The sequence below is a fragment of the Duganella sp. Dugasp56 genome, assembly GCF_047304105.1.
Classification (GTDB): domain Bacteria; phylum Pseudomonadota; class Gammaproteobacteria; order Burkholderiales; family Burkholderiaceae_D; genus Rugamonas; species Rugamonas hordei.
Map to the genome: position 1 here is coordinate 1 of NZ_JBGLYQ010000031.1, position 55,349 is coordinate 55,349.

The 55,349-nt window shown below is 62.4% G+C and carries 54 protein-coding genes, 1 tRNA gene and 1 pseudogene (1 of these 56 running past the window's edge); 37 read left to right on the plus strand and 19 right to left on the minus strand.

Translation table 11 applies throughout. The features are described 5' to 3' along the window. The first annotated feature begins 187 nt into the window (after nt 1-187). The 21 genes from ACCD07_RS21065 (at nt 188) to ACCD07_RS21165 (ending at nt 20,357) form a co-directional block, all read left to right on the plus strand. Nucleotides 188-1,963: an ABC transporter permease gene (locus tag ACCD07_RS21065; RefSeq protein ID WP_353405357.1), complete on the plus strand. Its 1,776-nt coding sequence runs from the start codon at nt 188-190 to the stop codon at nt 1,961-1,963. A 24-nt stretch (nt 1,964-1,987) separates the two neighbouring features. Continuing rightward, nucleotides 1,988-3,058: an ABC transporter ATP-binding protein gene (locus ACCD07_RS21070; RefSeq protein WP_413448454.1), complete on the plus strand. Its 1,071-nt coding sequence runs from the start codon at nt 1,988-1,990 to the stop codon at nt 3,056-3,058. A gap of 281 nt (nt 3,059-3,339) precedes the next feature. Beyond that, nucleotides 3,340-4,071: a beta-ketoacyl synthase chain length factor gene (locus ACCD07_RS21075; RefSeq protein ID WP_413448455.1), complete on the plus strand. Its 732-nt coding sequence runs from the start codon at nt 3,340-3,342 to the stop codon at nt 4,069-4,071. Then, nucleotides 4,064-4,849 carry a lysophospholipid acyltransferase family protein gene (locus ACCD07_RS21080; protein WP_176652057.1) on the plus strand — a complete coding sequence of 262 codons (786 nt, stop codon included), beginning with the start codon at nt 4,064-4,066 and terminating at the stop codon, nt 4,847-4,849. The genes ACCD07_RS21075 and ACCD07_RS21080 overlap by 8 nt, the downstream gene beginning before the upstream one ends. Continuing rightward, on the plus strand, nt 4,842-5,096 hold the full coding sequence (locus ACCD07_RS21085; RefSeq protein ID WP_043481206.1) for a phosphopantetheine-binding protein: 255 nt from the start codon (nt 4,842-4,844) through the stop codon (nt 5,094-5,096). Before ACCD07_RS21080 ends, ACCD07_RS21085 begins: the two co-directional genes overlap by 8 nt. Nucleotides 5,097-5,125: 29 nt before the next feature. Continuing rightward, the gene (locus tag ACCD07_RS21090; protein WP_176652155.1) at nt 5,126-5,377 is read left to right on the plus strand and encodes an acyl carrier protein; all 252 of its coding nucleotides are present in this window, start codon (nt 5,126-5,128) and stop codon (nt 5,375-5,377) included. A gap of 5 nt (nt 5,378-5,382) precedes the next feature. Beyond that, entirely contained in the window at nt 5,383-5,928 is a 546-nt protein-coding gene (locus tag ACCD07_RS21095; RefSeq protein ID WP_413448456.1) for a hypothetical protein, read from the plus strand. Continuing rightward, nucleotides 5,921-7,681, plus strand: coding sequence for an AMP-binding protein (locus tag ACCD07_RS21100; RefSeq protein WP_413448457.1), 1,761 nt, complete (start codon nt 5,921-5,923; stop codon nt 7,679-7,681). The genes ACCD07_RS21095 and ACCD07_RS21100 overlap by 8 nt, the downstream gene beginning before the upstream one ends. Beyond that, complete coding sequence (locus ACCD07_RS21105; protein ID WP_413448458.1) at nt 7,674-8,423, plus strand: glycosyltransferase family 2 protein; 750 nt, start codon at nt 7,674-7,676, stop codon at nt 8,421-8,423. The genes ACCD07_RS21100 and ACCD07_RS21105 overlap by 8 nt, the downstream gene beginning before the upstream one ends. Continuing rightward, entirely contained in the window at nt 8,408-9,364 is a 957-nt protein-coding gene (locus ACCD07_RS21110) for an acyltransferase (RefSeq protein ID WP_413448459.1), read from the plus strand. The genes ACCD07_RS21105 and ACCD07_RS21110 overlap by 16 nt, the downstream gene beginning before the upstream one ends. Beyond that, nucleotides 9,351-10,922, plus strand: coding sequence for an HAL/PAL/TAL family ammonia-lyase (locus ACCD07_RS21115; RefSeq protein ID WP_413448460.1), 1,572 nt, complete (start codon nt 9,351-9,353; stop codon nt 10,920-10,922). Before ACCD07_RS21110 ends, ACCD07_RS21115 begins: the two co-directional genes overlap by 14 nt. Next, complete coding sequence (locus ACCD07_RS21120; RefSeq protein ID WP_353402666.1) at nt 10,909-11,343, plus strand: acyl-CoA thioesterase; 435 nt, start codon at nt 10,909-10,911, stop codon at nt 11,341-11,343. The genes ACCD07_RS21115 and ACCD07_RS21120 overlap by 14 nt, the downstream gene beginning before the upstream one ends. After that, on the plus strand, nt 11,340-11,948 hold the full coding sequence (locus ACCD07_RS21125) for an outer membrane lipoprotein carrier protein LolA (protein ID WP_353402668.1): 609 nt from the start codon (nt 11,340-11,342) through the stop codon (nt 11,946-11,948). The genes ACCD07_RS21120 and ACCD07_RS21125 overlap by 4 nt, the downstream gene beginning before the upstream one ends. Beyond that, nucleotides 11,945-14,296 carry an MMPL family transporter gene (locus ACCD07_RS21130; protein WP_413448461.1) on the plus strand — a complete coding sequence of 784 codons (2,352 nt, stop codon included), beginning with the start codon at nt 11,945-11,947 and terminating at the stop codon, nt 14,294-14,296. Before ACCD07_RS21125 ends, ACCD07_RS21130 begins: the two co-directional genes overlap by 4 nt. Continuing rightward, complete coding sequence (locus tag ACCD07_RS21135) at nt 14,289-15,542, plus strand: NAD(P)/FAD-dependent oxidoreductase (RefSeq protein WP_413448462.1); 1,254 nt, start codon at nt 14,289-14,291, stop codon at nt 15,540-15,542. Before ACCD07_RS21130 ends, ACCD07_RS21135 begins: the two co-directional genes overlap by 8 nt. Then, a complete protein-coding gene (locus ACCD07_RS21140) occupies nt 15,527-16,102 on the plus strand; it encodes a DUF3261 domain-containing protein (RefSeq protein ID WP_413448463.1) in 576 nt (191 codons plus the stop codon). The genes ACCD07_RS21135 and ACCD07_RS21140 overlap by 16 nt, the downstream gene beginning before the upstream one ends. 10 nt (nt 16,103-16,112) lie before the next feature. Further along, nucleotides 16,113-17,306: a beta-ketoacyl-ACP synthase gene (locus ACCD07_RS21145; RefSeq protein WP_413448464.1), complete on the plus strand. Its 1,194-nt coding sequence runs from the start codon at nt 16,113-16,115 to the stop codon at nt 17,304-17,306. Next, nucleotides 17,303-17,773, plus strand: coding sequence for a 3-hydroxylacyl-ACP dehydratase (locus ACCD07_RS21150; protein WP_176652047.1), 471 nt, complete (start codon nt 17,303-17,305; stop codon nt 17,771-17,773). The genes ACCD07_RS21145 and ACCD07_RS21150 overlap by 4 nt, the downstream gene beginning before the upstream one ends. Then, a complete protein-coding gene (fabG, locus tag ACCD07_RS21155) occupies nt 17,770-18,507 on the plus strand; it encodes a 3-oxoacyl-ACP reductase FabG (protein WP_176652046.1) in 738 nt (245 codons plus the stop codon). The genes ACCD07_RS21150 and fabG overlap by 4 nt, the downstream gene beginning before the upstream one ends. Then, on the plus strand, nt 18,504-19,736 hold the full coding sequence (locus ACCD07_RS21160) for a beta-ketoacyl-ACP synthase (RefSeq protein WP_413448465.1): 1,233 nt from the start codon (nt 18,504-18,506) through the stop codon (nt 19,734-19,736). Before fabG ends, ACCD07_RS21160 begins: the two co-directional genes overlap by 4 nt. Then, nucleotides 19,737-20,357, plus strand: a complete 621-nt coding sequence (locus ACCD07_RS21165) for a 4'-phosphopantetheinyl transferase family protein (RefSeq protein WP_413448466.1) — start codon at nt 19,737-19,739, stop codon at nt 20,355-20,357. Here the strand turns inward: ACCD07_RS21165 and ACCD07_RS21170 are convergent, their stop codons facing one another. Then, complete coding sequence (locus ACCD07_RS21170) at nt 20,358-21,206, minus strand: polysaccharide deacetylase family protein (RefSeq protein WP_413448467.1); 849 nt, start codon at nt 21,204-21,206, stop codon at nt 20,358-20,360. A gap of 34 nt (nt 21,207-21,240) precedes the next feature. Then, nucleotides 21,241-21,873 carry an energy transducer TonB gene (locus ACCD07_RS21175; protein ID WP_413448468.1) on the minus strand — a complete coding sequence of 211 codons (633 nt, stop codon included), beginning with the start codon at nt 21,871-21,873 and terminating at the stop codon, nt 21,241-21,243. Nucleotides 21,874-22,025: 152 nt separating this feature from the next. Here ACCD07_RS21175 and ACCD07_RS21180 point away from each other — a divergent pair, with 152 nt between their 5' ends. The 6 genes from ACCD07_RS21180 (at nt 22,026) to ACCD07_RS21205 (ending at nt 27,316) form a co-directional block, all read left to right on the plus strand. Next, complete coding sequence (locus ACCD07_RS21180; protein ID WP_353402687.1) at nt 22,026-22,664, plus strand: response regulator transcription factor; 639 nt, start codon at nt 22,026-22,028, stop codon at nt 22,662-22,664. 4 nt (nt 22,665-22,668) lie between these two features. Continuing rightward, a complete protein-coding gene (locus ACCD07_RS21185; RefSeq protein ID WP_413448469.1) occupies nt 22,669-23,955 on the plus strand; it encodes an ATP-binding protein in 1,287 nt (428 codons plus the stop codon). 31 nt (nt 23,956-23,986) lie between these two features. After that, entirely contained in the window at nt 23,987-24,205 is a 219-nt protein-coding gene (locus ACCD07_RS21190; protein WP_413448470.1) for a hypothetical protein, read from the plus strand. Then, nucleotides 24,202-24,819, plus strand: coding sequence for a hypothetical protein (locus tag ACCD07_RS21195; RefSeq protein ID WP_413448471.1), 618 nt, complete (start codon nt 24,202-24,204; stop codon nt 24,817-24,819). The genes ACCD07_RS21190 and ACCD07_RS21195 overlap by 4 nt, the downstream gene beginning before the upstream one ends. After that, a complete protein-coding gene (locus tag ACCD07_RS21200) occupies nt 24,788-25,276 on the plus strand; it encodes a VOC family protein (protein ID WP_353402695.1) in 489 nt (162 codons plus the stop codon). The genes ACCD07_RS21195 and ACCD07_RS21200 overlap by 32 nt, the downstream gene beginning before the upstream one ends. Nucleotides 25,277-25,405: 129 nt before the next feature. Further along, nucleotides 25,406-27,316, plus strand: a complete 1,911-nt coding sequence (locus tag ACCD07_RS21205; protein WP_413448472.1) for an MFS transporter — start codon at nt 25,406-25,408, stop codon at nt 27,314-27,316. A 12-nt stretch (nt 27,317-27,328) separates the two neighbouring features. Here ACCD07_RS21205 and ACCD07_RS21210 read toward each other — a convergent pair whose 3' ends face one another. From ACCD07_RS21210 to ACCD07_RS21220, 3 genes are all read right to left on the minus strand, one after another. After that, entirely contained in the window at nt 27,329-28,855 is a 1,527-nt protein-coding gene (locus ACCD07_RS21210; protein WP_413448473.1) for a response regulator, read from the minus strand. A gap of 5 nt (nt 28,856-28,860) precedes the next feature. Continuing rightward, the gene (locus ACCD07_RS21215; RefSeq protein ID WP_413448474.1) at nt 28,861-30,351 is read right to left on the minus strand and encodes an ATPase domain-containing protein; all 1,491 of its coding nucleotides are present in this window, start codon (nt 30,349-30,351) and stop codon (nt 28,861-28,863) included. A gap of 72 nt (nt 30,352-30,423) precedes the next feature. Further along, complete coding sequence (locus tag ACCD07_RS21220) at nt 30,424-32,577, minus strand: diguanylate cyclase domain-containing protein (RefSeq protein WP_413448475.1); 2,154 nt, start codon at nt 32,575-32,577, stop codon at nt 30,424-30,426. 197 nt (nt 32,578-32,774) lie between these two features. On the opposite strand from ACCD07_RS21220, the gene ACCD07_RS21225 reads away from it, so the two are divergent. The 5 genes from ACCD07_RS21225 (at nt 32,775) to ACCD07_RS21245 (ending at nt 40,059) form a co-directional block, all read left to right on the plus strand. Next, nucleotides 32,775-33,983 carry an efflux RND transporter periplasmic adaptor subunit gene (locus ACCD07_RS21225; RefSeq protein ID WP_413448476.1) on the plus strand — a complete coding sequence of 403 codons (1,209 nt, stop codon included), beginning with the start codon at nt 32,775-32,777 and terminating at the stop codon, nt 33,981-33,983. Nucleotides 33,984-33,994: 11 nt separating this feature from the next. Continuing rightward, on the plus strand, nt 33,995-37,129 hold the full coding sequence (locus tag ACCD07_RS21230) for an efflux RND transporter permease subunit (RefSeq protein ID WP_353402706.1): 3,135 nt from the start codon (nt 33,995-33,997) through the stop codon (nt 37,127-37,129). Continuing rightward, a complete protein-coding gene (locus ACCD07_RS21235) occupies nt 37,126-38,547 on the plus strand; it encodes an efflux transporter outer membrane subunit (protein WP_413448477.1) in 1,422 nt (473 codons plus the stop codon). The genes ACCD07_RS21230 and ACCD07_RS21235 overlap by 4 nt, the downstream gene beginning before the upstream one ends. A 106-nt stretch (nt 38,548-38,653) precedes the next feature. Then, on the plus strand, nt 38,654-39,265 hold the full coding sequence (locus ACCD07_RS21240) for a TetR/AcrR family transcriptional regulator (protein WP_176652029.1): 612 nt from the start codon (nt 38,654-38,656) through the stop codon (nt 39,263-39,265). A gap of 86 nt (nt 39,266-39,351) precedes the next feature. Further along, on the plus strand, nt 39,352-40,059 hold the full coding sequence (locus ACCD07_RS21245) for a fumarylacetoacetate hydrolase family protein (RefSeq protein ID WP_413448478.1): 708 nt from the start codon (nt 39,352-39,354) through the stop codon (nt 40,057-40,059). Between the two features lie 5 nt (nt 40,060-40,064). On the opposite strand, the gene ACCD07_RS21250 is transcribed toward ACCD07_RS21245, so the two are convergent. Then, nucleotides 40,065-40,901: an SIR2 family NAD-dependent protein deacylase gene (locus ACCD07_RS21250; RefSeq protein ID WP_413448479.1), complete on the minus strand. Its 837-nt coding sequence runs from the start codon at nt 40,899-40,901 to the stop codon at nt 40,065-40,067. 98 nt (nt 40,902-40,999) lie between these two features. On the opposite strand from ACCD07_RS21250, the gene ACCD07_RS21255 reads away from it, so the two are divergent. Beyond that, nucleotides 41,000-41,076: transfer RNA gene (locus tag ACCD07_RS21255), tRNA-Pro, on the plus strand. Nucleotides 41,077-41,187: 111 nt separating this feature from the next. Here ACCD07_RS21255 and ACCD07_RS21260 read toward each other — a convergent pair. The 3 genes from ACCD07_RS21260 to ACCD07_RS21270 form a co-directional block, all read right to left on the minus strand. Continuing rightward, nucleotides 41,188-41,685, minus strand: coding sequence for a hypothetical protein (locus tag ACCD07_RS21260; RefSeq protein ID WP_413448480.1), 498 nt, complete (start codon nt 41,683-41,685; stop codon nt 41,188-41,190). Nucleotides 41,686-41,906: 221 nt separating this feature from the next. Then, the gene (locus ACCD07_RS21265) at nt 41,907-42,167 is read right to left on the minus strand and encodes a helix-turn-helix transcriptional regulator (protein ID WP_413448481.1); all 261 of its coding nucleotides are present in this window, start codon (nt 42,165-42,167) and stop codon (nt 41,907-41,909) included. A gap of 203 nt (nt 42,168-42,370) precedes the next feature. Next, entirely contained in the window at nt 42,371-43,777 is a 1,407-nt protein-coding gene (locus ACCD07_RS21270; RefSeq protein ID WP_413448482.1) for a lysozyme inhibitor LprI family protein, read from the minus strand. Between the two features lie 146 nt (nt 43,778-43,923). Here ACCD07_RS21270 and ACCD07_RS21275 point away from each other — a divergent pair, with 146 nt between their 5' ends. Continuing rightward, a complete protein-coding gene (locus ACCD07_RS21275; RefSeq protein WP_413448483.1) occupies nt 43,924-44,277 on the plus strand; it encodes a helix-turn-helix domain-containing protein in 354 nt (117 codons plus the stop codon). Nucleotides 44,278-44,513: 236 nt separating this feature from the next. Here the strand turns inward: ACCD07_RS21275 and ACCD07_RS21280 are convergent, their stop codons facing one another. The 4 genes from ACCD07_RS21280 to ACCD07_RS21295 form a co-directional block, all read right to left on the minus strand. Further along, the gene (locus ACCD07_RS21280; protein WP_413448484.1) at nt 44,514-45,251 is read right to left on the minus strand and encodes a hypothetical protein; all 738 of its coding nucleotides are present in this window, start codon (nt 45,249-45,251) and stop codon (nt 44,514-44,516) included. A gap of 379 nt (nt 45,252-45,630) precedes the next feature. Then, nucleotides 45,631-45,915 carry a hypothetical protein gene (locus tag ACCD07_RS21285; protein WP_413448485.1) on the minus strand — a complete coding sequence of 95 codons (285 nt, stop codon included), beginning with the start codon at nt 45,913-45,915 and terminating at the stop codon, nt 45,631-45,633. A gap of 291 nt (nt 45,916-46,206) precedes the next feature. Beyond that, nucleotides 46,207-46,809, minus strand: a complete 603-nt coding sequence (locus ACCD07_RS21290; protein ID WP_413448486.1) for an Ig domain-containing protein — start codon at nt 46,807-46,809, stop codon at nt 46,207-46,209. A 3-nt stretch (nt 46,810-46,812) separates the two neighbouring features. After that, on the minus strand, nt 46,813-47,886 hold the full coding sequence (locus ACCD07_RS21295; protein WP_413448487.1) for a M12 family metallopeptidase: 1,074 nt from the start codon (nt 47,884-47,886) through the stop codon (nt 46,813-46,815). Nucleotides 47,887-48,325: 439 nt separating this feature from the next. Here ACCD07_RS21295 and ACCD07_RS21300 point away from each other — a divergent pair. Further along, a pseudogene (locus ACCD07_RS21300) lies at nt 48,326-48,841 on the plus strand (DNA adenine methylase); the annotation flags it as partial. A 102-nt stretch (nt 48,842-48,943) separates the two neighbouring features. Here the strand turns inward: ACCD07_RS21300 and ACCD07_RS21305 are convergent. Continuing rightward, nucleotides 48,944-49,177, minus strand: coding sequence for a hypothetical protein (locus tag ACCD07_RS21305; protein ID WP_413448488.1), 234 nt, complete (start codon nt 49,175-49,177; stop codon nt 48,944-48,946). Continuing rightward, nucleotides 49,177-49,926 carry an SOS response-associated peptidase gene (locus ACCD07_RS21310; protein ID WP_413448489.1) on the minus strand — a complete coding sequence of 250 codons (750 nt, stop codon included), beginning with the start codon at nt 49,924-49,926 and terminating at the stop codon, nt 49,177-49,179. Before ACCD07_RS21310 ends, ACCD07_RS21305 begins: the two co-directional genes overlap by 1 nt. A gap of 96 nt (nt 49,927-50,022) precedes the next feature. Between ACCD07_RS21310 and ACCD07_RS21315 the strand changes: the two genes are divergently transcribed. Further along, complete coding sequence (locus ACCD07_RS21315; protein WP_413448490.1) at nt 50,023-50,697, plus strand: hypothetical protein; 675 nt, start codon at nt 50,023-50,025, stop codon at nt 50,695-50,697. A gap of 133 nt (nt 50,698-50,830) precedes the next feature. Here the strand turns inward: ACCD07_RS21315 and ACCD07_RS21320 are convergent, their stop codons facing one another. Together ACCD07_RS21320 and ACCD07_RS21325 are read right to left on the minus strand one after the other, a co-directional pair. Next, nucleotides 50,831-51,112 carry a hypothetical protein gene (locus ACCD07_RS21320; RefSeq protein ID WP_413448491.1) on the minus strand — a complete coding sequence of 94 codons (282 nt, stop codon included), beginning with the start codon at nt 51,110-51,112 and terminating at the stop codon, nt 50,831-50,833. Between the two features lie 925 nt (nt 51,113-52,037). After that, on the minus strand, nt 52,038-52,655 hold the full coding sequence (locus tag ACCD07_RS21325; RefSeq protein ID WP_413448492.1) for a recombinase family protein: 618 nt from the start codon (nt 52,653-52,655) through the stop codon (nt 52,038-52,040). Between the two features lie 310 nt (nt 52,656-52,965). On the opposite strand from ACCD07_RS21325, the gene ACCD07_RS21330 reads away from it, so the two are divergent. Then, nucleotides 52,966-53,937, plus strand: coding sequence for a hypothetical protein (locus tag ACCD07_RS21330; RefSeq protein WP_413448493.1), 972 nt, complete (start codon nt 52,966-52,968; stop codon nt 53,935-53,937). 241 nt (nt 53,938-54,178) lie between these two features. Here ACCD07_RS21330 and ACCD07_RS21335 read toward each other — a convergent pair whose 3' ends face one another. Further along, nucleotides 54,179-54,754: a hypothetical protein gene (locus tag ACCD07_RS21335; protein ID WP_413448494.1), complete on the minus strand. Its 576-nt coding sequence runs from the start codon at nt 54,752-54,754 to the stop codon at nt 54,179-54,181. Nucleotides 54,755-55,293: 539 nt separating this feature from the next. After that, a protein-coding gene (locus ACCD07_RS21340) for a tyrosine-type recombinase/integrase (protein ID WP_413448495.1) crosses the window boundary here: on the minus strand, nt 55,294-55,349 show its end. 1,285 nt of this gene lie beyond the right edge of the window; the window shows 56 of its 1,341 coding nt (coding positions 1,286-1,341); the start codon falls outside the window, past its right edge; its stop codon occupies nt 55,294-55,296.

The window sequence follows — 55,349 nt, forward strand, 5'->3', positions numbered from 1 at the left end:
CCCCCCCCCCCCCCCCCCCCCCCCCCCCCCCCATTTTTTTTTACCCCCCCCCCCCCCCACACCCCCCCCCCCCTTTCGGGGGGGGGGGGGTTTTTTTTTAAAACCACACTCAAATAACCCGCTCGCCCGGGGGCGCCCGGGCCCCCGCCCCCCGGCCGCAACATCCATCCGCTTCTACGGAATCACTATGCAAACTCTCTCTATCCCTGGCTCCGGCCGGCGCAGCATCAACTGGCCGCGCGGCGTGGTGGTGACGCTGGCCGCCATCGCCATCTTCCTGCCGCTGCTGCTGATCTTTTACCAAAGCTTCCTGGACGCGCCGTTCTTCATGCCCGTCAAAAACCTGGGCCTGGACGCCTACCGCTTCATCTTCGACGATCCCGATTTCTCCGTGGCGTTCAAGAACGCCTTCCTGCTGGCCGCCGGCCTGACCGCGATCGCCGTGCCGCTGGGCGGCATGCTGGCCTTCCTGATGATACGCACCGACCTGCCGGGCCGCGGCTTCATCGCGCCGATGCTGCTGGTGCCTATCTTCGTGTCGCCGATGGTGATGGGCTTCGGCTACGTCGTCTCGATGGGACCAGTAGGTTTCTATTCGCTGTGGGCCAAGGACATCCTCGGCTTCATCCCCTGGAATATCTACTCCTTCACCAGCATCGTGGTGATCGCCGGCCTGACGCACGTGCCGCACGTCTACCTGTACGCCTCGTCCGCGCTGAAGAGCCTCGGCTCCGACGTGGAGGAGGCGGCCCGCGTGGCCGGCGCCTCGCCGCTGCAGGTGATGTTCAACGTCTCGCTGCCGATGATCACGCCGGCGCTGGCCTATGCCGCCGTGCTGGTGTTCTTCCTCGGCTTCGAGGTGTTCGGCCTGGTGCTGGTGCTGGGCGATCCGGAAGGCCACCTGGTGCTGGCCACCTACCTGTACAAGCTGACCAACAAGCTGGGGACGCCGTCCTACCATCTGATGGCCGCCGTCGCCGTCTGCCTGGTGATGGTGACGATGCCGCTGGTGATGATACAGCGCTGGCTGCTGAAGTCCGCCAACAAGTTCGTCTCGATCAAGGGCAAGGGCGCGCGTTCGAAGTCCATGCCGCTGGGTAAATGGAAATGGCTGGCCTTCGCGCTGATCTTCGCCTGGCTGATGTTCACCATCATCATGCCGATGTCGGGCATCGTGCTGCGCTCCTTCGTCCAGTACTGGGGCGAGGGCGTGAACCTGCGCGACGTGCTGACCCTGTCGCACTTCCGCGAAATCATGGAGCAGCCGGCGCTGATGCGCGGCATCCTGAACACGATCCTGATCGGCGTGATCGGCGGCGCGCTGGCGGTGTGCTGCTACTGCGCCATCGCGCTGGCCATGCACCGCAAGCCGGACGGCATCACCCGCTTCCTCGACTACAGCGTGCTGGTGCCGCGCGCCGTGCCTGGCCTGCTGGCCGGCCTGTCCTTCCTGTGGGTGTTCCTGTTCGTGCCGAGCTGGCTCGATGGCATGCTGAAGGGCATGGACAACGGCGCCGCCCTGTGGCTGAGCGAGCATGCGATACCGGTGCTGCGTTCGCTGCGCTCGACCATCTTCGCCCTGTGGCTGGCGTATTCGGTGGTGTGGCTGGCGTACGGCATGCGCCTGATCTCGACCGCGCTGCTGCAGGTCGGACCCGAACTGGAGGAGGCGGCGCGCGCGGTCGGCGCATCGCGCGGCCAGGTGACCCGCGACGTCACGGTGCCGCTGGTGAAGTACGGCCTGCTGGGCGCGTGGCTGATGGTGTTCCTGATCTTCGAGCGCGAATATTCGACCGGCGTGTATCTGCTGTCGCCGGGCACCGAGGTGATCGGCGCGATGCTGGTATCGTTGTGGGGGACCGGCTCCACCGACCTGGTGGCGGCGCTATCGTTCATCAACATATCGCTGGTGGCCATCGGCCTGGGCGTCGCATTGCGCTTTGGCGTGAAGCTGCATAACTAAAAAATTATGAAACGAGACATCATCATGAATGAACTGACCGTCAACGACCTGCACCTGGACTACGGCACCGGCGCGCACGCCAACCAGATCCTGAAGGGCGTGTCCATGCACCTGCAAAAAGGCGAAGTGGTGGCGCTGCTTGGCCCGTCGGGCAGCGGCAAGACCACGCTGCTGCGCGCCGTGGCCGGCCTGGAAAGCCCGAAGCAGGGCACCATCGCCATCGGCGAACGCAATGTGTTCGACGGCTCGAAAAACTTCGAGATGGCGGCCGAGCACCGCAACCTGGGCCTGGTGTTCCAGTCCTACGCACTGTGGCCGCACAAGACGGTGTTCGACAACGTCGCCTATGGCCTCAAGCTGCGCAAGATGGGCACCAGCGAAATCAAGGACCGCGTCAGCGACGTGCTGAAGAACCTGGGCCTGGGCCATCTGGGCGAGCGCTTCCCGCACCAGCTGTCGGGCGGCCAGCAGCAGCGCGTGGCGATCGCGCGCGCGCTGGTGTACAACCCGCCGGTGATCCTGCTGGACGAACCGCTGTCCAACCTGGACGCCAAGCTGCGCGAGGAGGCGCGCGCCTTCCTGCGCGAGCTGATCGTGCGTATGGGCCTGTCGGCGCTGATGGTCACCCACGACCAGGCCGAGGCGATGGCGATTTCCGACCGTATCCTGCTGCTCAATAACGGCAAGATCGAACAGCAGGGCACGCCGCAAAGCATGTACGAAACGCCGGATACGCTGTTCACGGCCGAGTTCATGGGCAGTAACAACCGCCTGCCCGCCACCGTCGTGCAGCGCGATGGCGCCAATGTGCTGCTCGACGTAGGCGGCACCCGCCTGCAGGGCACGGGGCGCGGCACCGCGTCCGGCGACCCGTCGACCATCATCCGCGTGGAGGAAGTGAAGGTCAGCGCGACGCCGGTGGACAACGCGATCCAGCTGCCGCTGCTGACCTGCATGTACCTGGGCGACCGCTTCGAATGCCTGTTCAAGAGCGAGAGCGGCCCGGAGATGAGCCTGCGCGCGTATTCCAAGTACAAGTTGGAAGCGGGCAGCTACTGGCTGCAGATGCCGGCCGATAAGCTCTGGGTGTTCTGATCCCGCAGCAGGTCTGCGTGGTCCGGGGAGCGGCGCCGCAATCGTGCGGGGCCGTTTTTTTTTATTGCTTTCTGCCAAAAGTTGGGGGTTTTGGAGAGGATTCGTGCGTGAAATCGCACAGTTTTAAAGCCTTAAGCGTAAAATAGTTGCCCAGAGTCTATTTGGTTTGGTGTGCACCATTGCCAGTCGTTTATAATTTGCACGGTACGCCGGCTGGCATTTTTGCGGCATGAGAGTGCGATTTCGCGCCTTCTTTTACCTCAAAACTCTGGATATTCAACATGCGTACAGATGGCGTCCGTTTTTCAATCGCTAGGCACGCCGAATGGGCGCCCGGCCTGACTACGTCCGAAGCGTGGGCGCAGTGGGCGCGGGCGCCGTATCCCATCCAATCCGCCGAGGAGCCGGGCGTCAAGGCCATGCCCGCGATGCTGCGCCGTCGCGCCGGTTTCCTGGGGAAGATGGCGCTGGAGGTCGCATACGAGTGCCTCGACGGCCGCAGCGATATCCCGACGGTTTTCTGTTCGCGGCACGGCGACGCGGCCCGCGCGCTGGCGCTGCTGGCCGACCTGGCGCGCGGCGAGGCGCTGTCGCCCACGGCTTTCGGCATGTCGGTGCATAACGCCATCGCCGGCCTGTTGACCATTGCCCGCAACGACCGCGCCAACCATATCGCGCTGGCCGGCGGCGCCGCGACCATCGAGCATGCGGTGATCGAAGCCTGCGGCCTGCTGGCCGACGGCGCGCCGATGGTGCTGCTGGTTGCCTGCGATTGTCCGCTGCCGGAATTGTTCACGCCTTTCGAGGATTGCGAAGAACAGCCGCATGCGTGGGCGTGGCTGATGACGCCTGCCGCCGATGACGCCGTCGCGCTGAGCTGGAGCGCCGGCGGCGACGCGCCGACCGGCGGCATGCCGGGCGGGTTGGAAGTGGCCGCCTTCCACCTGCGCGGCGCGCGCTGCCTTGAGCGGTGCGATGGGCGTTTGCGCTGGCGCTGGAGCCGCGATGCTTGAAGCGCAAAAGGCCAGGCTGTCGCTGTATTGGCGGGTGTTTGCCACCGGCCTGAGTTTTACGGTATTCGGAGCCGGCGGCCTGGTGCTGGGGGCGCTGGTGTTTCCCTTGTTGAACCTCGTGGTGCGCCAGCCGCAGCGCCGCGTTGCGGCGGTGCGCGGGCTGATACACCGGGCCTTTCGCATTTATGTGGGTTTGATGCGGGCGCTGGGCGTGCTGCGTTATGAGATACGCGGCCTCGATAAGCTGAAACGCGGCGGCCTGCTGATACTGGCCAACCACCCGACGCTGATCGACACGGTGTTCCTGATGGCCTTCGTGAAAAACGCCGATTGCATCGTCAAGGGCGCCTTGTGGCACAACCCCTTTACGCGCGGGCCGTTGCGGGCGGCGGGCTACATCAGCAACGAGGGCGGTCCGGCGCTGGTGCAGGACTGCATCGCGTCCCTCCGGCGCGGCAATAACCTGATCGTGTTTCCGGAGGGGACGCGGACACCGGGTGACGGTGTGATCAGCATGAAGCGCGGCGCGGCGAATATCGCGGTGCGAGGCGATCGCAATATGACGCCGGTGCTGATCCGCTGCGAGCCCCCCACTCTGGGCAAGGGCGAGAAGTGGTGGCGCGTGCCGTCGCGCCGTGTGCTGATACGGATCGACGTCCAGGATGACCTGGCGATCGAAGCATTTACAGGGGGCGGCGCCAGCGAAGTGATGGCGGCGCGCCGATTGACTGAATTTTTGCAGGATTATTTTACCGGGAAGTGCCAAAGCCATGCTTGAACTGGAAGTCAAAGAACTGATCATTGATGTGCTGCAGCTCGAGGACATCACACCGGCCGACATCGACAGCGCGGCGCCGCTGTTCGTGGAGGGCCTCGGCCTCGACTCGATCGACGCGCTGGAGCTGGGCGTGGCGCTGCAGAAGAAGTACGGCATTTCGCTGTCGGCCGATTCGGAAGATACCCGCCGCCACTTCGCGTCGGTACAGGCGCTGGCGGCGATGATCGACAGCCATAGAAAGAAATAAGGGAGCGGGACATGATTGAGTTGAATCACATGAGCAAGGACCAGCTGCAGGCGTGCGTGGTCGATCTGCTGGCGGAGATGTTTGAACTCGACAAGAGCGAACTGACCGCCGAATCGAATCTGTACGCCGATCTGGACATCGACAGCATCGACGCCGTGGACCTGGCCGTGAAGCTGAAACAACTGACCGGCAAGCGCCTGCAGCCGGAAGTGTTCAAGACCATCCGCACCATCGGCGACGTGGTCAACGCGCTGGCCGGCATGACGGAGCAGGCGGCGTAGGTACGATGCCGATGACTGTACTGACGGTGGCGATAACGCTGCTGTATCCGTTGGCGATCTGGTTCGGACACGGGCAGGTGGAGCCGCGCTGGCTGGCCGGCCTGTTGCTGCTGGCGGTGGCCACGCGCCTGCCGGCGCTGAAGCTGAGCGTTGCCGCCCGCTGGTCGGTGGCCGGCGCGCTGGTGCTGGTCGGTTGCGCCGTCTGGAGCAATCTGCTGCTGCCGCTGAAGCTCTACCCGGTGCTGGTGAACGCGGCGCTGCTGGCCGGCTTCGGCTACAGCCTGACCACGCCGGTGTCGGCGGTCGAGCGCATGGCGCGTTTGCGCGGCGAGGACTTCCCGCCGGCGGCGCAGGCCTATATGCGTACCGTGACGCAGGTCTGGTGCTGCTTCTTCGTGATGAATGGCGCGATCGCTTTCGCCACGGCGCTGTGGGCGTCGGAGGCGGTGTGGTCGCTGTACACCGGCGTGATCTCGTACGCGCTGATGGGGCTCCTGTTCGGCGCGGAGTATCTGGTGCGCCTGCGTTTCAAGCGGTTGCATCATGTCTGACCGGATTGAAAATCTGTATGCCGCGATCGCGGCGCGCCCGGCGGCAGGACTGATCGGCCGGCGCGCGGGCGAGGGCGTGCGCAACGAGCAATTCCTGGCGCGCGTGCAGGCCTGGCATGCGCTGCTGCGCGCGCAGGCCGGCAGCGCTTTCGCCTTGTACCTGGACGACAGCATCGAGTTCGGCGCGGCGCTGCTGGGCGCCTGGCACGCCGGGAAAACCATCTGGCTGAGCGCCGATACGCTGGAGGCCAGCTGCGCCTCACTGCGCGCTTCCGTCGATGGCTTCCTTGGCCAGTTCCCGGAGTCCCTGCAGCCTTTGCGGCCAAGTGGCGGCGCGGCTCCGGCCGCGGACCTGAGCGGCGCGCTTGCCGCGGACCTGCCGGCGCTGGTGGTGTTCACCTCCGGCAGCACGGGCGCGGCGCAAGCCATCCCTAAAAAACTCTCGCAGCTGGCCAGCGAAGTGGCGACGCTGGACGCGCTGTTTGGCGCCGCCGCCGGCGTTGGCGGCGACGTTGCGGTCTTGGCGACGGTTTCGCATCAGCACATCTACGGCCTGCTGTTCAAGGTCCTGTGGCCGCTCAGTTCCGGCCGCGCCATTCATGCGGCCAGCATCAGCTATCCGGAGGAGCTGGCGCCTGCGATGGCGGCCGGTCCCTGTATGCTGGTCACCAGCCCGGCCCACTTGAACCGCCTGCCCGATCACCTGGACTGGAGCGGCGCCGCGCGAACGCTGCAGGCTGTGTTTTCATCCGGCGGTCCGCTGTCGCCGGAAACGGCATACACAAGCGGGCGGCTGTTGGGCAAAGTACCGGTGGAAGTCTACGGCAGCTCGGAAACGGGCGGCGTGGCATGGCGCCAGCGCAGCGCCGGCGCCGATGACTCCTGGCTGCCTTTTCCGACGGTGGCATGGCGTCTCGGCGACGAGGATGGCGCGCTGGAAGTGCGCTCGCCGCACCTTGCCGACGACAACTGGCTGGCGCTGGCCGATCGCGCCGCGCGCAGCGGCGAGCAGCGTTTCCTGCTGCTGGGCCGTAACGACCGCATCGTCAAGATCGAAGAAAAGCGCATCTCGCTCAGCGGCATGGAAGCGACACTGATCGCCTCCGGGCTGGCAGCCGAAGCGCGTGTCATGCTGTGCGAACCGGTGGCCGGCGAGCGTCAGAAGCTGGCTGCTTTCATCGTCCCGACGCCGGAAGGCAGCGCAGTGTTCGCCGCCGGCGGCAAGGCCGCATTGAACGGCCGCCTGCGCAGCGCGCTGGCCGCCACCGTGGAAGCCGTGGCCTTGCCGCGCCGCTGGCGCTATCTCGACCAGATGCCGGTCAACGCGCAGGGCAAGACCACGCTGGCCGCCTTGCTGGCGCTGCTGGACAGTGAAGACGGCATGGCCGGCCACCGTCCGCGCTTTGCGCAAATGCGCGAGCTGGAACGCGAACCCCGGCGAGTGCTGTTGGAGCTGACCGCGCCGTCGAACCTTCTGTATTTCGATGGCCATTTCGACGCGGCGCCCATCCTGCCGGGCGTGGTGCTGGTCGAGTGGGCGATGCACTACGGGCGCCAATACTTTTCGCTGCCGCCACAATTCAAGGGCATCAACGCGCTGAAGTTCCAGCAAGTGATCCAGCCGAATCAGGCGGTGCTGCTGGAGCTGTTGCACGACGCGGCCAAGGGCGGCCTGCAATTCCGTTACACGTCCGAAGCGGGACATCATGCGAGCGGGCGCGTCGTCCTGCACGCCGGAGAAGTCCATGTCTGAGTTTAAACCCTGCATCGTGGTTCCGGTCTATAACCATGAACACGCCATCGGCGCCGTGCTGGCGGGTCTGCTGGTTCACGGCGTGCCCGTCATGCTGGTGGACGACGGCAGCAGCGCGGCGTGCGCGGCGGTTCTCGATACGTTGACGCGCGAGCATTCGGACCGCGTCTGTCTGGTGCGCCTGCCGTACAACCAGGGCAAGGGTGCGGCGGTGCTGGCCGGCTTCCGCCGCGCGGCGGAACTGGGCTACAGCCATGTGCTGCAGATCGACGCCGATGGCCAGCACCGGACCGCCGACGTGCCCAAGTTCCTGGAGACGGCGCGGACGCATCCGCAAGCCGTCATCGCCGGCCACCCGATCTATGACGAGTCGGTGCCGAAGGCGCGTTTGTATGGCCGCTACGCCACCCACATCTGGGTCTGGATCAATACGCTGTCGTTCGACATCAAGGACTCGATGTGCGGCTTCCGCGTCTATCCTGTGGCACCGGTCAATGCGCTGGCGGCGCGCCAAACCATCGGCGTGCGCATGAACTTCGACACCGACATCCTGGTGCGCCTGTTCTGGGACGGCCGGCAAGTGGTCAACCTGGCGACGCGGGTATCGTATCCGTCGGATGGCGTGTCGCACTTCCGCATGTGGCGCGACAATGTGTTGATTACGCGGATGCACACGGTGCTGTTCTTCGGCATGTTGCCGCGTATCCCGCGACTGCTGGCGCGAAAATGGCAGGCGCGATGAGCGGGGAGCGCGGCCGGCACTGGGCTTCGATCAACGAATTCAGTTTCGTGGCCGGCATGCGGCTGCTGTTCTGGATCTGCCGCGTATTCGGCCGCTGGCCGTTTCGCTTGTTCCTTTACCCGGTGCTGGGCTGGTATGTGCTGACCAAGCCGCAGCCGCGCCGCGCCTCGCAGGAATACCTGCGCCGCATGGCGGACTACAGCGGCCGCGCCATGCCCGGCGTGTTGCGCCATTTCGCCGCCTTCGGCGAGAGCATCCTCGACAAGATGCTGTTGTGGGGCGGCCTGTTCAGTTTCAATGATGTCGACCTGCACGGCGGCGATCTGATTACCGACGCGGCGAAGCAAGGGCGTGGCGGCCTGCTGATCTGCGCCCACCTGGGCAACATGGAACTATGCCGCGTGCTGTCGCGCCGGCGCAGCGAGATCAAGATGACGGTCCTGGTGCATACCAAGCACGCGCAGGCGTTCAACCAGATGCTGGGCCGCCTCAACCCGGACAGCCAGCTCAATCTGATGCAGGTGACGGAAATGACCCCGGCCACCGCGATGCAGCTGTCGGAAAAGGTCGCGCGGGGCGAGTTCGTCGTCATCGCCGGTGACCGGGTTCCGGTGTCGCATAATCCGCGCGTGGCGGTGGCGGACTTCCTTGGCACGCCGGCGGCGTTCCCGGTCGGTCCGTATGTACTGGCCAGCGTGCTGCAATGCCCTGTGTATCTGCTGTTCTCCGTCCGCCAGGGCGCGCGTTCGGCGATATATTTTGAACCCTTCCGCGACTCGGTGCGCGTGCCGCGCCAGGGGCGCGACGCCGCGCTGGCGGCGCTGGCCGCCGACTACGCCAAACGGCTGGAGTACTATTGTCTGCGGGCGCCGCTGCAATGGTTTAATTTTTACGATTTCTGGCACTTACTCCAACTGGAACGCTCCGATGCACCTCGCTGACATTGCCCAACTCAATACCGCTCCGCGCACCGTGCGCTTCGACCGCGAACGCCTGACGATCGAAGACATCGTCGATATCGCGCAGGGCCGTGCCGTCGCCGAGTTGTCGGACGATCCGGCCTTCCGCGCCGCCATCACGCGCGGCGCCGATTTCCTGGATCGCCTGCTGCGCGAGGACGGCACCGTCTACGGCGTGACTACCGGCTATGGCGACTCCTGCACCGTGACGGTACCGCCGGAACTGATTGCGGAGCTGCCGCACCACCTGTACACCTATCACGGCGTCGGCCTGGGCGAATACTTCACGCCGGCGCAAACCCGCGCCATCCTGGCGTCGCGCCTGGCCTCGCTGAGCAAGGGTTATTCGGGCGTCAGCGTCGAACTGCTGCTGCAGATCACGCGCCTGCTGGACGTTGGCCTGCTGCCGCTGATCCCGTCCGAAGGCTCGGTCGGCGCCAGCGGCGACCTCACTCCGCTGTCCTATCTGGCGGCGGTGCTGTGCGGCGAGCGCGAGGTATGGCGCGACGGCGTGCAGGTGCCGGCCGCGCAGGCCTTGCGGGAAGCCGGCATCACGCCGCTGCGCTTGCGCCCGAAGGAGGGCCTGGCCATCATGAACGGCACCGCCGTGATGACAGCGCTGGCCTGCATGGCCTACGACCGCGCCGAATACCTGCTCAAGCTGAGCACCCGCATCACGGCCATGTCCTCGTTCGCGATGGACGGCAACGCCCACCACTTCGACGAAGTGCTGTTCTCGGTCAAGCCGCACGGCGGCATGCAGCAGGTGGCGGCGTGGCTGCGCAGCGACCTGCCGACCGATCAATGGGAGCGCAACGGCAAGCGACTGCAGGACCGCTACTCGATCCGCTGCGCGCCGCACGTCATCGGCGTGCTGGCCGACGCGATGCCGTTCTTCCGCTCGTCGATTGAAAACGAACTCAATAGCGCCAACGACAATCCGCTGATCGACGGCGACAACGAGCGCGTGCTGCACGGCGGCCACTTCTACGGCGGCCACATCGCCTTCGCCATGGACGGCATGAAGAACGCCGTCGCCAACCTGGCCGACCTGCTGGACCGCCAGATGGCGCTGCTGGTCGACAGCCGCTACAACCATGGCCTGCCGGCCAACCTGTCCGGCGCCACCGGCCCGCGCGCGGCCATCAACCACGGCCTGAAGGCGCTGCAGATCAGCGCATCGGCATGGACGGCGGAAGCGCTCAAGCTGACCATGCCGGCCTCGGTGTTTTCGCGTTCGACCGAGTGCCACAACCAGGACAAGGTCAGCATGGGCACCATCGCCGCGCGCGATTGCCTGCGCGTGCTGGAGTTGACGGAGCAGGTTGTCGCCGCGCTGCTGATCACGGTGCGCCAGGGCGTCTGGCTGCGTTGCCAGGCCAGCCCGGAACTGCAGCCGCACGCCGCGCTGGCTGCGATGCAGGAAGCGCTCGGCGCCGACATCCGGCCGGTCGAGGAAGACCGCCGCCTGGAGCCGGACCTGCGCCTGCTGCTGGAGCGCATACGCGCCAAGGCATGGGATCTGTATGCGCCGAACTAACAAGGAAAGCCGCTGGTTCGCGGAAATCGAGATGCAGGTGCAGTTCTTCGACCTGGACCCGATGGAGATCGTCTGGCACGGCCGCTACGTCAAGTACCTGGAAGTGGTGCGTTGCGCCTTGCTCGACAAGATAGGCTACAACTACCCGCAGATGAAGGAATCGGGCTACGCATGGCCGGTGATCGACATGCAGCTGCGCTACGTCGGCTCGGCCACTTTCGGCCAGAAGCTCAAGGTGCGCGCCGATATCGTCGAATGGGAAAACCGCCTGAAGATCGACTATCTGATCACCGACGCCGACACCGGCAAGCGCCTGAACCGCGCCAGCACCACGATGGTCGCCGTCGATATCGCCACCAAGGAGATGTGCTTCGTGTCGCCGCCTGTGCTGTTTGAAAAACTAGGAATCGAGCCCGTATGAAACTGATCAAATCCGTCGTGCTGGCGATCTCGCTGGCCGCATTGAACCCGGCGCAGGCTGCCGTGCCGGTCGCGAAGATCCAGGCCATGCTGGCCAAGCCGCCCGTCATGTGCGGCCGCTTCGACCAGAACAAGCAACTGGCGGGCATGAAGAAGCCGCTGGCGGCGGAGGGGCGATTCTGCGTCGTCGCCGGCAAGGGGGTGCTGTGGCGCACCTTGAAGCCTTTTCCGAGCACGCTGCGGCTGACGCGCGATGAAATCGTCAATTATCAGGGTGACCGCGTCGCCATGCGGCTTGACGCCAAGACCGAGCCCACCGTCCGCATGATCAACAACGTGCTGTTCTCGCTGCTGGCCGGCGACCTGGCGCAACTGGAATCGCTGTTTGAGGTCGACGGTACGGTCGATGCCGGCAGCTGGAGCGTTTCGCTGAAGGCGCGCTCGCCGGGGCTGGCCAAGGCTATTGGCGCCATCAAGCTTGAGGGCGGCACCTACGTCAGGAGCATCGTCATGAGCGAAGCCAGCGGCGACCGTACCAGCATCGTGTTCTCGGCGATTCAATCCGGCGAAGCGGCGATGACCAGGGAAGAGGCGGCGCTGTTTTGACGCGCAGCCGACAATTCGCGTTGCTGTGGGCGATGGTGGTCTGCCTGCTGCTGGGGCATAACGCCTATCTGTGGCTGGTCAAGCGCATCGTGCCGGACACAGACATCATGGCGCTGCTGCCGGTGCAGGAGCGCGACCCGGTGCTGCAGCAATCGTTCTTGCACATGGTCGACGCGGCGCAACAACGGGTGGTGGTGCTGGTCGGCGCGGCGGACTGGCAGGACGCCAAACGCGCCGCCGACGCCTACAGCGCAACGCTGGACGCGCGCAAGGACTTGTTCGAAGCGACGCCGATCAACGATCAAACGCAGGCCGACTGGCTGTCGCTGTTTCAGCAGCATCGATTGACGCTGCTGACGGCACAACAGGAAGCGCAGCTGCGCGAGCAGCCGTCGCAGTTCTGGCTGGACGCGGCGCTGGCCAAGCTGTACGCGCCGTTTGGCGGACCCAAACTCGGTTCGTGGCAGGAGGACCCGTTCGGCCTGTTCTCCGGCTGGGTGCAGGAACGCGCGCAGGAAACGCCGGTGCGTCCGCGCGACGGCCACCTGTTCGTGGCCGACGCCCAGCTTCAGTATGTGCTGCTGCCGTTGACGCTGAAAGTGCCCGCGCTGTCGATGACGGCGCAGGAGAGCGTGCTGCCGCTGCTGAAGCAGGCCGGCGACGCCGCCCGCAAGGCCGTGCCCCAAATGGAACTGATCGAGGCGGGAGTGATACTGCATGCCGCCGCCGCCAGCGCGCAGGCCAGCGGCGAGGTCTCGACCATCGGCATCGGTTCACTGCTCGGCATCATCCTGCTGATGTGGTTTGCCTTCCATTCCTTCAAGCCGATTTCGCTGATCCTGCTGTCGATCGGCATAGGCTGCCTCGGTGCGCTGTCGGTATGCTGGCTGCTGTTCGGCCGCGTGCACTTGCTGACGCTGGTATTTGGCGCCAGCCTGATAGGCGTCGCGCAGGATTACGGCATCTACTTCCTGTGCAACCGCCTGGCCGCCGATGAAAAAATCGATTCGCCGGCGTTGCTCAAGCGCCTGCTGCCCGGCCTGAGCCTGACCTTGCTGGCGGCGGTGATCGGCTACATGGGACTGGCGTTGACGCCGTTCCCCGGCCTGCGCCAGATGGCGGTGTTCTCGGCGCTGGGCCTGGTCTTCGCGTGGATGACGGTGGTGTTCTGGTTCCCGGCCTTGATCGGCGGCCGTACTTTGAAGAGCGGCGCATTGGTGCGGGTCTACGGTGCCGCCCTGCAGCGCTGGCCGCAGTTGCGCATGAACCGTGCCACGCTGGTGGCCGCGGTCGTGTTTGTGCTGGCAGCCGGCTATGGCGTCAGCCGCCTCGGCGCCAACGATGATATCCGCCTGTTACAAACCCCTCCCAAGCACCTGATCGCGGACCAGATCAAATTGAGCAAGCTGCTGGACGCGCCGACACCGGTGCAGTACTTCCTGGTGCGTGGCGCCTCATCGGAGACGGTCTTGCAGCGCGAGGAAGCGCTGAAGGCGCGGCTGGACAAGCTGATTGCCGCGCATCGCATTTCCGGCTACCAGGCCATGTCGAACTGGGTGCCGTCGGCGCGGACCCAGGCGGCGCGGCGCGCCCTGATCGAAGAGAAGTTGCTGAACGACGGCGGTCCGCTGCAAGGATTGGCCAGGCAAACCGACGAGGATGCGCAATGGATCGCTGCCACCCGCAACGGCCTGCTGGCCGCCGCCGCGCCGCTGACGCTGGACGACTTCCTGAAGACGCCGGCCAGCGATCCGTGGCGCCACCTGTGGCTGGGCGGGATCGACGGCGGCTATGCCAGCATCGTCGCCTTGCGCGGGCTGGAAAGCAAGTCGGTGGCGGAGGTGCTGCTGGCCGCGAACGGCCTGCAAGGCGTGCAATGGGTCGACAAGGTGGCCGAGATTTCGTCGGTGCTGGGCCGCTATCGCCAGTATATGAGCTGGGTGGCGCTGGGCGCCTACGCGGTGGTGTTCGCGCTGCTGTTCCCGCGCTACCGCCGCAAGACCTGGCGCGTGCTGGCGCCTACCGCCCTGGCCAGTATCGCCACGCTGGCACTGCTGGGATATGGCGCGCAGAACCTGCAGTTGTTCCATGTGCTGGCGTTGATGCTGCTGCTGGGTGTAGGCGTCGATTACGGCATCTTCATGCAGGAGCATCCGGACCGCCGCGACCACACGCCCTGGCTGGCGGTCGGCATGTCGGCCGCGAATACGATTTTGTCCTTTGGTTTGCTCGGCTTGAGCAAGACCCCTGCGTTGCAGGCCTTCGGCCTGACGATGCTGCTGGGGACCGCGCTAGTGTGGATCATTGTTCCTTGTTTTGGCTCCATCAACGAAAGCTCGCATGACTGACGCAACGCATATTGAAACCGCCGAAATCCTGATCGTCGGCGCCGGACCTGCCGGTTCGGTCGCCGCCGCCTTGCTGTGTCAACAGGGACGGCAGGTGCTGGTGATCGAGCGCGAGCAGTTCCCGCGCTTTTCCATCGGCGAGAGCCTGCTGCCGCAAAGTATGGCCTATCTGGAGCAGGCCGGCATGCTGCAGGCGGTGGTCGAGGCGGGCTTCCAGTTCAAGAACGGCGCCGCCTTCATGCGCAATGGCCGCTATACCGATTTCGATTTCCGTGACAAGCACACCGCCGGATGGGGTACGACCTACCAGGTGCAGCGCGCCGATTTCGATCACGTGCTGGCCAAGGAGGCCGAACGCTTCGGCGCCGAAGTGCGCTATCTCCACGAGGTAGTGAACATCGAACTGGGGCAGGGCGCCAACGGCGGTGCCCGCGTCACCGTGAAGGGCGCGGATGGACAGCAGTACCAGGTGGACGCCGGCTTCATCCTGGACGCCAGCGGCTTTGGCCGCATCCTGCCGCGCCTCCTGAAACTGGAGACGCCATCGAACTTCCCGGTGCGCGGCGCGATCTTCACGCATATCGAGGACGGCATACGCGGCGGCGGTTTCGACCGCAACAAGATACGTGTGACGGTCCATCCCGAGCACTGCGACGTCTGGTTCTGGACCATTCCATTCGCGGGCGGCCGTTGCTCGCTGGGCGTGGTGGCGGAGACCGGTTTCCTGGACCGCTACCAGGGCAGCGCCACCGAGCGCCTGCAAGCCATCGTGGCGGAAGAACCGTCGCTGCAAGCCTTGCTGGCCGAAGCCAGGTGGGATACGCCGGCGCGCCAGATCGTCGGCTACTCGGCCAACGTCGAGAAACTGTGGGGGCAGGGCTACGCGCTGCTGGGCAACGCGGGCGAATTCCTCGACCCGGTGTTTTCGTCGGGCGTGACCATCGCCTTCAAGTCGGCCAGCATGGCCGCGGCCGCGCTGCGACGCCAGTTCGCAGGCGAGACGGTCGATTGGCAAGCCGACTACGGCGCGCCGCTGCGCAAGGGTGTCGACACCTTCCGCGCGTTTGTCGAATCCTGGTACGCCGGCGGCTTCCAGAAGATCATCTTCCACGAGAACCAGCAGCCGGAGGTGAAGCGCATGATCTCGGCGATCCTGGCTGGTTATGCGTGGGACCTGAGCAATCCCTTCGTCAAGGAGACCTCGCGCAGGCTGGCGGCGCTGGAGGCGGTATGTACGCCGGAGTGATGTGGCGCCGGGCATCGGTGACGCTGCCGCTCACACTCGGGCTGCTGCTGGGCGGCTGCGCCATCGCGCCGCGGGCGCCGGCGCCCGCGCGGCTGGGACTGAAGCTGGCGCCGGCGGCGCTGGGCACCTCGATCAGCGTGCAGCAGCATCTGACAGTGGAGCGCAACGGCCGCACCGACGATCTCGATGTGGCGCTGCAGGTGGAACCGGAGGCGATCGACGTGGTGGGCCTGGCGTTCGGCCAGCGCGTGCTGACGCTGCATTACGACGGCAAGGAGCTGACATCGTGGCGCCATGTCATGCTGCCTTCGCAAGTGCGTGCCGAGGACGTGCTGGAAGACATGCAGCTGACGCTGTGGCCGGCCGCGGCGGTTGCCGCGGCGCTGCCGCAGGGCTGGCGCATCGCGGAACAAGGCCTGGGGCGCACGCTGTACCTGGACGAGGAGCCTGTGATGCGGATAAGCTACAGCGGCATGCCGCGCTGGAGCGGCACCGTGGTGTTGGAAAATATCCGATATCACTATAAGCTGACGATACAGGCTGCGCCGAATACCGATTGAGACTGAGTTTATGCAGAATTTTCACCTGAACGCTTGCGGCATCATCTGCGCGCTCGGCGACGGCGCCGCGCAGGTCAAGGCGCGTCTTTACGCCGGGCAGACCGGCGTGGCGATGACGGAGCAGTGGTCGCCGGGACGCGAGCTGCCGCTGGGCCGTGCGCCGGACGAACTGCCGCCGGTTCGGCATCTGCCGGTCCAGCATCGCAGCCGCAACAACGCGCTGGCGCTGGCGGCGCTGGCGCAGATACGCCCCGCGGTCGATGCGGCGATCGCCCGCTACGGCGCGGACCGCGTCGGCGTCCTGATCGGCACCAGCACCTCCGGCATCGGCGAGACGGAACAGGCGCTGCGCCATCACGCTCTGTCCGGCGCCTTGCCGCCGGACTTTCATTACGGCTCGCAGGAGATGGGTTCGCCCGCCGCCATGCTGGCGCTGGAGCTGGGCCTCGCCGGTCCGGCCTACGTGCATTCGAGCGCGTGCTCGTCGAGCGCCAAGGCCATGGCCAGCGCGGCGCGCCTGATCAAGATGGGACTATGCGACGCGGTGCTGACCGGCGGCGTCGATTCGCTTTGCGCGTTCACGGTGGCCGGCTTCGCGGCGTTGGAGTCGGTCAGCGCGGCGCAATGCAATCCGATGAGCGCCAACCGCAACGGCATCAATATCGGCGAGGGCGCCGCCCTGTTCCTGATGAGCGCCGAAGCCGACGGCGCGGCGCCGGTAGCCTTGCTGGGCTGGGGCGAATCGTCGGACGGCCATCACATGTCCGCGCCGGATCCGTCCGGCGCCGGCGCGCGGCTGGCGATGGCGCAGGCGCTGGAGCGCGCCGGTGTCGGCGCGGCGCAGGTCGAATACATCAATATGCACGGCACCGCGACGCAGCAGAACGACGCAATGGAGTCGCGCGTCATCGAGTCGTTGTTCGGCCTGGACGTGCCGGTCAGCTCGACCAAGCCGTTCACCGGCCATACGCTGGGCGCGGCTGCCGCCATCGAGGCGGCGCTGTGCTGGCTGGCCATGCAGGACGATAACCCGCAAGGCCGCCTGCCGCCGCACCTGTGGGACGGCGTTGCCGATCCGGCGCTGCCGGCGCTGAACCTGGTGCCGCGCGGCGCCGCGCTGGGACGTCCGCTGCGGCTTGCGTTGAGCAGCTCCTTTGCTTTCGGCGGCTCCAATGCCGCGCTGCTGTTGGGGAGGACTTCATGAGCATGCCGGATATCCGTGCGCTGGTGCCGCATTCCGGCCAGATGGTGATGCTGGACCGCGTGCTGAGCGCCGACATCGACAACCTGTGCGCCGAAGTGCGCATCCGCGCCGACAGCATGCTGGCCAGTGAACACGGCGTGGGCGCGTGGGTGGGCATCGAATACATGGCGCAGGCGATTGCCGCGCACGCTGGCTGGCTGGCGCAGCGGCGCGGTGAAGAAGTCAAGGTCGGCTTGCTGCTCGGCTCGCGCAAGTACGAAGCGAAGGTGACGTATTTTGCCCCCGGCAGCCTGCTGACGGTGCATGTGCACCGGGTGCTGTTGGCCGATAACGGACTGGGCGCGTTCGAGTGCCGCATCGACACCGACGATGGCGCTGGCGGCGTGGCAAGTGCGGCGACAGCCACCGTGACGGTTTTCCAGCCCAACAATGTCAATCAATTTATCGAAGATGGAAACGTGGCATGAATCAGAATAAATCCATGAGCGTGCTGGTGACGGGGTCTTCCCGAGGCATCGGCAAGGCGATCGCGCTGCGCCTGGCGCGCGACGGTTACGACCTGGTGCTGCATTGCCGCAGCCAGCGCGGCGAGGCCGACGCGGTCGCGCAAGAGATCGTGGAAATGGGCCGCGCGGTGCGCGTGCTGCAGTTCGATATCAGCGACCGCGCCGCCACCGCCGCCGCGCTGGAGGCGGACATCGGGCAGCACGGCTGCTACTACGGCGTGGTGTGCAATGCCGGCGTCGCGCGCGACAACGCCTTCCCGGCGATGTCCGGCGAGGACTGGGACATCGTGCTGCAAACGAACCTCGATGGTTTCTACAATGTGCTCAATCCGCTGGTGATGCCGCTGGTCCAGCGCCGCAAGCCGGGCCGCATCGTCACGCTGGCGTCGGTGTCGGGATTGATCGGCAACCGCGGCCAGGTCAACTACAGCGCAGCCAAGGCCGGCATCATCGGCGCCACCAAGGCGTTGGCGCTGGAGCTGGCCAAGCGCGCCATCACCGTCAATTGCGTGGCGCCGGGACTGATCGAGACCGACATGACCAGCGACGTGCCGATGGAGGAAGCGCTGAAGATGATACCGGCGCGGCGCGTCGGCAAACCGGAGGAGGTGGCGGCCGCCGTCAGTTTCCTGATCGGCGAGGAAGCGGGCTACATCACGCGCCAGGTCATCTCCGTCAACGGAGGTCTGGCATGAGCCGGCGCGTCGCCGTCACCGGCATGGCCGGCATCAGCCCGATCGGCAACGACTGGGCCACGATCCGCGAACGACTGGGCCAGTACCGCAACGCCATCGTGCGGATGTCGGAATGGGACGATTACGACGGACTCAATACCCGCCTGGGCGCACCGGCGGCGCCGTTCGAACTGAATGAACGCTACAACCGCAAGGCGATCCGCAGCATGGGCCGCGTGGCGCTGATGGCCACCCGCGCCAGCGAGCTGGCGCTGGCCGACGCCGGCCTGCTGGAGCATCCGCTGCTCAAGAGCGGCGACATGGGCGTGTCGTTCGGCTCGTCGGCGGGCACGCCGAGCGCCATCGGCGACTTTGGCCGCATGATGGAGGAGCGCACCACCAAGGGCATCAACGCGACCACCTATATCAAGATGATGGCACATACTGCGCCGGTCAATATCGGCGTGTTCTTCGGTCTGACCGGCCGGGTGATCACCACGTCCAGCGCCTGCACCTCGGGCAGCCAGGGTATCGGCTATGCCTATGAAGCCATCCGCGGCGGCAAGCAACTGGCGATGGTGGCCGGCGGCGCAGAGGAATTGTGCGCCACCGAGGCGGCGGTGTTCGACACGCTGTTCGCCACCAGCACCCGCAACGACGCCGGCCATACGACGCCGCGCCCGTTCGACGCCGGCCGCGACGGCCTGGTGATCGGCGAGGGCGCCGGCTGCCTGATCCTGGAAGACCTGGAGCATGCGCAGGCACGCGGCGCCGTGATCCATGCGGAGCTGGTGGGCTTCGGCACCAACAGCGACGGCTGCCACGTGACGCAGCCGAATGCGGCGACGATGCAGAAGGCGATGCAGCTGGCCCTGCTGGACGCGGGACTGCGGCCCTCGGACATCGGCTACATCAACGCGCACGGCACCGGCACGCAGCAGGGAGACATCGCCGAGTCGCAGGCGACGATGGCCGTCTTCGGCGGCGCCACGCCGATCAGCTCACTGAAAAGCTATACCGGCCATACGCTAGGCGCTTGCGGCGCGCTGGAAGCCTGGGTCAGCATCGAAATGATGCGCGAGGGCTGGTTTGCGCCGACCATCAACCTGGAACAGATCGATGCGGAGTGCGCTCCGCTGGACTACATCGTCGGCGAGGGCCGGGCGTTGCAGTGCGAGTACGTGATGTCGAATAACTTCGCGTTCGGCGGCATCAATACCTCGCTGATTTTCAAACGGTGGAGTAGCTGAATGCCCGCCCCGGCTTTGCTTTGGCTGGTGGATGCGGCCGCGGTTGCTGACGACGATCTGCTGCGGTTCCGCGGCTGGCTGGAGCCCGGCGAAACGGCGCGCTACCAGCGCTTCGTGCGCGCCCAGCGGCAGCGGCAGTTCGTCGTCGGACGGGTTCTGCTGCGTCTGGTGTTGAGCCGCCTGCTCGGTGCGGCGCCGCAGGATATCCGGCTTGAAGAGCAGATCGCCAAGGCGCCGCGCCTGATCGCGCCTGCGGTCAAGGGCGGCCTGCCGGGTTTCAGCATCGCGCACAGCGGCCGCTGGGTTGCTTGCGCGGCCAGCGCGCAGACGGCGCTGGGGCTGGATATCGAGATGATGGACGCCGGCCGCGACCTGGCCGCGCTGGCGGAACAGGCGTTCGACAGTGCCGAGATGGCGCAGTGGCAGCGACTGCGGACGCTGCCCGATGCGCAGCGCGTCGAAGGCTTTTACCGCCTGTGGAGCGAGAAGGAAGCGCGCTTCAAATTGGGATTGGCGGCAGGCGGGCATTGCGTCGCGCTGCCGCATGCGGAGCTATCGGTGGTGTTGTGCAGCGAGCTGCCGCTGGATCAGCCGAAGGTGGAAATCGTCACGCTGCCTTAATCAATTCCACAGCCAGTTCCACAGTCCGGGCAAACGCGGCTTGGTGTTCGGGTCGCTGACGGAGGCGGCCAGCGCGGCGCGTTCGAGTTCGTCGTGGTCGTCGTAGAAAGGCTTGGCGGCCAGCGGCACGTCCAGTTCATGCGCCACGTCGAGCAGGATTTCCATGTACTCCTGGATGTGGCGCGACGTGTAGGTATTGACGTCGTGGAAGGTGACGACGACCGGTGTGACGCCGTCCGATACGGGCATGGCGCCGGCGGCCCAACGTTTGCGCGTTTCCGCCAGGTGGGTCAGCATGTTCGAGCGCTTGTGCCAGCTGAAGTTGACGCCGTAGATTTTGCCGTCGTTGGCGCTCAGGTCGGTCAGCAGCATCTGCATGCCGTGCTGGTGATACGACTCCAGCGTGCCGGCGTCGTAGGCCCAGAACGGCGGACGTACCAGCTTGGGGGCGGCGCCAGTGACGCTGACCAGGTCATCGACGCCGTTTTGCATCGATTCGTCCAGCGCCTGGCGGCTCATGAGGCGGTGGTTCGAATGAAAAGTGGTGGCCGAATGCAGCGCGACGACGTGGCCTTCGTCGTATTCGCGTTTGATCAGGGCGCGTCCGACATCGGTTCCACCGCCGTGCCAGGCGCGGGTCTGGGTGAAGAACACGGCCTTGATATTGTCCTGCAGCGGATTGTGCGCCAGCGTTTCGAGGATATGCACGGTCGGATTGCCGCTTGCGGCGGCGGCGGGGCCGTCGTCGAAGGTCAGCAGGAATCGTACGGGCGCAGGTTCGGCCGCCGCTGCGGCGTTCAGCAGCAGCGACAGCGATACAGCGAGCAGGTGGGATCGGAGAACTGGCACGGAGGCATTGTACGTGAATTCCTCCACCTCCCCGCTAGTCGTTCAAGCTCCACACGTATTGCATCCTGGTCCATGACTGCTGCGGCACGCCATCCACCGTGCCCGGCCTGAATTTGCACAGGCCCAGTCCGACCTGCGCGGCGCGATCCAGTTCGCGGAAGCCGCTCGATTTCTCCACTTTTGAATCGGCCACCCGGCCGTCGGTGCCGATCAGCAGCGCCAGTGTGACGGTGCCCGTGTCGCCGTTGCGCAGCGCGTTCTTCGGATAGTCCGGCTTCGCGCAGGCATTCGAATCCACCACCGCCGCCACCTGCACCGGCGCCGCTTTCACCTGGGTCTTGGCGCCGTTGTCGGCAACGCCGGTCGGTGCTTGCTGCGCCGGCGTTTGCTCCGTCATCGGCCGTGCCGTGACCGGCGGCGGATTGGTCGCGACCACCGGCGTTTCCACCGGCGGCACGAAGATGTCCGGCGTGGATGGCGGCGGCAGCGGCACGTCCGGCGGCAGTACCTGCGGTGGCGGCGGCTTGATGTCGGTCGGCGTCAGGTCGATCACCGCTTCCTTCGGATGGAACACCGTCAGCTTGGAGCCGTGCAGGAAGGCGGCCAGCAGCGCCACGTGGAGCGCAGTGACGACGGTAAGGCCGGTCAGGTTCTTTTTCGGTTGCATGAGTGCTCCTTGGTGGTGGGTGTTGTTGCTACATGTTGGAAGTATACTATTCCATGTGATAGCAAAATAAAAGGAAATTTGAGGAATATTTTGCTGCTTCATGGTGTGGTATGCTTCCACCATCAGGTAGAAAACCATTCTTCGAGGTAGCAATGAAAAAAATACGGGTCATGCTGGCGGACGATCATCCGATCGTGATGACGGGTTTTGCGATGTCGCTGACGGGGCAGGGGCTGGATGTGGTGGCGCAGGCGCGCACGCCGGAGGAGGCGCTGGAACAGCACAAGCGGCTGGCGCCGGACGTGATCGTGCTCGACATCCGCTTCGGCGACCAGTTGACCGGGCTGGACGTGGCCAAGCAGATCCTGGCGCAGGCGCCGTCGGCCGCCATCGTCTTCCTCAGCCAGTTCGACCAGGACAGCCTGATCAAGGAAACCTACCGCCTCGGCGGCCGCGCCTTCATGACCAAGGATTGCGATCCGGCCGACCTGGCGGCTGCCGTGCGGCGCGCGCATGAGGGCGAGCTGTACTTCCTGCCGCACATCGCCGAGCGGCTGGCGAATCTGTCGGTGCGCGGCGACGCGTCGCCGCAATCGCAGCTGGACGAGCGGGCATTGGAGATCTTCACGCTGATGGCCGAGGGGCTGACCAACGCGGAGATCGCCGAGAAGCTCGACGTCTCCACCAAGACCATCAGCAATATCAGCCAGGCGGTGAAGGAAAAGCTGGGCGTGCACCGGCCGGCCTACATCACGCGGCTGGCGGTCAAGCACGGCCTGATCGAGCCCTGAGCCGATGCGCCTCGACTTCTGGCGTCACTGGAGCGTGCGCGCGCGGCTGCTGGCAATTACGGTGACACCGCTGGCGTACATGTTCTGCACCTTCGTCTGGTATGCCTATCAATCGCGATTGTCGGAAGTGCGCGAGGAGATGGCGGAGCGCGGGCCGCTGGTGGCCAAGGTGCTGGCTGACAGCAGCGAATTCAGCCTGCTGACGCATCGCTACGATGACCTGAAGCCGACCATCAACGGCCTGCTGCGCGCTGACGCCAGCATCTACCGCATCGACGTGCTCGACGCGCAGCGCCGCGAACTGCTGCATGCTGCGGCGCGCGCGCCCGGCGAGCCGGATGCCCGCTACTACGAGGCGCCGGTGCTCAAGCGGCTGGTGTTCGTGACCATGCTGGCGGCCGACGGCAAGCCGTACCTGAAGGACAAGGCGGCAAGTGCCAGCAGCGTGGCCGTCGAGACGATGGGCTATGTGCGGGTGACGATGTCGCCTTCGGCGCTGCTGGTCAAGCAGACCAGGCGCTTTTACGTGGAGCTGCTGGTGGCCAGCTTCGGCCTGCTGGCCTGCGCGCTGCTGGCCTGGCAGCTGTCGAAGGGATTGAACACCTCGCTGCAGTCGTCGATGCGGGCGCTGCGCGAGGCGGACGCCGAGAAGCGCCGCCTGATCCGCAAGGTCAATACGGCGGTGGAGGATGAACGCAAGAGCATCGCGCTGGAGATCCACGATGAGCTCAACGCCACGCTGATCGCGGCGAGGCTGGAGGCGCAGCGCATCGTCGATGTCAGCGAGACGGGTGAGGTGCGCGAGCGCGCGCAGTCCATCATCAAGCTGGCGCTGGGTCTGTACAACAGCGGCCGCACGCTGGTGCGACGCCTGCGTCCCGAAGTGCTGGACATGCTCGGTCTCGATGGCGCGATCGAGGAGATGGTGCGCCACTACGACGGCGCCCATGCCGGCTGCCGTTTCGTGTTCCATGCCGACGGCGACTACGCGCGGTTGCCGGGCGAGATCGGCATATCGGCTTACCGCATCGTGCAGGAGGCGCTGTCCAACGTCGTCAAGCACGCGCGCGCTACGCAGGTGACGGTGGCACTGTCGCTCGACGCTGCGGGCCTGCGCATGCGCATCGCCGACAACGGCGCCGGCTTCGATCCGGCGCTGGCGTCGACTGGCATCGGCATCGTCGGCATGCGCGAGCGCGTGGCCGCCTTCGACGGCCGCATCGACATCGATACCGCTGTCGGGGCCGGCACCCGCATCGCCATATCCATACCCATCGGCGCAGGTGTATAGTGAAACGGTGACTTCCTCTGAGAGGTTCAGCATGGAAACCGATATCGTTGTCGGGCAGGAACTGGACCAGTTGCTGCGTGCATATTCCGAAGGGAAAACCGGCCGGCGGGAGCTTGAGCAGGCTACCGGACTGTGGTTCGGCGAGATACTGGCCGGGCTGGCGCGACGCGGCCTGCCGTTGCCGCGCGTCGATACGCGCGTGCATTTCAATGAGGCTCAGCGGCTTCTTTATGAGCAGGTGTTCGGATGAATATCGCGCTGATCGTTACCGATGCCGGGCCGCTCATCACGCTGGCGCTAGCCGATGCGCTGGACAGCTTGATGCTGCTCGGCGTGCGCGTAGTCATTCCCGACATGCTGCGCTTCGAGGTGACGCGACACGCGGACAAACCTGGTGCGCAGGAATTCGTCGCCTGGCTGGAGCGAAACACGGATGTCGTGGAAATCGGCGAGACCGAAGAGTACACGGAGTTCATCGAGTTGCTGGCGCTGAACCCGACCCTGCGCACGCGCAATCGTGGGGAAATGGCGGCGGCCGAGGTGCTGGCGAACGAACTGGCGGGCGGCATCGACGCCGGCTTATTGTTATTCGAAGACTCGGATATTCGAAAGGCCAACTTCCTGGTGCGCATACCGGACAATGTATTGATCTTGTCGACATCGACATTCCTGCACGGCCTGCAACGTCGCAAGCTGATCGCTGATGAGTTGACGGGCGGTATCGCTGTTGGTTTGCCGCTGTTTGGAGATTCGGATATCCTGAAGGCCGACTTCCCGGTGCAGATGCCGGATAACGTTTTGATCCCGTCAACGACTATAGTGGAGAGCAACGATGAAGAAGAATACGATCTGCCTGTGGTATGACCATGACGCGGAAGAGGCCGCGCATTTTTACGCCCGTACCTTTCCCGACAGCACGGTCGGGGCTGTTCACCGTGCGCCGTCCGATTTTCCAGGCGGGAAGGAGGGCAACGTACTGACCGTCGAATTCACCGTGTGCGGCATTCCATGCATCGGCCTCAATGGCGGCACCGCCTTCAAGCACAGCGAGGCGTTCTCCTTCCAGATCGCCACCGACGACCAGGCCGAAACCGACCGCTTGTGGAACGCGATCGTCGGCAACGGAGGCAGCGAGAGCGCCTGCGGCTGGTGCAAGGACAAATGGGGTTTGTCGTGGCAGATCACGCCGCGCGTGTTGACCGATGCCATGGCCCAGGGCGGCGAGGTGGCGCAGCGCGCGTTCAAGGTGATGATGACGATGGGTAAGATCGACGTCGCCAGGATCGAGGCGGCGGTGCGCGGCGAGGCCGCGCCGGCGTGAGTCCTGACCTGACTGCGCCATCACATTTGATCTGACGCCAGCTTATTGCTCGTAAGCATGCCGCGCCGCCGCGGCATGCGGTTATAATCCGCTCAATCTTTCCGTAAGTCTCACATTGAACGGTACGACATGAGCCAGCCCAATCAGTTTTCCCTGCTGTCGCAACGCCGCTTCGCGCCGTTTTTCTGGACCCAGTTTCTCGGCGCCTTCAATGACAACCTGTTCAAGACCGCGCTGGTCGTCATCCTCACCTTCGACGCGCTCAGCTGGACCACGCTGTCGCCGTCGCTGATCACCAACCTGATCCCCGGCCTGTTCATCCTGCCGTACGTGCTGTTCTCCGCCACCGCCGGCCAGCTGGCCGACAAGTTCGAGAAGTCCGGCCTGACGCGCTTCGTCAAATGGCTGGAAGTGGCCATCATGTGCGTCGCCGGCCTCGGATGGTTCACTCACACCCTGTGGCTGCTGGTGGCCGCCGTGGTCGGCATGGGCATCCACTCGACGCTGTTCGGACCGGTGAAGTACGCCTACCTGCCGCAGCAGCTCAAGCCCGAGGAACTGATCGGCGGCAACGGCGTGACCGAGATGGGCACCTTCGTCGGCATCCTGCTGGGCGAGATCCTGGGCGCGGTGCTGGTGGTGCAAAGGCCGAACGGCATCGCGCTCGAAGCCATTGCCACCATCGCCGTGGCCTTGCTCGGGCTGATCGCCAGCTACCGCATCCCGAACGCGCCGGCGCCGGTGCCGGAGCTGAAGGTCAGCTGGAACTTCGTCGGCGAATCGATCCGCAACATCAATTTCTCGCGCAAGAACCGCGTGGTGTTCCTGTCGATGCTGGGCAATTCGTGGTTCTGGTTCTACGGCGCGCTGGTGCTGGCGCAGTTCCCGGTCTACGCCAAGGATTTCCTGCACGGCGACCACAGCGTGTTCGTGCTGCTGCTGACGGTGTTCTCGCTGGGCGTGGGCGCCGGCTCGCTGCTGTGCGAGCGCCTGTCGGGCCGCAAGGTGGAAATCGGCCTGGTGCCGTTCGGCTCCATCGGCCTGTCGCTGTTCGGCGCCGACCTGTATTTCTCCAGCCAGCACTTCGCCGCCGTCGCCGGCGCGCTGGCCTCCGGTCCGCACCTGGACGCGTTCGCGATGATGGCCTCGCATCACGCGATCTGGCGCATCCTGTTCGACGTGCTGATGATCGGCATGTTCGGCGGCTTCTTCATCGTGCCGCTGTTCGCGCTGATCCAGATCCGCTGCGACCCGGCCCATATCTCGCGCACCATCGCCGGCATGAACATCCTCAACGCGCTATTCATGGTGGCGGCGGCCGGCGTGGCGATCCTGCTGCTGGGCCAGGGCTTCACGATACCGCAGCTGTTCCTGGTGACGGCGCTGCTGAACGCGGTGGTGGCGATCTACATCTTCTCGCTGGTGCCGGAGTTCCTGATGCGCTTCCTGGCCTGGCTGCTGATCCACACCGTGCACCGCGTGCGCCTGATCGACGCCGACCGCATTCCAGCCGAAGGCGCGGCGGTGCTGGTGTGTAACCACGTCAGCTATGTGGACGCCATCGTCATCGGCGCGGCCAGCCCGCGCCCGATCCGCTTCGTCATGGACCACCGCATCTTCAAGCTGCCGCTGCTGGGCTGGATCTTCCGCACCGCGCGCGCGATCCCGATCGCTTCGGCCAAGGAAGACCCGTGGCTGATGGAGAAGGCCTACGTCGACATCGCGCAGGCGCTGCACGAGGGCGACCTGGTGTGCATCTTTCCGGAAGGGCGGCTGACCAACACCGGCGAGCTCAATGAGTTCAAGGGCGGCATCGCCAAGATCGTCGAGCGCACCAAGGTGCCGGTGATCCCGATGGCGCTGCGCGGACTGTGGGGGCATTTGCTCAGCCGCAGCGACGACAATGTGTTCGAGCGCGCCTTCCGCACCGGCCTGCGTTCGCGCCTGGCGCTGGCGGTCGGCCTGCCGGTGGCGCCGCACGACGTCACGCCGGAAGGCTTGCAGGAGCAGGTGCTGGCGCTGCGTGGCGACTGGAAGTAGCGGCGGCCCGCTTCAGCGCGCCGCCTGCACCTGTTCGCGGTTCTGCCGCGCGCCGGCCAGGCGGACCAGCTGTTCCAGCTCCACCGGCTTGACCAGGTGATAGTCGAAGCCCGCTTCGCCGGTGCGCCGGCGGGCGTCGTTCTGGCCCCAACCGGTCAGGGCCACCATCAGGATGCGCTCGGCGCCGGCACGCTGGCGGATCGCCCGCGCGGTTTCGTAGCCGTCCATGCCGGGCATGCCCAGGTCCATGATGATCATGTCCGGCGCCAGCTCGGCGGCCAGCTGGATGGCGCTGGCGCCGTCGTACACCGCATGGGCGTCGAAGCCGTCGATCTCCAGCAGCGCGGCCAGCGAATCGGCGGCGTCCTGGTTGTCGTCCACCACCAGCACCTGCATCTTGCGGCCGTCGGCGCCCTTGGCCGCCGTTGCCGGCGCCGCGTCGCGCACGGCGCTGCTGACCACCGGCAGCCGGATCGCGAACTCGCTGCCCATGCCGGGACCGGCGCTGTACGCCTCCACGATACCGCCATGCATTTCCGCGAACTGGCGCGCCAGGCTCAAGCCGATACCCAGGCCGCTGGAGAACTGGCCGCTGACGGTGCTGCTTTGCTCGAACATGCGGAAGATGCGCGCGATCGATTCCGCGTCGAGCCCGATGCCGCTGTCGCGTATCGTCACCAGCAGCTCGCCGTCCTGGCGCTCGGCGCGCACCACCACGTTGCCCCCCTGCGGCGTGAACTTGACGGCGTTCGACAGGATGTTGGCGTAGATCTGCACCACGCGCGCGTAGTCGGCGTCGAGCGTGACTTCCTCGGCCGGCAGCTGCCAGGCGATGTGGATGCGCTTGGCGCTGGCCGCCTGCGCGCACAATTCGTTCACGTGGTTCATCACCGCGCCCAGGCTCACCAGCTGGCGCTGCAGCTTGATCTTGCCGCTGGTGATGCGCGCCACGTCCAGCAGGTCGTCCACCAGCCGCGTCAGCAGCCGCACCTGGCGCTCCACCATGTCGCGGATGCGCGCCACCGGCGGCGCGTCCGGATACAGGTGGGTCAGCAGCGAGACCGAGGTGCGGATCGGCGCCAGCGGATTGCGCAGTTCGTGGCCCAGGCTGGCCAGGAATTCATCCTTGCGCCGCGCCGCCTCGCGCACCTGGTACTGCTTGTTGCGCGCGCGCAGGGTCGAGTGCAGGGCGGTGATCAGCGCCAGCGTGCGCACCGGCCGCTCCATCAGGCTCAGGTTGCCCAGGCCGGCCACCGCCTGCCGCACCGCCGACGAATCGGCGCCGCTGTGGGTCAGCAGGATGATGGGCAGGTCGGACCAGTCGGGCTGGCGCGCCACGCAGTCCTGCAGCAGCCTGTAGCCGCCCGGCCCCAGGGCCTCCTCGACGGTCAGCACCGCGCCCGCGCCCAGTTCCAGTTGCTCCGCCAGCTCGGCCAGCGTGCGGCAGACGTGGCTGTCGATGGCCGCCATCGCCATCACCTTGGCGGCCAGCGGCGCGTCCTGGCCGGTGGGGGCGTAGATCAGGATGCGGTTTTCCATGCGTGTCAGCCGGCCGCGGCCCGGTCCGGGTCCTCGTCGTAGGTGGGCACGCCGGTCAGGATGCCGTGGAAGCCCTTGAGCACCGGGCCGACCTGTATGCCCTTGCCGCCGATGGCGAAGCGGCGGATGGTGCGCTCGTGCGCGCTGCCGCGCTTCTTGAACACGGAGATCGCCTGCCGCACCTCGCCCTCGGCCTCGAAGTAGCGCAGCATGATGACGTTGTCGGCGATATAGCTGGCGTCGACCGAGGTGGTCATGCCGGTGCCTATCATGCCTTGCTGGACGCCGACGATGATGCTGACCACGCCGCGCTGGCCCAGGTAGGTCAGCAGCTCGTGCAGGTAGACGGTCAGGAAGCGTTCGTCCGGCACCGCGTTCAGGTAGCCGTTCAGGCTGTCGATGACGACCACCCGCACGCCGCGCTCGACCGCCTGCATCACCGCGTGCGAGAACTGGCCCGGCGCCAGTTCGGCCGGGTCGATCTGCTGGATCGACAGCAGGCCGCTGTCGATGGCGCCGGCCAGGTCCATGCCGAGATTGGCCGAGCGGTTCAGCATGTTGTTGCGGGCTTCCTCGAACAGGAACATCGCGCACGGCTCGCCGCGCGCGGCGGCGGCGTGGACGAACTGCGCCGCCAGCGTCGACTTGCCGGTGCCCGGCGGGCCGGAGATCAGGGTGCTCATGCCTTCTTCGAGGCCGCCCCCGATCAGCTGGTCCAGCACCGGGATGCCGCTCGAGAGCTGGCGCCGATCGCTGCGCACGCGCGTGGCGGCCGCCACCAGGCGCGGATAGACCTGCAGTCCGCCACGGGTGATCTTGTAGTCGTGGGCGCCGCCGTGGAAGGCGATGCCGCGGTATTTGACCACGCGCACGCGGCGCCGCTCGGCGCCGTAGGCCTGGTCGACCAGCTCCAGCGTCAGCACCGCGTGGGCCACGCTGCGCACCTGCAGGTCGGTGCTGAGGGCCGTGCGGTCGTCGAGGAAGATGGTGGTGCAGCTGCGGCTGGTGAGGTACTGCTTGAGGGCCAGCACCTGGCGCCGGTAGCGCAGCGGACTCTCGGCCAGCAGCTGCAGCTCGGACAGCGAATCAAGCACCACGCGGCGCGGCTTGTACCTGTCGATCGCCGTCAGGATGCGTTGGGTGGTGGTGCCCAGCTCGATCTCGGACGGATGGAAGATGGTGTACTGCTGGTCCGGGCTGAGCACGTCCTCGTTGGGCAGGATTTCCTCGATCTGGATGCCTTGCATGTCCCAGCCGTGCGAAGCGGCCACGCTGCGCAGCTCGACCGCCGTTTCGGCCAGCGTAATGTACAGCACCGATTCGCCGCGGCGCTGGCCCTCGTTGAGGAACTGCAGCGCCAGCGTGGTCTTGCCGGTGCCGGGCTCGCCCTCGACCAGGTAGAGCCGGTCGGTGGTCAGGCCGCCGGCCAGGACCTCGTCAAGGCCGGGCACGCCGGATGAAATAAAGAGATTGGAGAGGCTGTTTTGTGCTTCCATGTCCATGATCCACAGGTTTTTTGGCTGATACTACCTGAAACGCGGAAACAGGGATTTTCGATAGGAAGCGTCTCAGCGCTGCGCGTGCAGCTGCCTGGTTTGCTGTTTGTTGAGGTACATGGCGCGGTCGGCGCGGCTCAGCAGCGTCTCGATATCCTGCGGGTCGTCCGGGTGGTGGATGGCGATGCCGATGCTGGCGCTCAGGCTGACCGTGGCGGTCTTCAGCATGAACGGCTGCCGCAGCGCCGGCGCCAGCTTGTCGGCGGTTTCCTGGGCCGCGCTGTCGCTGTGCAGGTTTTCCAGGATGACGATGAATTCGTCGCCGGCCAGGCGGCCGACGGTGTCGGTCTTGCGCACCGTGTGCAGCACGCGCTCGGCGAACTGGCGCAGCAGTTCGTCGCCTTCCTCGTGGCCGTAGCGGTCGTTGACCTGCTTGAAGCGGTCGAGGTCGAGGAAGAACACGGCGCAGCTCTGGCGCAGCCGGTTGGCGCGCTGGATCGCCTCGGTCAGCGCCTGCATCAGCGCGCGGCGGTTGGGCAGGCCGGTGAGGGTGTCGCGCAGCGCCATCGCCTCCATCGACGCGAACAGCGACTTGCGCTCGCTGATGTCATGCAGGAAGGCGATGAACAAATGGCCGCTGCTGCGCGGCACGTAGGCCAGTGACACCTCCACGTCCAGCTCCTTGCACTCGCGGTTGTGCAGCGTCAGTTCGATGCGGCGGTTCAGCACCGTTGTCGAGCCAGCGCCGGCATCGGCCAGCTGGCGCATGTCGCGTTCATAGGCGCGGCGCAGCAGCGGCGGCAGCACCATCGCGGCCAGCGGCTGGCCGATCACCTCGGCGCGGGTCCAGCCCATCAGCTTCTCGGCCTGGCGGTTCCAGTCCAGCACCACGCCGCCCGGATCGAGGGCGATGAAGGCGTCGTGCGCGTTGTCCAGGATGGCCCGCAGCTCGGCCGCGCGCTCCTGCAGCAGCAGCTGGGTGCTTTGCTCCTGCGCCAGCGCGCGCTCCAGCTGCAGCGCCTTGCGCGCGATCTCGCGGGTGCGCTCGGCCACCGTCGATTCGAGCTTTTCGTTCATGCCGCGCAGCGTGGCGAGATGGCCCCGTTCGTTGTCCACCAGCTCGGCGAGCGCGCGCGACAGCACCTGCGCCTCGTGGAAGCTGTCGATCTGCACGATCTCCGGCAGGTCGGCCTCGTGGGCCGTCGCGGCCGAGCGCTGCTCGATATTCCTGCTCAGCGCGTTGAGCGGGCCGGCCAGCCGCCGCGCCACCGCCGATGCCGCCAGCGCCATGGCCAGCCCGAGGATAGCACCCAGCAGCAGGATCTGGCGTTCCAGCGCGTGGGCGCCCGCCAGCGCGACATCCTCCGGCTGGCGCACCAGCACCGACCAGGCCAGCGTGGCCGGGTCGTCGTGCTTGCCGGTGCGGGAAAAGCCGGTCAGGTAGTTGCGGCCGTCGGCCCAGGTTTCCTTCACGGATCCCGGCACGCCCGATTGCGACCGCGCCAGGCTGTCGCTGCTGATCTTTTGTTCCTCCATGCCCTTCGGTCCCAGCATGACGGTGCCATCGCCACGCACCACGAAGATATCGGCAGAGTACTGCCGGTCGGCCGGCGCCAGGATGGTGCCCACCAGGCGCCGCGCCCAGCCCCAGCTCATGTGCACGCACAGCACGCCACGGTAGCTGCCGTCCGAACGGCGCACCGGGCCGGCCGCGTCGACGAAGCGCCACGGGTCGGCGCTGTAGGGCAGCTTTTTGCCGAGCAGGGTGGCGGGGTGGAAGTCGCCGGCGTAGAGCTTGTCGCGGCCGCCCTTGAACCAGGCGCGCTCGCTGACGTCCTGGCCTTCGAGCAGGCCTTGGGTGGCGGCGTAGACGGTGCCGTCCGGATTGGCCAGGCCGATCCAGGCGTAGTCGGGGAAGGTCTTTTGCAGGCTCTCGAGCACCTGGCGGATGTCGGCGGGCGAGCTGGCGTCGCGGACCTGCGGCAGCTCGGTCAGCAGTTGGACGTCGCCGGTGGCTTTCCGCACCACGCGGTCGAGCGCGTCGCGCATCTGCCAGGACAGCTGTTGCAGGCGCTGGCCGGCCTCGCGCTCCGCATAGTCGGTCGCGAAGTGACTGACCAGCACCAGCAGGCACAGCACGGACAGCAGCACCGTCGCGGCGACACCCACTGTGACCAGCGTGGTGAGGCGCGGCCTGGCCGTGCTTTTAGTTGGCGGCGTGATCATAAACGACGGGCGAAATGATGTCCGAAAGAAATTAAATTCATTGTAGCACCGGGCGCGGCGCCCGCCCCAAGGATGATGAGAAATCATCGACCCCAGCCACGTATCGCTTTGTCCTGAACAATAAAACCAGCTTGACTTAATTAGAATGATCGTTCATTCTATTGCCTGTGCCTATTTTTTATACAGAAAGTCCCATCATGGAAGCCATTTTCTGCAAACCATCCCTGCGGCCGGCCGGGTCCGCCGCTCTGATCATCGCAACCGCGCTGGCCGCTGGTTGCTCCCAATCCACGACCGAAGCACCTCATGCGCAGGTGGCGGAAGTGGGCGTTTTTAAAGTGGCGCCTGAGGCGTTGCAGATCACCACCGAACTGCCGGGCCGCACCGCCGCCTTCCAGGTGGCCGAAGTGCGCCCGCAGGTCAGCGGACTGATACAAAAACGCCTGTTTGTCGAAGGCGCCGACGTCAAGGCCGGCGTCGCGCTGTACCAGATCGACGCGGCCAGCTACCAGGCCGCCGTCAACTCGGCCAAGGCGGCGCTGGCCAAGGCCAGGGCCAACCTGATGACCAGCGGCCCGAAAGTGGCGCGCTACAAGGAGCTGGTCGCCATCGAAGGCGTGAGTCGCCAGGATTACGACGATGCCGTCGCCGCCAACGAGCAGGCCAAGGCGGACGTGGAATCGGCCGCCGCCGCGCTGGAGCAGGCTGCCATCAACCTGAAATACACGCACGTCGACGCGCCGATCGGCGGCCGCATCAGCCGCTCGGCCGTCACGCCGGGCGCGCTGGTCACCGCCAACCAGTCCGCCGCTCTGACCACCGTGCAGCAGCTGGACCCGATCTATGTCGACGTCACGCAGTCGAGCGAGGACCTGCTGCGCCTGAAGCGCGAAATGGAAAGCGGCGGCCTGAAAAAATCCGGCGGCCAGGCCAGGGTCACGCTGCTGCTGTCGGACGGCAGCAAGTACGCAGAGGCGGGCAAGCTGCAGTTCTCCGACGTGACGGTCGATCCGGGCACCGGCAACGTCACGCTGCGCGCGCTGTTCCCGAATCCCAAGCATGATCTGCTGCCGGGCATGTTCGTCCGCGCGGTGGTGGAGTCGGGCGTCAATGAGCAAGCCATCGCCGTGCCGCAGCAGGGCGTGACGCGCAATCCGAAAGGCGAGGCGACCGCGCTGGTGCTGAACAAGGAAGGCAAGGTCGAGCAGCGCACGCTGGTCACCGGCGGCACGCTGGGCGACAAGTGGCTGGTCAAGTCCGGCCTGAACGCGGGCGACCTGCTGATCGTCGAAGGCGTGCAGAAGGTGAAACCGGGGGCGTCGGCCAACGCCGCCAAGCCCGCCGCCGGTGCCGTCGCCACCGCGGCCGGCGGCGCCGTGTCCGCCAACGCCAAGAGCGCTCAGTAAAGGAAGCCGCCATGTCACGTTTCTTTATTGACCGCCCGATTTTCGCGTGGGTCGTCGCCATCGTCATCATGCTCGCGGGCGTGATCGCGATCCTCGGCCTGCCGATTTCGCAGTATCCAAGCATCGCGCCGCCATCGATTTCGATCAGCGGCTCCTATCCCGGCGCCTCCGCCAAGACGGTGGAAGACGCCGTCACCCAGGTCATCGAACAAAAGATGAAGGGCATCGACGGCCTGCGCTACATGTCCTCGTCGAGCGACGCCACCGGCGGCATCAGCATCACGCTGACCTTCAACAGCGGCACCAATCCGGATATCGCCCAGGTGCAGGTGCAGAACAAGCTGCAGCTTGCCACGCCGCTGCTGCCGGCGATCGTCACCCAGCAAGGGCTGGTGGTGGCCAAGGCCACCAAGAACTTCCTGATGGTGCTGGGCTTCGTGTCCGAAGACGGCAGCATGAAGCAGGCCGACCTGGGCGACTACGTGGCCGCCAACGTCATCGATCCGCTGAGCCGCGTGCAGGGCGTGGGCGACGTTACGCTGTTCGGCGCGCAGTATGCGATGCGCATCTGGCTCGACCCGGCCAAGCTGCAAAGCTACCAGCTGACGCCGGCCGACGTGACCGCCGCGATCACCGCGCAGAACACCGAGGTCTCTGCCGGTGAACTGGGCGGCGCGCCGGCCGTGCCGGGCCAGCAGCTGAACGCCACCGTGTCGGCGCAGAGCCGCCTGCAAACGGCCGAGCAGTTCGGCGCCATCCTGCTGAAGACCGCCGCCAGCGGCGCCACCGTGCATCTGCGCGACGTCGCCCGCATGGAGCTGGGCAGCGAGAACTACAACGTCCTGGCGCGCTACAACGGCAAGCCGGCGACCGGCGTGGCGATCAAGCTGGCCACCGGCGCCAACGCGCTGGAAACCGCCAACGCCGTCAAGGCGAAGATCGAATTGATGGGCAAGCAGTTCCCGCACGGGATGAAGGCGGTCGTCGCCTTCGACACCACGCCGTTCGTCAAGCTGTCGATCGAGGAAGTGGTCAAGACGCTGGTGGAAGCAGTGGTGTTGGTGTTCCTGGTGATGTATTTGTTCCTGCAAAACTTCCGCGCCACGCTGATCCCGACGATGGCCGTGCCGGTGGTATTGCTGGGGACTTTCGCGATCCTGTCCGCGCTCGGTTATTCGATCAACACGCTGACAATGTTCGCGGTGGTGCTGGCGATCGGCCTGCTGGTCGACGACGCCATCGTGGTGGTGGAAAACGTCGAGCGGGTGATGACGGAAGAGGGCTTGTCGCCGCTGGAAGCGACGCGCAAGTCGATGAGCCAGATCAGCGGCGCGCTGGTCGGCATCGCGCTGGTGCTGTCGGCGGTGTTCGTGCCGATGGCCTTCTTCAGCGGTTCCACCGGCGTGATCTACCGCCAGTTCTCGATCACCATCGTTTCGGCGATGGTGCTGTCGGTGCTGGTGGCGATGGTGTTCACGCCGGCGCTGTGCGCCACCTTGCTGAAGCCCGTGGCCAAGGGCCATCACGCGATCGACACCGGCTTCTTCGGCTGGTTCAACCGCAGCTTCGAGCGCGGCAGCGCGAGATACCAGGGCTGGGTCGGCGTGCTGCTGAACCGCGGCGGACGTTCGCTGGCGATGTACGCCATCCTGCTGGCGGTGCTGGCCTTCGTCTTCATGCGCCTGCCGACCTCCTTCCTGCCGGAAGAGGACCAGGGCGTGCTGTTCTCGCAGATCCAGCTGCCGACCGGCGCGACCCAGCAGCGCACGCTGAAGGTGATCGAGAAAGTCGAGCAGCACTTCATGAACGACGAGAAGGACTCTGTGGCGTCGGTGTTCGCGGTGGCTGGCTTCAGCTTCAGCGGCAATGGCCAGAACACGGGCATCGCCTTCGTCCGCATGAAGGACTGGGCCGAGCGCAAGGGCGCCGGCCAGCGGGTGAACGCGATCGTCGGCCGCGCCATGGGCAACTTCTCGCAGATCAAGGATGCGATGGTGTTCGCCTTCGCGCCGCCGGCGGTGCTGGAGCTGGGTAACGCCAGCGGCTTCGACCTGCAGCTGCAGGACCAGGCCGGCGTCGGCCACGATGCGCTGATGGCCGCGCGCAACCAGATGCTGGGCATGGCGGCCAAGAATCCCGTGCTGATGGCCGTACGCCCGAACGGGCAGGAAGATACGCCGCAGTACAAGATCACCGTCGACCAGCAGAAAGCCACCGCGCTGGGCCTGTCCATCGCCGATGTGAACAAGGTGCTCAGCACCGCCTGGGGCAGCGCCTACGTCAACGACTTCGTCGACCGCGGCCGCGTCAAGAAAGTGTACATGCAGGGCCAGCCCGATTCGCGCATGTCGCCTGAAGACCTGGGCAAATGGTTTGTGCGCAACGCCGACGGCGAGATGGTGCCTTTCTCGGCCTTCTCGACCGGACGCTGGATCTACGCGTCGCCGCGCCTGGAGCGCTACAACGGCCTGCCGTCGACCGAGATCCTCGGCATGCCGGCGCCGGGCCGCAGCTCGGGCGCCGCGATGGCGGAAATCGAAAAGATGGCAGCCCAGCTGCCGCCGGGTATCGGCTTCGAATGGACCGGCCTGTCGACCGAGGAACGCGATTCCGGTTCGCAGACCACGGAGCTGTATGCGATCTCGATCCTGATCGTGTTCCTGTGCCTGGCCGCGCTGTATGAAAGCTGGTCGATTCCGTTCTCGGTGTTGCTGGTGGTGCCGCTGGGCGTGATCGGCACCGTGCTGGCGACGTCGGTGTTCCATCTGTCGAACGACGTCTACTTCCAGGTCGGTCTGCTGACCGTGGTCGGCCTGGCGGCGAAAAACGCGATCCTGATCGTGGAATTCGCCAAGGAGCTGCAGGAGCAGGGCGTCGAGCTGAAACAGGCAACCTTGCAGGCCGTGCGTTTGCGCCTGCGTCCGATCTTGATGACGTCGATCGCCTTCGGTCTCGGCGTGCTGCCGCTGGCCATCAGCAGCGGCGCCGGTTCCGGCAGCCAGAACGCGATCGGCGTCGGCGTGCTGGGCGGCATGCTGTCGGCGACCTTCCTGGGCATCTTCTTTGTGCCGGTGTTCTTTGTGCTGGTGCGCGGCTTCTTCTCGAAGAAGGCCGTGGCTCCGGCGAGTGTGGGAGTTCAATCATGAAAAAATCCTTGATCGCGATGGCGGCGTTGGCCGCATTGGCGGGGTGCAGCCTGGCGCCGGTGTACGAACGTCCGGCGCAGCCGGTGGCGCAAGCCTGGCCGGCCGGCGACGCCTACAAAGGCGTGCCGGCGGCGGCGGCCGACGCCAAGCCGGTGTCGGAAATCCAGTGGCGCGAATACTTCGCCGACGAGCGTCTGCGCCAGGTGATCGCGCTGGCGCTGGCCAACAACCGCGACTTGCGCGTATCGGTGCTGAATATCGAGAAGGCCAAGGCGCAGTACAACATCGATACCGCCGCGCTGCTGCCCAAGCTGTCGGCCAACGTGAGCCAGAACGCGTCGCGCACACCGGCCACGATGACCGGCACCGGCAATGCTGCCATCAGCCGCCAGTACAGCGGCGGCCTGGCGATGGCGTCGTATGAGCTGGATTTCTTCGGCAAGGTGCGCAACCTGTCGGAGGCGGGCCTGCAGACCTACCTCGGCACCGAGGAAGCGCGCCGCGCGCAGCAGATCACGCTGGTGGCCGAAGTGGCCAACGCGTATCTGACCCTGATCGCCGACCAGCAGCGCCTGAAGCTGGCGGCGGAAACGCTGCAAAGCCAGCAGACGTCCTATGACCTGAGCCGGAAGCGCTTCGATTCCGGCGTCACCTCCGGCCTTGACATGTATGAAGCGCAGACCAGCGTGGAGGCGGCGCGCGGCGACATGGCGGTCTACACCGCGCAGGTGGCGCTGGACCAGAATGCGCTGACCCTGCTGGTCGGCGGCACGGTGCCGGACGACCTGCTGCCGGGCGGCGATATGGGCGCGGTCACGCAACTGGCCGCGATTCCGGCCGGACTGCCGTCGGACCTGCTGCAGGACCGTCCGGACGTGCAGCAGGCGGAACGCGCGCTGCGCGCCGCCAACGCCAACATCGGCGTGGCGCGCGCCGCCTTCTTCCCCAGCATTTCGCTGACGGCGTCTGGCGGCAGCGCCAGCTCCACCTTGTCCGGTTTGTTCAAGGCAGGTTCGTCGACGTGGAGCTTCATTCCGCAAGTGAACCTGCCGATCTTCGACGGCGGCGTCAACCACGCCAACCTGAATATCGCCAAGGCGGAACGCGACATCTCGGTGGCGCAGTACGAAAAGGCGATCCAGGTGGCGTTCCGCGAAGTGGCCGATGCGCTGGCCCAGCGCGGCACGCTTGACGAACGCATCGCCTCGCAGCAGGCGCTGGTCGACGCGGCCGATAAAAGCTTCCGCATCCACGAGGCGCGCTACCGCAAAGGCGCGGACTCGTACCTGAACGCGCTGGTGTCGCAGCGGGCGCTGTATTCGGCGCAGCAGGGGCTGATCACGGCGCGGCTGGGCAAGTCCAGCAACGCGGTCACCTTGTACAAGGTGCTGGGCGGCGGCTGGCAACCGGAGGGCTAAGGTGTTGCGCGCCCGCCGCTTTCCGAAGCTGTTAAATTGACAAAGCGGGCGCGCTTCGCCACAGTACCGCCTCAGGCAGTGACAGATACCCAAGGACGATATCCCCATGACCAGCAGCGGCAAACGACGTACAGACCCGGAACGGGCACAGAACCGGCGCACTCAAGTGCTGGACGCGGCCGCCGTCTGCTTCGCGCGCAGCGGCTTTCACGGCGCCAGCATGTCGGAGATTTCCAAGCAGGCCGGCATGAGCGCCGGCCATATCTACAACTACTTCGACGGCAAGGACGCCATCATCCTGGCCTTTGTCGAGCGCGAAGCGGAGCATGTGGCCGGCCTGTTGGGCGATCTGGCGACGCGTGAAGATCCATTGCAGGCCATGCTGGACGACGCCGCCTTTCATGTGGGCGAGACGCTCGATCCGCAGCCTTGGCATGTGCCGCTGGAGATGTACGCGGAAGCGTCGCGCAATCCGGTGATCGCCGCCAAGCTGCGCGAGAACGACGATATATCCCGGGCCAAGCTGCGCGAGCTGGTCAAGCGCGGACGCGAGCTGCGCAACCTGCCGGTGGACGACCTGCTGCTGGATGGGCGCATCGACACCATCATCTCGTACTTCCAGGGCTTGCAGATCCGCGCGCTGCACCGCACCGACATGAACCGCGACAGCCTGGTGGACGCCTTCCGCATCGCGATGCGCGCGCTGTTGATGACCTGATTTGTCTCGTATTGTTTCCGCCCGCTGCAGGCCCGCGGCGGCTGTTGTACCATGTCTGATCTCCCATATCCATCCATCGGAGCATCATGACTTCCTACGTTATTCCCGCCCACGACGTCGTCGGCCTGCCGGTTGCCGGCACCGCTGATCTGTTCCCTGTGCGCCGCGTCTACTGCGTCGGCCGCAACTACGCCGCCCACGCGCGCGAGATGGGTTTCGACCCGGACCGCGAGCCGCCTTTCTTCTTCTGCAAGCCGAACGACGCGCAAGCGGTGATCGCGGTCGCGCCGGGACAGGTGGTGGACCTGCCGTATCCGCAAGTGACCAGCAATCTGCACTACGAGTGCGAGCTGGTGGTCGCTATCGGCAAGGGCGGCAGCAATATCGCCGTGGAGGACGCGGCGCAGCACATCTTCGGCTACGCCGTGGGGCTGGACATGACGCGCCGCGACCTGCAGTTCAAGATGCGCGACGCCGGCCGTCCGTGGGAAATCGGCAAGGCCTTCGACTACTCGGCGCCGGTGGGAGTGATCCACCGCGCTGCGGAAGCGGGCGACATCAACCGCGCGGCGATCCAGCTGGATGTGGACGGGGTGACCAAACAGTCGGCCACCATCGATCATCTGATCTGGTCGGTCAGCGAGACCATCGCCAATTTGTCGACACTGTTCGCGCTGGCGCCGGGCGACCTGATTTTCAGCGGCACGCCAGAAGGCGTGGGCGCGGTGGTGCGCGGCCAGACCCTGGTGGGCAAGGTCGAGGGCTTGTTCGGCATCGCCGTAAAATTGGTGTAAATCGTTTATAGCAAAGCGTCGATCGCCGCCAGTGCGGCGAGGGCGCCCATCGCCAGGCCGACGTCGCGCGGGCTGGCGACGTCCGGTTCGCGCGGATTAATCCGTATCATGCGGCCGTTGTGCTGCTGGATCACGCGATGGCCGAAGTTGCGCACCGACGGTATCGCCACGCCGGCGCCCAGTTCGACCACCAGCGGGCGTTCGGCCTGCTGCAGCAGGCCATGCAGGTGCGCTTCCTGCACCATCGAGCGCCGCTCGTTCCATCCCCAGTCACCGAACATCAGGATATTCGGCCGCGCCATGCCGCCGCAATGCGGGCACAGAGGCGGCGCATTGAGCAGCCGGCAGGCGTCGGTATCGACTTGCGGCACATAGCTGTCGGCGCTCCAGATATCGGGACCGCAGGGCTCCATGCATTGCAAGTGGTGGATGGAGCCGTGGCACTCGTAGATGCGTTGCGGATCGAAGCCGGCCCGCTGGAAGTGGCCGTCGACGTTGCTGGTGAAGACGCCGCAGCCGGCCGGCATGCACTCGCCCCATTTCCTGAGCAGGGCAAAGCCGGCATGCGGGGCCGTGTCGCGGTACAGCAGCAGGCGATGGCCGTAGAAGCCCCAGGCCAGCGTGGGATCGGAGCGGAAAGTGTAGGGCGTGGCGACGCTGGAGAATTTCATGCCGGCGCGGCCGAGGGCGGGGTAGACCTTCCAGAAGCCGTCGTTGCCGCGAAAGTCCGGTAGCCCGGAATCGACGCCCATGCCGGCGCCGGCGCAAACGATCAGCGCATCGGCCTGGCGGACCAGGTCGGCGGCTTGTTCGAGGAGGGCGGGGACGGGGACTTGCTGCATGGGTAAATCTTACTATAGCCCTGCGGTGAGAATGTTGCGGCGTGGGCACGAAGCAAACATGACAAATACTTAAACCGGCTGTTATAATCTCAGTTCGTCGGGGCGTAGCGCAGCCTGGTAGCGTACTTGCATGGGGTGCAAGGGGTCGGAAGTTCGAATCTTCTCGCCCCGACCAAAATGTTTAATGAAATCAAGGGGTTGGGAAGCTATGCTTCTTAACCCTTTTTTCTTTTCCGGGTCTGTACACTAGCTGTACACTAGTTTGATTGTCCCCCCCCTGTACACACTATTTGCTTGCCTGTACCTGTGGCGACTGTTTCTCGGCCCACTTCCGCAGCTTGGCGACATCCTCCCGGATGCCCTTGATGCTATGGCGGCGGCCTACAGTGTCGATTATCCAGATGTCGTCCATCATGAAGTCAGTGCCGTCAGCCAGTTCGAATTCAAGGTCGGAAGCTTCCAGTACCAGCGGTGGATATGGCTTCAGTTCTGTCAGGGCGTGGCCTTCGCTGCCTGCAAGCTGCATGGTCATCCACTTATTGCCGTCGATGCGTCGGATGAACCGGCCATTGGTCGCTGCACCGCCCCATGAGTGCAGGATGATTAACCTGCGGCCCTTGTTCACGATGTTGATGCGTATGCAGGCGGTAAATCCCTCCCAGCCTTCTTCATAGGTCGATGTGGCCTGTAGTGCGGCCCTGTCGTTGAAGAAGTTGAAGGCGGCTATGACTGGAGATATCAGTGATATGCCGATGGCGATCCAAGGCAGGGCGTCTTTGAGCATTGCAGGCTGTGGCAGTGGGGACGATCCATGCTATCACCGGGCGATGATTGACGTACAGCACCGTTAGGGCCAGCGATTTTTATGTGGGCTGAAAATTTAGCTGACGTTGTTTGGCCCGGTAAAAAGCCGTGGCTAAAAATTTAGCCGCCGCTTTTTTAAGCGTGAGCGCAAAACTACGCCCATGAAAAAAGCCGCAGTCATTTCTGATTGCGGCTTCTATGTCAGTGACGTGTGGCTGACCGTATGTCGATGTAAGCGTCTACCTCTGAAAGTTTCCATCGCGTCTGCTTCGCTGAAAGTTTGAACGGCTTCGGGAAGTCCGGTGCATCGTTGACCTGCGCCCATACATGGGACGTGCTCATGCAGAGCATGCTTGCGACTTGTTTGACTGTCAGTAATTGGTTGAAGATGATAACTCTCCTAAAAAATTGCGTATGAATAACCGGCATGAAGACTGAAACAGTCCATGCGGGCAAAGGCATCGTATAGGGAGTTAGGTTGCCGAGGCTGAAGAATACGGCAAGTCAGAATTATTGCCTATCGGAACGACCTTGTCAATGGGGGCGGTTCCTTAGAGTTGCAGTGCTTTTGGGCTGAGGGGCGCAGCTTCTTCGGCTAGGTAGGACAGAGAGCGGAGTCTCTCCGCTCACTTATGTCTGCTTTTTTCTGTTTTTTCTTCCAACTATTAGCGAGATTGTGTTGCTAATTCTTTTGTCCTTTCTTGTGTGAATTTGGTTAGGCAGGCAATGTCTTGTCCACAATTGGCATCCCTGTTCCGAATCCAATCAAGCTCCATGCGTTTCAACTCGGTTCGTTTCTCGGGCGGCAGATTTTTCATCAACCGCACATAGGTGGCATTGAGCTCCTTGTCTGCGGCTTGGAGTGTTGCGGGATTTTCCTGCTGGACTGGGTCCTGCTGCGCAGAACGTGCTGACAGAGCGGCCTCCTTGTCGCCTGCTTCGGTTGTACTTTTTGGGGTATCTGTATGCGCAAGAGTTTCAGCAATCGGAGGTGCAGGCACAGCAACATCTTGAGTGTTTGAAATGACGACATCATGGGCCTTGTAATTCCCTGTCTGGACAATGATTGCAGGGTTCAGTTCGACGTTGCCCTTGTTGTCGTAATTTGCGACTACGCCTTTGACCCTGACAACGCTGCATGTAGCAAGTGCCTGCATCGCTTTGATTTCATCATCATTACGTGCAGTGACCAATACTTCAGTCTTCGGATGCGCTTTTTGAATCTGTGCTTCCGGGATGACGCGGTTTTCTAGGCCCGCACATTTAGTTGAAATTCTGTAGATGCCTCCGGCGGTACTCTGGCCTGAGGAGGCGACGTTGTTCACAACCAAATCCCATACTACAGTCTTCCCCTTCGCATTGGATAAGGCTGTATTTAAGGCCTTCGCTCGTGCTTCACGTTGAAGGCTGGTAAGTTCTTCGGTCCCGCTTAGTCGTTTGAAAGCGGCGACCTGATCTTCTGGTGGTGACGCGCCGAAGTCGGTCAACATGACAGCTTCAGGCCCGGTAATGGGCGCGTGTACCAATTCGGAAATAGAAGCGAAATTATCCACGTTCGAGTTGGCGGCGGTTGGCGCTGTTGGGATAGATTCTGCTGCAGGTGCATCAGTTTTTGCATAACGACCTGCTGCGGCGAGTCCACCGACAAGAATGATGGCGCAAGCAACCGCGTAGGGCCACTTTTTAGCACTCTTTTCTGTATGGGAGCTAGGGCGGTATGCATCTGGCGTGCTAGACGCTTGTGGGGCTGTTTTTGCACCTGCAATTGCAAGGACACCGCCGATGAATGCTAACACCATAAAAATTGCTACTAGTGTGCCACCTAAAATCGCGCCGAGGATAGCTGATATCGTTAGCCCCCAGCCAGCACCTTTAGGCTTTGAAAAAGCCAGCGCGCCAAATACGATCACCAGGAATGAAAACAGCACACCGCCCCAGCCAAGTCCAACGACTGTGCTCGCCTTGTCCGCATGAAATGCTGTCGCCAGGCCTCCGAAAAGCAACGTCACCACCGCTGCTATGACAGCGAAAATTCCCGCAATTATTCCGATTATTCCACCAGTTTTGTACATTTAGGCCTCAAGTTGTTGTTAAGTGAAAATGATTGCAGCCCGTAAATTATACGTTGTGAGTCACCTTTATTGTAATTTGGTGATGTTTATGCGGTTCTCGGAGACGTTACTGTCTGATGAAGTGGGTCATTTTTCAGGCGACCTCAATGACAACGATCAAATCGGCTCTGGGTAGTAGGATTCGACAGCTTAGAAAGCAGAAAGGACTTACCCAGTTTCAGGCGGCAGAAGCGGCTGGGATTGATCCGAAGTCATTGAGTAGACTCGAGTCTGGAGTCTTCAATCCATCGATTGACACGTTGCAGAGGCTAGCGCGGGCAATGGGGACCGAGATCGAGGACTTTTTCCTAAGTGATGTAACTTGGGCTCGATCACAACGCGGGTTTGTGTTGGAAGTAATTTCCAAAGCAACTGACAAGGAGATCGCTTTGATAGCGGAGGCGCTGGAGGGAATTTTGAAGAAGAAGCGTACTCGAAAGCCTTCGCAGGGGACTTTGTAGTCCTCGCCCTGTTTATGACAGGTTTGTGCAAAGGTTTGAGGTGACTAGACTCTGATTGCTGCGGGCTGAAGTCCAAGCTGATCAGTGCAAGGAATTGTTAGTAAAAGCAGAGTTAGGGTAAAGCACGCTCAGCATGCCTGGTGTTTTACTTCGACGCAACGCGCACATGGAGAATCCCTGGCCCGGCCACTTCCCAACAAGAAGCGGTACCGGGCCTTCCTATTTTAGGATGCCACTCACTTACCCCCTCCAGCACCTGGTTCGCCACCTTTGTCGCCACCGGCGCTAGCTGCAGCGGGAATAGCCGCGACAGCACCAGCGACCGTCATCGAATAGGAAATGCAGGAAGCCTGCACTTTTTGTACTGCGGCGAAGCGCTTGTCGAAAGAGTATTCAGTGTTCGTTGCATCTCCGATCGCGTCATTCATCTTCCCAACAATAGTATTTCGCGTCGTCGCGACACCATCACCCGCCAATCCAAGTGTGCGCAAGTTTTGTCCAGCAAGATTTGTTGCGCCGGCCCAACCGCTTGCTGCGGAAATAAACGCTCGGTGAGCAACCGCGTTCGATGCGGTTGCCGCAGGCCCAAGCACGGAACCGAATACCAAGCCACTCATTGAGAGCAAGAACGCATTTGATTCCTGCGTCTCAGCTTTGGATGCCATACCAGAGATGACCTTATTGCAGTCGGCCAAAACGTCATTAAAAGCTTTTGCCAGATCTGCAGCTTCGGTAGTGGAAAGATGTATTTCGGCAGCGTCGACTTCTGCCTTTAAAGCGGCATTTTTTTCTGGGGTCGTTGTCGGATCCTTAATTTGCGCGGAGAACATCGAGCGCTTCGTGTCGCGCACCATTTTCAGCGCACTGTATTCCTTTTTCACAAGCGGTACGAAGACTGCCTGACCATGGTTGCTCTGCTGCGTTGCACAGCCGGCGAGAGAGGAAATAACAACCATTACTGTAAGTCGTTTCATAACTACCCCCTTTGTTTTAGGACTATTTTTTTGATTTGGACTTGATGTCATCACGGCGCTGACGAGGAAACACCTGCGGCAAATATTTCCCCGCGCCAGCTTGCAAGCAACCGAATCACGGCCCAGCAAAGTGATGTAAAAATATAACAACTACTGAATCGCGGAAAATACGCACTTAATCACTTTTCCCCGGAACGCAACACTTAATTCCAATAATTGTCTGGCACCAAATATTTTCTTTCTAAAAATGTGAGACTCTGTAATCGGATGGCGTTCCATCAATTTATGGAATCGCAAGGATCCCTTTAGCGCGCACCCCGGAATATGCTGTTGTCTTGGAGGTGGCGCAGGCCGACCGCGACAAGAAGCAGGCTAGGCCTTAATTTTTCGGCCGCCCTTGCGCTGATGACAGACGGAACTTGCTGCGGCGATCCCCCATCATTCCCTGCAAGTCGCTGACGCTGAGGTCGGTGACATCATGCATGCGGATTAGGAGCGCAGCACTGATCGGCAAGCGGTAGTGGCGGATTTTACTGATAACGTGTGGAGCAATTTCTAAGGTGCGCGACAATGCTGCGTCGTTCTTAGAGCCAAGAATTTCTTTTAATGCATCCAGAAGATTGTTCGGCTCATACGTCGATTCGGAAGGTAGTCGAGCATTCATTATCAGTCCTTTCATTTTTGAGAAGAATTGATTCTGAGTGTACATATTTTCAAATTGGAAAATTATTGCGAATGAACAAGTTTGATATGTGTCAAGTCAGAGGCCGCGCCAGAGAGCCGGCATAGCAATCCGATGCCACGCCGTTATCGGTGGTGAAGGACTTGTCAGCTCAGTTGCTGGAGGCCCGACGCGCACATCAATCGTTCGGTGAACAGCGCAAACCAACGCTCGACCAGGATGCGAGAATGTCCCGCCGATGTATTCGCAGAGCTTCTACTGCGCCTTATGTCATCATAAGGAAGTACGTCGAGTTGGACGAAACCGCTGCTCTGCATTGGGGACCGGAGCCGGCGATACTGGGAGTATGAACTCCTTGATTCTGGTTGATAGACCCGCGTCCGTTACCGTCACTGTAAAGCTGAACGTCCCGGAGATCGTCGGCGTGCCGGACAGCGTGCCATTCGTGTCCAGCGTCAGCCACCCAGGCAGCGCTCCTGCGTCAACAGTCCATGTGTATGGGGCTCTGCCACCCGACGCGACCAGCGCAAGGCTGTAGGGCTGGTCTACAACAGCAGAACGCAACTGCCCATCAGGTGCGAGAAGTTGGTTCGGGATCCGATATGGCGGTTTGAAATTTTCTGCACCTTCCGGCACGAGGCGCCCTAATGTGGATTCGACGATGGTCTTCGTCGCTGCCCACTCCTCCAGATAGTGGCTAAAAGCGAGTCGTGCAGCGATGAGTTTGTCGTCGTCGTGCCAGCGCACGTGCGCTTCCTGGAGGAGATCAGCGGTTGAACTGTCGAGCGTGTCACGCAAAGCCTTTTCAGCCGCCTTCAGTTTTTCGATTTGATTGTTAAGATCGGAAATCGCAGGAGGGGTAGGCCAGCCCTGCATCGATTACCACAGCATCACGGACGAGATGCTGTCTGGATTCCGATATAACATGCGTATGTTGATGTGGTACGTCCTGTCTTTTTGCAGGCGCAGCTTGATGTACGCATTCTCGTCTTTACCGCTGTCATCCTTGCCCAACAGGTATTCGCACCCGTCGTTGTCGTGCTCAAAGACGACGAGTACGGCGTCACAATTACCGAACGTGCGCACCTCGTACTGGCGAGACATTTCGGGCGTGAATTTGAAGGTGATCTGTTCTCCGTGCTGCAGCTGAATCGCTTCTGATTGACCGATCTTTAGCGTATGCAGGTCCACTTCCCCGATTGGTGGGTAAAACCGGCGTGTCCACGCCATGTCCAAGTCCGACAACTTGTCTCCTGACGGGTTGATGCCCGTCTCATTGAAAGGACTCGGTGCACTGATCATCTCCGGCGCAAATGAATATTCCATGATGGAGGCTGGATCCCACTTGGAACCCTTGATTTCACTTTTCTCCAACTTGTTTAGGATGTTGTTGCGGATCGTCTGTTCGTCCCAGGAGTTCGGTGGCTCGGAAAACGCCGTCATCACGGCCGCCACATTCCATACTATTCCGGCATTGGGGTTCTGGTGTTCGTGAGGCAGGCCGATAGCATGGCCAATCTCATGGATGGCCACTCCGACTGTGCGGGGATCCTGCAGTAGGTCCCATCCAAAATTCATTGTAGGCTGGCCAATAGGAATCGAGAGACAGTCGCGGCCGATGTACGACCAAGCGCCATCACCGCGCATGAATGCGATGCGGATCTGGGCCGTATCGATCTCCGTCGTTTCCTCGAAACTGATGCCTATGCCGAGATTTTTCCATGTCTGGAAGGCATCGCGTACCAGGTCGGTCTCGGCCTTACCGGATGCTCGGCCGTCGTCGGTAAAAAAGTAATATTTCAACAGAGTGCCATTCGCCCAGTATTTGCTGGTAATGATGATGGTCTCGGCGCGGTCGAGCGAAACGTTCGGGTCGAACGCCCGTGCGGGACAGGGTTTCAGGCTGCATTGGAGAAGGTCTTGCGCTGGCGTGTGCTGCGGCTGTGTGCTCATACATCTCCCGATTAGTTTTGGTTTTGGTTATGGTGGTGTTGTCGTTCCTGGAAACTACTGGAACCAAGGCGGTTCGGCCTCGGATGATTACTATGCGCCTGCTAAAGTGGAGGGGGTTTGTGTTTGATCAAGCTGGCTTTCAATGAGAGACATGTGCGGATGACTAGGCACCGGATACCAGGCGCCGGAGCGTGATCTATGGGCCGGCAAGCTGCAGCAGGTGGTTCAGATGTGGTGGATTCGGAATCTGGAAGCGCTGTCTCAGCGACCAGCAATCGCGGCGAGCAAGAAAAAAGGATGACTTTGTTGGCGTACGGTGAAACCCTCGGCGTGAAAGAGGGGATGGTTTGGACCCAACAGCAGGCCGACGAGACGCTACGACGTCGCGTCGCGCAGTTTATGGTCGCCACCCTCAAGCGTTGTCCTGCGCTGCACCTAGACACCACCGCATACGTTGACCGACATTCAGAAGGCCGCGCGGTTTTTCTACCTGCAGCAGCAGGCTTTCGGAGGCAAGGTGGAAGGGCAGACATGGGGCACTGCGACGACGGCGCCACCAGTCAATCTCTTGCGCATCGAGGAGAACCTATCTGCGGCACATTTTCGGCTCGCCTCGGCCTACATAGAGAACCTGGACTGGTATGCGCTCATGGAGCGCTATGACCGGCCTCACATGCTGTTTTATCTGGATCCCCCATATTGGCAGACGGCGGGTTACGGCGTCGAGTTCAAGTTTGAGGAGTACCAAAAAATGGCGGACTTGATGGCGCGGCTGCAGGGGAAGGCGATTCTTAGTCTCAATGATCATCCAGACATCCGTCGCGTTTTCGCGCGCTTCCAGATGGACACGACGGGCATCAATTACATCGTTGGTGGCGGTGGCAAAGGGGTGGAGCGTAACGAGCTGATTATCTACAGCTGGGACAAAGCCGCAGAGCCAGCAGGGCTGTTCTAAGTACTGCAGCAGTGCAGACGTATGCACTGCTGCAGTCAGTCTATTCCGGCAGAATCGTTCCGGCCATTTCTGCTCCATCTCCGCCGGCATTCAATGCCATCGTCACGTTGGGCGCTGCTGATGCCCGACTACCACCAGGTCCTTCGCGTTGAAGACCTCGAACCTATCTTCGCCATCTTCCATCCAGGTGCAGTAGACGCCGTTGCGTACGCCCTCCCATACATGTTGCTCTCCCAGCGCCGCGCCGTCGACTCGCATTGCCGGCCCATTCGGGTTGCCGCGCTGCTGAACGATATCGCCATCCGTCGGTGGTTTCGCTTCCATCATCATCTCCATCAAAATCCTAAATCCAGTGTCTCGGCCGGCGCCGGCTCTTGCGCCTTCTTAGCGCGCGGTGGTACCGGATATTCCCACGACGTCATTAGCTCGGCCGGGTAGGGGCGCAGGAAACTGCGCGCCCGCTCCGGATCCTTGCATTCCAACCAGTCGTCCCATTCCTCCTGCGGCACAATAACCAGCGCCCGCTTCTCGTCGCCAGGCTTGTGGAAGCGCCGCATCAGCGGGTGGTCGTCGGCGTTCATGGTCAGCTGCGTGAATGACGCCTCCTTTCCTGCCTCGCTTTCCCATTCCCGCCACAGGCCGGCGACAGCGAACATCGACTGGTCCGCCATCCCGATTCCCCAGCGCACCGGCTTGCCGCTTTCGTAGCACGGTTCGTAAAACGCCGTCATCGGCACCAGGCACAGCTGCGTCCGCTTCCAGGCACTGGAGTAGGTGGGCAGCTGGCCCACCGTCTCGCTGCGCGCATTCATCGTGTCATAGGCCTTGAATTTCTTCTTTTCCGCAGGCGCGTCCAGCGGTAGCTTTGCGATCCGCGCTTCATGAGCTTGGCGTTGAAACTTCATGGGGTACATCCCGTAGCTTGCCAGCACGCCTTCGCGCCCGCCGGCGCCGTGGCGAACGATCGGCGCGCCGTAATCCTTCCAGGTCTCGGTCTTCCAGAAGCCAGTATCGTGCAGGTCGATGATGACGCCCATGACGGATTCAAGCATTGCGGGATCGGGCGGGCGGAAGTTGACGCACATGATGTCAGCCTGTCTTGTATGGATCGCCAATGATAGCGCTTTTCTGATTCGTCTATTATACTGTACAAACATACAGTATTTAATTCGGGAAATGAGATGAAGGCATGGGTAGTTCGGCGGCGGGATGCTGGGGCGGCGATGGTGGCACCGGCACCGGTGGTGGAGGGCGCCTCGCTGTTGGAGCTCCTAGTTGTTGAAATTACGGAGGAGGGGAATCGCCGCCCGATCAAGGTGGCGAGATTGCAGCCGCTCGGTGAGCCTCGGATCCTGGCGCAGTTGAAGCTGCCTATGCTGGTGCAACTGAAGGGTTGGAAGATGGTGCTGAGCGGCATCGAGGAAGTACGGAACGAGACCGGCCGCGTTAGGGGAGTCGCACAGACATGGCTTTGCGAGTTGAGGCTGCCTGAGAACGCCGTAGGCTTTTGCGTGAAGGATACCTATATTTGCGGCGTGCGCGTTCCGCGCGGCGCTCTGCATCAGGCAAGCAGTTCCCGAGGCAGGATTGTCGTGGCCGGCGATCACTCGAATGCACTCCAGCGCCAGACGAGCTGTGCGGAGTTGCATCACCACCAGATCGCGACATTTCCGGCAAAGCGTCTGATCGACTGCCATCTGGATTTCATTTCTGACAGCAGCTTCGGCTTGGGCGGCCTGGTCATCCGTGAGGCCCATCAGGATCGGCCGCAGCTTTTGGAGCGCGGTGGCTGGCTGTGCGAGTTCGACGTCATGGAGCGGCAACTGACGAAGGCGGAGTACCGTATGTTGCGGTAGCGAGTCGGCCGAGCTGCGCCAGCGGCGTGGCTTTTAGCGTAACTCTGGGAATGGCCCCTGTCCCAACATGGGAGGAATACGCCAATGCATCATCATTGCCAAATGTGGCCTCCCGTAAGGAGGCCACATCAGCTTAAAGTTGTTGAAGGCCCTGCCACATACGTCCGGCCGACTTTGTTACAAACACCGCTGGGTTCTTGCGAACCCCCTCAGCAACTCCGTAGACGGCATTCAATACCGTCTGTGCGTCGGCATTTGTGTCAGCAGCGTACTCCGCTGGAGGGAGCTTGTAGTTCTTCCCATCGTCTGCGGTAATGTGCGTTACTACGCCAATTTTGTTGAGCTTTTCGTGGAGAGCGTAGTAATGTTCCCACGTTGCGTCATGCAATTCGACGCGGATAGAGTAAGTTGTCATTGAAGACTCCAAAAATGTTGTGGAATTTCCCTGAAGTGTGGGATTTTTCACTTAATTGACATAGAATGGAGTCCTGAATCTTGATTCGTCAAGGTTCAGGACGTGGTTCGCAACTAAGGTCCTAATAAGATCATATGGATGCTAGCCATATCTGAGCCCTCCTTACCAGCTAAGCATTGCTGGGTATGCAACCGCGCCGCGCGGTGGGTTTGATCGGAAGCCACCACTCCCTGCCAGGAGTTGGTGGCTTTGTTTTTGCGATACTGCAAACCTATTTTAGCCCACTCGGATGCCGGGCCTACCAAATTTGGCGAGCGTCCCATCGCAAAAAAAACAGCAGATTTTTCTTGACATATGAAAATATAATAAAAATATTTGCAAATGTAAATATTTTTGCCACGAGAATAATCTGTGAATAGAAAGTACTACATTCGGTGTTTTGGCTTTGATTTGTAACTAAATATAGTAAATCTTTCTGTGGATAAGTTTGTGGGTAACTAAATTTGCCATATGCATACGGTGCGTTGCGCGCTGTTTTTGTTCTTTCTGGCAACATATAAAAATTGCGAGGGCACTGTTTTTTTAGACAGTTTTTGTCTCATATTTGCAACGAAATAACTTCCCTGGAATTGTTTAATTTCGCAAAATGAAAGGCGGTATCAGCGTTATGACGAGGAATGGCAACTTAATGCCAACCGAGTCGCGCCAACCCGCAGGCATCCTCATTTTCCGTGGGTTCGATTCCCGCCGTCCCACCACCTATTTGTTTCAAGCAGCCTCAGTAGTACAAAAAAACCGCCTCCGAGCGGGTTTTTTACTATGAGGAGCGTCCGTCATTGTGCGTGGACGTCCGCCGACATCCGGCGGCGATGTGGGGTACACCTGACGTGATGGGTGAGGTCATCTAAACTACTACATCACCGTGTCAGGCTGTTGCCTTGAGAAGCGCGGCCTGTTTTGCCACAGTGCCGCGACTGCATCCAACTAATTTCAGGATTTCGTTCCAGCTCGACTGGCCGGCCTTCAAGTGCCTCTGAATCAGAGCGTTGCGCTCCGTGTCCTCAACCCTGCCTTGATACTTACCTGCTGCTTTGGCCTTTTGTACTCCTTGTGCTGCGCGTTCGCGTCGGGTGGTGTAGTCCTTCCGAGCGATTGCTGCCAACATGTCGAGCATCATGCTGTTTATGGCATCGAACATGCGCGCGGTGGTTTCGTCCGTGGTGGTCATCATCCAAGAAGTAGGCAGGTCTAGCGCGACAACCTTAATATGCTTCTCGTTCAACGCCCGCTTGAGCTTGGACCAATCCGCTTCATTCAGGCGCGACAGGCGGTCGACCTGCTCAATGAGGAGAATGTCACCTACAGTCGCATCTGCGATTAGCTCAAAGAGGGCCGGGCGTTGCAGCGATGCCCCGCTTTCGTTCTCTGTGTAGAAGGCGGCGATAGTTATATTGCGCTCCGCAGCGAAAGCTTCTAATTGTCCCTTAGCACGGGTCGCATCTTGGGATTTTGTTGACGCTCTTAGGTAGGCTCGTACAAACATGTTCTTCCTTACGTTCTGGTGGCAGCTGCTTTAGTGCGGTCTAGTATACATAGTTCATTTTTATTGGTCTATTATAAGTGGTTCTTTTTATTTTTTTTGCCTGACAGCAGAGAAGCCCCAAGCGGTCCGGTTAGGGCATGCCCAAAATAAACCATCATAGAAGAGTGCAACTTCTTCCTTGTCGTTTCAGTCGGCACAAAAGTGAGGTATCGTTCATCCGCATCGTAGGCGGATTCGTTAAACCTTTCTTACGCAATATGTGGAAGCTAAGGGGCGGCTCAGGAAGACGTTCACCGAATCAGTTCAGTGGATGTCACGCTATCTGGCGCGAACACTTCAAGGATGGGGGGAAATTATGGCAACAGCTGTGCAGGTTATTCAAGCGGCTCAGGGCTCTGCGGAGGGGTGGCTGGGTGCTCCTTGGGTTATTTGGTCAGGGCTAATTAGTGCATTCGTGGCGTCCGGTGTTGCAGCTTTTACAGTACGTGCGTCTAGTAAGAACAGTCTGCGGCTACTAGCGAAACAACACGCCCGCGATGACGCAGAAGCAGACAGACAGCGCCAGCACGATGCGAAGCAAAAGGACGAGGATCGAAAAGGGCTCATTAGGAGAGAGGTTTATTTAAAGGCCGTGGAAGAAAGCCATGCTCTACTAGGGTACATCGGTGGCCTATCAGAGCGGCCATTAAACGCGGGTAATGATGCGGATGGTTTGCAGTTATTTCTGAGAGCAAATGCAAAAGTCTGGCTAGTTGCTGATGCGGAAGCGGCTCATCTTTCCCGCGATCTTGCAAGCGATTTTGCCGAGCTCTTTCTACATGCGAGGGCTATAACTTATTCGATCCGAGTAGCTATGGAGCCCGTACATCGTCGGACGAAAGAGATTGCATTCGCAGAAGGTGAAGCTAGACGCCTTGTTTCTCAACTCACGGATGCCAAGGCAAGGAATGCGAGTCCGGAAGAACAGGAAAAATTGAGCGCTTTGGCGGCGGATGCCTATGAATACGTGAAAGCGCTTGAACTTGCCCAGCAGCAGGCTATGAGCATTATTGCCCCGATGCGCATGGAAGCTTTTAAAGCGACATTTGGGAGGCTTCGTTCTGTCCAGCGTGTATTGGCCAAGTCGGTAAGTGCTCTACGTGAAGAATTGAACTTGCCTCGGGACGACGAAGAGTTTATAGAGCAGCTCAAAGACATGGAGAGGCGGGCATGGGCCGCAGTGAACAAAGCGTATGGCATTGATCCACCCGAAGCGATGCCGGAAATTGTTGAGCCTGTTTGACCATCGACCACTTGCTGTCGCGCCGATGAAAATGAAAGCTGTCCGGCAAGACATTGGCACTTTCCCAACATTTCTCTCCTTGAACAAATCGGTATTAGCCAACTTAGTGTTGGTACTACCCTGGCTCACGTCATAGCGTTGACCACGAAAATTTGTTCGGGTCACCCGTTCTTACGGAGCGCCGCAAGCCACCTATTCTTATGCATTCGCCACAATTCAATGCACGTACTTAAATGCGGAATTAATGATAAGTCCTATTGCTTCTTGAACATGAATACACCTCGCCTCCAGTAGGTTTGGTACGTATTTTGTGTAAATATGAAGCCCATTGTTTGGCGTCATCTATTTTATAAGGCTTCGACAGCGGAAGGCTCATGTAATTTCTCCCAGAATGGATTTCGTTTTTTGGAGGGTTAACATAAACATGAATACCTCTTTGTGCGGCGTATTTTACTAACCATCCATCTTTCTTCATGTTAAGAATGTGATCTGGATTAAACAAATGGCTTTCAATGCAGATGAAAATATGAAGATGCTCACCTTTGCCCTTAGGGGAATCGTCTATCTCTCTCCCCGAGCGGAAGCTTGCTTTTAATTTTTTTCGACGGAGATGTTGCATTAAATCTTTGAGAACTGCTTTTTGCATCGAATAGCTTGCCCACCCCACTAGATCGGGTAGATTATTTAAAACAATATGGTAGAGACGTGGGCTGTGATAGGTTTCTGCACAGTTATCTATCCAATCCCATGTCATTTTTGTTTGATGAGGTGCGTGATTGCCTCCATTGGCGTCGGTTACTACTGTGTTGTATTGCATTTGGGTTGCCCCTTTCTTTGGTGCTTGGTGCGTTTTGCTCCTTGGGTGGATGGGTGTAATTACTAGTTCTCTAGCATCTACTACATATAACAAAATGAAACCCCTATGAAATAACCGGGGAAGTTAGGCAAAATGACGCCGAGCACTAGGATGGATTTCCTAGCATTCATGCGGTATTGAAGGGGGAGGTACTAGTTACAAGTGCAGTGTTTCTAAGTCACTTGTTTTGAGGCAGGGGATAAATCATACAGATTTTTTCATTGCGTGTCAATGTTTCAATTCTTGGGCGCATTTAAAGGCTATTTGCGGTGGAACTTGCTGCCCTAGCTACCTCCGATGCTCACACCTGGAGGAGGGCGCGGGTCGTAATGGGTAATTGTATTATGACAACCAAAAATACCAGTCATTAAAAATGTCCATTGGCGCATAAGCGGGCCCTGCATGTGGGGTAGTGGCTCCTCCGGCGGATAAATCGCTTGAAGGTGCCTTTTCGTTCATCTACAAGGCATTCATATAGATTCGAAACATGCACGTTGCGCTTATTTGATAGTTGCGTCGACTGATTCTCGGGGGGCTTGTCCATTTTCGGCAGAGG

Excerpts from the sequence above, each read along its gene's own strand:
- ACCD07_RS21065 (WP_353405357.1), top strand. The coding sequence starts at position 188 with ATGCAAACTCTCTCTATCCCTGGCTCCGGCCGGCGCAGCATCAACTGG.
- ACCD07_RS21070 (WP_413448454.1), top strand. The coding sequence starts at position 1,988 with ATGAATGAACTGACCGTCAACGACCTGCACCTGGACTACGGCACCGGC.
- ACCD07_RS21075 (WP_413448455.1), top strand. The coding sequence starts at position 3,340 with ATGCGTACAGATGGCGTCCGTTTTTCAATCGCTAGGCACGCCGAATGG.
- ACCD07_RS21080 (WP_176652057.1), top strand. The coding sequence starts at position 4,064 with ATGCTTGAAGCGCAAAAGGCCAGGCTGTCGCTGTATTGGCGGGTGTTT.
- ACCD07_RS21085 (WP_043481206.1), top strand. The coding sequence starts at position 4,842 with ATGCTTGAACTGGAAGTCAAAGAACTGATCATTGATGTGCTGCAGCTC.
- ACCD07_RS21090 (WP_176652155.1), top strand. The coding sequence starts at position 5,126 with ATGAGCAAGGACCAGCTGCAGGCGTGCGTGGTCGATCTGCTGGCGGAG.
- ACCD07_RS21095 (WP_413448456.1), top strand. The coding sequence starts at position 5,383 with ATGCCGATGACTGTACTGACGGTGGCGATAACGCTGCTGTATCCGTTG.
- ACCD07_RS21100 (WP_413448457.1), top strand. The coding sequence starts at position 5,921 with ATGTCTGACCGGATTGAAAATCTGTATGCCGCGATCGCGGCGCGCCCG.
- ACCD07_RS21105 (WP_413448458.1), top strand. The coding sequence starts at position 7,674 with ATGTCTGAGTTTAAACCCTGCATCGTGGTTCCGGTCTATAACCATGAA.
- ACCD07_RS21110 (WP_413448459.1), top strand. The coding sequence starts at position 8,408 with ATGGCAGGCGCGATGAGCGGGGAGCGCGGCCGGCACTGGGCTTCGATC.
- ACCD07_RS21115 (WP_413448460.1), top strand. The coding sequence starts at position 9,351 with ATGCACCTCGCTGACATTGCCCAACTCAATACCGCTCCGCGCACCGTG.
- ACCD07_RS21120 (WP_353402666.1), top strand. The coding sequence starts at position 10,909 with ATGCGCCGAACTAACAAGGAAAGCCGCTGGTTCGCGGAAATCGAGATG.
- ACCD07_RS21125 (WP_353402668.1), top strand. The coding sequence starts at position 11,340 with ATGAAACTGATCAAATCCGTCGTGCTGGCGATCTCGCTGGCCGCATTG.
- ACCD07_RS21135 (WP_413448462.1), top strand. The coding sequence starts at position 14,289 with ATGACTGACGCAACGCATATTGAAACCGCCGAAATCCTGATCGTCGGC.
- ACCD07_RS21140 (WP_413448463.1), top strand. The coding sequence starts at position 15,527 with ATGTACGCCGGAGTGATGTGGCGCCGGGCATCGGTGACGCTGCCGCTC.
- ACCD07_RS21145 (WP_413448464.1), top strand. The coding sequence starts at position 16,113 with ATGCAGAATTTTCACCTGAACGCTTGCGGCATCATCTGCGCGCTCGGC.
- ACCD07_RS21150 (WP_176652047.1), top strand. The coding sequence starts at position 17,303 with ATGAGCATGCCGGATATCCGTGCGCTGGTGCCGCATTCCGGCCAGATG.
- fabG (WP_176652046.1), top strand. The coding sequence starts at position 17,770 with ATGAATCAGAATAAATCCATGAGCGTGCTGGTGACGGGGTCTTCCCGA.
- ACCD07_RS21160 (WP_413448465.1), top strand. The coding sequence starts at position 18,504 with ATGAGCCGGCGCGTCGCCGTCACCGGCATGGCCGGCATCAGCCCGATC.
- ACCD07_RS21165 (WP_413448466.1), top strand. The coding sequence starts at position 19,737 with ATGCCCGCCCCGGCTTTGCTTTGGCTGGTGGATGCGGCCGCGGTTGCT.
- ACCD07_RS21175 (WP_413448468.1), bottom strand. The coding sequence starts at position 21,873 with ATGCAACCGAAAAAGAACCTGACCGGCCTTACCGTCGTCACTGCGCTC.
- ACCD07_RS21180 (WP_353402687.1), top strand. The coding sequence starts at position 22,026 with ATGAAAAAAATACGGGTCATGCTGGCGGACGATCATCCGATCGTGATG.
- ACCD07_RS21185 (WP_413448469.1), top strand. The coding sequence starts at position 22,669 with ATGCGCCTCGACTTCTGGCGTCACTGGAGCGTGCGCGCGCGGCTGCTG.
- ACCD07_RS21190 (WP_413448470.1), top strand. The coding sequence starts at position 23,987 with ATGGAAACCGATATCGTTGTCGGGCAGGAACTGGACCAGTTGCTGCGT.
- ACCD07_RS21195 (WP_413448471.1), top strand. The coding sequence starts at position 24,202 with ATGAATATCGCGCTGATCGTTACCGATGCCGGGCCGCTCATCACGCTG.
- ACCD07_RS21200 (WP_353402695.1), top strand. The coding sequence starts at position 24,788 with ATGAAGAAGAATACGATCTGCCTGTGGTATGACCATGACGCGGAAGAG.
- ACCD07_RS21205 (WP_413448472.1), top strand. The coding sequence starts at position 25,406 with ATGAGCCAGCCCAATCAGTTTTCCCTGCTGTCGCAACGCCGCTTCGCG.
- ACCD07_RS21210 (WP_413448473.1), bottom strand. The coding sequence starts at position 28,855 with ATGGAAAACCGCATCCTGATCTACGCCCCCACCGGCCAGGACGCGCCG.
- ACCD07_RS21215 (WP_413448474.1), bottom strand. The coding sequence starts at position 30,351 with ATGGAAGCACAAAACAGCCTCTCCAATCTCTTTATTTCATCCGGCGTG.
- ACCD07_RS21220 (WP_413448475.1), bottom strand. The coding sequence starts at position 32,577 with ATGATCACGCCGCCAACTAAAAGCACGGCCAGGCCGCGCCTCACCACG.
- ACCD07_RS21225 (WP_413448476.1), top strand. The coding sequence starts at position 32,775 with ATGGAAGCCATTTTCTGCAAACCATCCCTGCGGCCGGCCGGGTCCGCC.
- ACCD07_RS21230 (WP_353402706.1), top strand. The coding sequence starts at position 33,995 with ATGTCACGTTTCTTTATTGACCGCCCGATTTTCGCGTGGGTCGTCGCC.
- ACCD07_RS21235 (WP_413448477.1), top strand. The coding sequence starts at position 37,126 with ATGAAAAAATCCTTGATCGCGATGGCGGCGTTGGCCGCATTGGCGGGG.
- ACCD07_RS21240 (WP_176652029.1), top strand. The coding sequence starts at position 38,654 with ATGACCAGCAGCGGCAAACGACGTACAGACCCGGAACGGGCACAGAAC.
- ACCD07_RS21245 (WP_413448478.1), top strand. The coding sequence starts at position 39,352 with ATGACTTCCTACGTTATTCCCGCCCACGACGTCGTCGGCCTGCCGGTT.
- ACCD07_RS21250 (WP_413448479.1), bottom strand. The coding sequence starts at position 40,901 with ATGCAGCAAGTCCCCGTCCCCGCCCTCCTCGAACAAGCCGCCGACCTG.
- ACCD07_RS21260 (WP_413448480.1), bottom strand. The coding sequence starts at position 41,685 with ATGCTCAAAGACGCCCTGCCTTGGATCGCCATCGGCATATCACTGATA.
- ACCD07_RS21265 (WP_413448481.1), bottom strand. The coding sequence starts at position 42,167 with ATGCCTTTGCCCGCATGGACTGTTTCAGTCTTCATGCCGGTTATTCAT.
- ACCD07_RS21270 (WP_413448482.1), bottom strand. The coding sequence starts at position 43,777 with ATGTACAAAACTGGTGGAATAATCGGAATAATTGCGGGAATTTTCGCT.
- ACCD07_RS21275 (WP_413448483.1), top strand. The coding sequence starts at position 43,924 with ATGACAACGATCAAATCGGCTCTGGGTAGTAGGATTCGACAGCTTAGA.
- ACCD07_RS21280 (WP_413448484.1), bottom strand. The coding sequence starts at position 45,251 with ATGAAACGACTTACAGTAATGGTTGTTATTTCCTCTCTCGCCGGCTGT.
- ACCD07_RS21285 (WP_413448485.1), bottom strand. The coding sequence starts at position 45,915 with ATGAATGCTCGACTACCTTCCGAATCGACGTATGAGCCGAACAATCTT.
- ACCD07_RS21290 (WP_413448486.1), bottom strand. The coding sequence starts at position 46,809 with ATGCAGGGCTGGCCTACCCCTCCTGCGATTTCCGATCTTAACAATCAA.
- ACCD07_RS21295 (WP_413448487.1), bottom strand. The coding sequence starts at position 47,886 with ATGAGCACACAGCCGCAGCACACGCCAGCGCAAGACCTTCTCCAATGC.
- ACCD07_RS21305 (WP_413448488.1), bottom strand. The coding sequence starts at position 49,177 with ATGGAGATGATGATGGAAGCGAAACCACCGACGGATGGCGATATCGTT.
- ACCD07_RS21310 (WP_413448489.1), bottom strand. The coding sequence starts at position 49,926 with ATGTGCGTCAACTTCCGCCCGCCCGATCCCGCAATGCTTGAATCCGTC.
- ACCD07_RS21315 (WP_413448490.1), top strand. The coding sequence starts at position 50,023 with ATGAAGGCATGGGTAGTTCGGCGGCGGGATGCTGGGGCGGCGATGGTG.
- ACCD07_RS21320 (WP_413448491.1), bottom strand. The coding sequence starts at position 51,112 with ATGACAACTTACTCTATCCGCGTCGAATTGCATGACGCAACGTGGGAA.
- ACCD07_RS21325 (WP_413448492.1), bottom strand. The coding sequence starts at position 52,655 with ATGTTTGTACGAGCCTACCTAAGAGCGTCAACAAAATCCCAAGATGCG.
- ACCD07_RS21330 (WP_413448493.1), top strand. The coding sequence starts at position 52,966 with ATGTCACGCTATCTGGCGCGAACACTTCAAGGATGGGGGGAAATTATG.
- ACCD07_RS21335 (WP_413448494.1), bottom strand. The coding sequence starts at position 54,754 with ATGCAATACAACACAGTAGTAACCGACGCCAATGGAGGCAATCACGCA.